This is a genomic window from Thiohalophilus thiocyanatoxydans (assembly GCF_004366735.1).
GTDB classification, from domain to species: Bacteria; Pseudomonadota; Gammaproteobacteria; order UBA6429; family Thiohalophilaceae; genus Thiohalophilus; species Thiohalophilus thiocyanatoxydans.
Genome location: NZ_SOQX01000001.1, coordinates 630,606 through 686,685, shown reverse-complemented (window position 1 = coordinate 686,685; position 56,080 = coordinate 630,606). Strand labels below are relative to the sequence as shown.

The following is a 56,080-nucleotide window of genomic DNA, read 5'->3' as shown; positions in this document are numbered from 1 at the left end:
CTGCCCGGCACGGGCCCCGGTCCACACCTCCATGTCGGGATCGCTCTCGCGGCAGAACAGAATATATTCACCATGCGCCCGCCCCGGCACCAGCACCACCACCGCATCCGGCTCGGGGAAACCGGTCAGGTAATAAAAGTCGCTGTCCTGGCGGTAATGAAACTCGCTGTCGCGATTGCGCATGCGCATCGGCGCCGCCGGCAGAATCGCCACCGAATCGGGTCCCATCAGCTCCATCAGCTGCTTGCGGCGTTTGGTAAATTCCTGTGTATTCATAAGATCAGATTCTAGTTACTAGTCTCCAGGTTCTAGCCTGTTAATTGATCCCCTCCCCCTAACCCCCTCGGCTCTGGCTTCCTGCTTCGCTCTACCGAGTCCATCCCTGGACTCGTCCCGGAGGGAGGGGGAACCGATCTTTGCTATTAGCTACATCGTCCCCTCCCCTTCCAGGGGAGGGTTAGGGAGGGGTAATATAAAATCGGCCCATACAAAATCGCCTCGCCCCTAGTACCTAGATACTCGTCCCTGCCCGAAGGGCCCGGGAGGGGTGATATAAATTCAGTTCACACAAAACCACCTCGTACCTAGCCTCTAGTAACTAGCCCCTTTGGTTTAATGTATCGGCACCTCGCCGTCGCCCGCGCCGGAAAACTGTCGGCGTAGCTCCTCGCGAAACAGCAGTACGCCCATCCGCAGGTACTCCACCAGTTCGGTGTAGGCGGCCTCGTCTTCGCTGTCACCTTCCAGCTCGTAGCCTTCGGCGCGGGAGATCTCCAGCATGTCCTTGATGATCTCCGGCAGCTCGCCGGGCAGGTTCTCCGGTTGCTGGATGCCACCGACCGCCAGGCCGGCCAGAAAGCCCTGGCACCAGTGCCCGAGGGCTTCGACCCGCACCGCCAGGATCGCCTCGTCGTGGGGTAACAATAAATGAAAATCGAACTCGTCGCTGTCGAACTGGCGGCGGGTTTCCTCGAACAGGGTCCGCAGGGACTCGGGCGGCTCCGGCGCCAGGGCATCCTGGCCTGTCCCGGAGAGGGCGATATCCAGCCAGGCATCGGCTGTCACCCCTTCCATGGTCGACAACATGGCACACAGCAAACCGTGGTTTTCCGCGGCCTCGCTCTCGGCACCCAGTGCCCGCAGGGCATCGGTAATCTGATCAAAATCGGGAAGTGTCTGGCTCATATATATGGAATACAACGTCTGAAAGCCGAGAGGATAAGCTATTTGTCCGGCGAGCAACAGCCGCGGGGCCGCGAATCCCTGTTTTTTGCCTACACGAGCCCGTTGACCCTGCCCGGCCACCGCTCTATATTGAGCCATGGGCAGGATGGACGTCTCGAATCAGGAATAACAACAACTTACAAGTGATATTTGATGGACGAACTGGATCTGAAAAAGCTTGAAACCCGCGTCGATGACCTTATCAAGGCCGTTGACCGGTTGCAGCAGGAGAACAAAACCCTGCGCGACAGTCAGACGAACCTGATGTCGGAGCGCAATCAGCTGGTGGAAAAAACCGAGCTGGCGCGCAGCCGGGTCGAGGCGATGATCGAGAAACTCAAGGCAATGGAAAATGAGTGAAAAGCCGGCCAACACAGTCACCGTGCACATCCTGGACAAGGAGTACCTGATTGCCTGTCCGGAAGAGGAGAAGCACGAACTGATGCGCTCGGCCGATTACCTGGACATGAAGATGCGCGAAATCCGCGATAGCGGCAAGATCATCGGGACCGATCGCATCGCGGTGATGGCCGCGCTGAATATCTCTCATGAGCTACTGACACAGTCTGGCCCTGACAGCAAGATGGACAGTGATGTCAGTGGCCGTATCAAGGGCATCCAGGACAAGATCGAGGATGCCCTGTTCAAAACCCGTCAGCTTGAAATCTGACGCCGACAACCGAGCAATGGGCGCCCCCTGCGGTATGCGTGAGTCGATCGGGATACTCTTGAGCCGATAAATAAATCCCCGGGAGCCGAGATTCGGTGTTGTGTGCAAGTCCGGCCTGGACCGGAAAGCCTGATACGCCGGAAGACGCTCCCACCTTGAACCTCCGGTTCAAGACGAAGATCACCACGGTACAGGCGGGGGCGCGCCCTCCCTATCAACAAACCGCGTCCTTCGGACGCAGGGGCGAGGGACGAGTGACGAGGAAGATCAAAACCCGATCCAGATGATCCGCTCCTGCGTCAGCATCTTCCCCACTCCCCATTCCCGACTCCCGACTCCCGACTCAGCACTAAGTACTTAGTACTCAGCACTTTTAAAAACGCCCCAACCCGTGGGTCTCCGCTACCGGGTGACATAAATTATTGAAAATATTACTATTGAATAATGACTGATCGAAAATCCCTGCGCTTTACCATGCGCGACAAGCGCCGCGCGCTGTCGGCGGAGCAACAACGCGATGCGTCACTGATGCTGGCCGAACACCTTGCCGCGCATCGGCTGTTTCATCTGGCGCGTCGCATCGCCTTTTATCTGCCCAATGACGGCGAAATCGACCTGGGTTACCTGATGGAGTACGCCTGGCAGCAGAACAAACTCTGTTATCTGCCGGTACTTGGCCCGCGTAACGGCCGGCGCATGTGGTTCTTGCCTTACCACTCCGATACGCAACTGATTCCCAACCGCTTCGGCATCCCCGAACCGGTGCACAGCCGTCGCGATCGGCTGTTCAGCCCCATGTCCCTGGATCTGGTACTCATGCCGCTGGTGGCCTTCGATCACGCGGGTAACCGGGTCGGCATGGGCGGCGGATTCTATGATCGCACCTTCGGTTTTCGCCGCTACCGGCGTCACTGGCAGCGGCCCTGGCTGCTGGGCACCGCCTATGGCTTTCAACAGGTCGGGCAGATCGATCGCGCCGTCTGGGACGTGCCACTGGACGGTATTGCCACCGAGCAGGGGATACAACGATTCCCTGCACATACCCCGGATTGATCGCGCACAGAGTCGCCTGCCCGTCAGGAAAATACCCTGCAGGGCTCATGCGGGCACGCCCTGTGAATATAGCGACCTCTCGCCACTGCCTGGTGAACGCTGCGCCCCGCGCGAAATTTGTGAAATAATCCGGCCACGTTCCAAGAGGAGATCCGCATGAATTACTGGCTGATGAAATCCGAACCTGACGTTTTCGGCATCGACGACCTGGCCGCCATGCCGCGCAAGACCGACCACTGGGACGGGGTGCGCAACTATCAGGCCCGCAACATGATGCGCGACGAGATGAAAAAGGGCGATCAGGTCTTTTTTTACCACTCCAACTGCAAGGAGCCGGGCATCGTCGGCATCGCCGAGGTCGTCAAGGAAGGTTATCCGGATCACACCGCCTGGGACCCGAAATCCAAATACTACGACCCCAAAAGTGACCCGGAAAATCCGCGCTGGTACATGGTCAACATCAAATTCGTGCGCAAATTCGACCGCACCGTCTCCCTGCAGGAGATGAAACAGGAAAAAGCACTGGAGGGAATGAAACTGCTACAGCGTGGCAACCGCCTGTCAGTCATGCCGGTGGAGAAAAAACACTGGCAACATATCCTCAAGATGGAAAAACGTTGAAGCCAGCGCTCCGATTCAGCTCCATCAAAGCGGCCCGCGGGCCGCTTTTGCGTTGATGCAGGCCGATCATCGCCGCTGACAACGAACACAAGCGCCTGGACAGGCTCAATCAGGCACGATCGACCCCTGATAGCCCTGAAAAATTGCATCATGCAATAAATTTTTATCTTCAATCACGACAAAGACATCTTCAACGCTGAATTTTGCTCTCGACAAGCGTGCAGACACGACGAAGATAACGATGAAATCGCGTTATCAGCCCTGCAAATCGGCTTCAATGCCTGCCAGAGCAAAAAATCCGCCGTTAAAAGCGAAATTTTCTTATTCAGAAGCCGTGTCAGCGTCACTCACGGCTTGCTAACACCAGACGGTGGGGCAGGATCTCTAAAATTTTTTAACTCATAAGCCACGTCAGAGCCTTTCACAAGCAAAATTTTCGGGCCATTGTAAAAATTCAACGCTAAATTGGCACTGAACAACGTCGAACAACCGCTTTGATCGTGTTTGAGACGTGTATCAGCCGGTCAACGCATCACGATCAGCGCTTTCAATGACCGATCCGCAACACAAAAACAAAAATTCTTGCCTAAGCCCCCTCTTCGTAGGCAAAATTTTCCTTCCGCAACTAAAAATTTTCCCTTCAGCCGTTATACAAACCGGAAATCTGGCGTATCAAAGCTGAAATTCATACAATACAAGCGCTAACGGCAAAAAATTAATTGCATTACTAGCATTTTTATTTTAGTTGGCTATACTCTGCTAAACTCAGTGCTCAACTCTGGAGGGTTGTTAACTATGGCAACGAAGAAAAAAGCCAAGAAGAAAGTCGCGAAGAAGAAAACCGCTTCTCGCAAAAAGGTAGCGAAGAAAAAAGTCGCTAAGAAACGCGCAACCAAGAAGAAGGTTGCCAAGAAAAAGGCTAAGAAGAAGGTAGCCAAGAAGAAGGCCAAGAAGAAGGTCGCCAAGAAAAAGGCTAAGAAGAAGGTAGCCAAGAAGAAGGCCAAGAAGAAGGTGGCCAAGAAAAAGGCTAAGAAGAAGGTAGCCAAGAAGAAGGCCAAGAAGAAAGTCGCCAAGAAAAAGGCGAAAAAGAAAGTCGCCAAGAAGAAGGTGGCCAAGAAAAAAACCAAGAAGAAAACAGCCCGTCGCAAGAAAAAATAGGCGACATCGGCTGTAGAACGGGAAAAATCCCGGGAAAATCGGGGGTTACCGGCGACGGTAGCCCCCTTTTTTTTGGCCGCTGGCCAAAAAAAGGGCCGAGGTACGAGGGACGAGTGACGAGGAAAATCACCCTGGATCGAGGACCTGTAGGAGCGCCTTTGGCGCGACAGGCCATGCGGTTGGCAAAGTCTCTCGCGCCAAAGCCGCTCCTACGATCAACGAGGTTACGTGCCGATTTTCCTCGTCACTGCCCTGTTCCTGAAAGGAACAGGGCATTGGCGGGATTATCGGTCTCATCCCAGTAGCGATACCCAATCTCGTCGAGGAAGCGTTGCAGCATGGGCTCCTCGTCGGGCGGGACCTGCATGCCAACCAGGACCCGGCCGTAGTCGGCACCGTGGTTGCGGTAGTGGAACAGGCTGATGTTCCAGTGCGCGCCCATGTGATTGAGAAAACGCAGCAGTGCGCCGGGGCGCTCGGGGAATTCGAAGCGGTAGAGGCACTCGTGTTCCACCCCGTCGACCCGGCCGCCGACCATATAGCGGATGTGCAGCTTGGCCATCTCGTTGTCGGTCATATCCATATAGGGATAGCCGGCCGTGTCCAGTTGTCCGAACAGCGCCTGCTTCTCCGACTCGCCGCCGTGCAGCTGCACTCCGACAAAAATATGCGCCTGGCTCGGATCGGCGTAGCGGTAGTTGAACTCGGTAATGCCCCGTGTGCCGATCGCCTCGCAGAATTTGCGAAAGCTGCCCGGACGCTCGGGAATGGTCGCGGCAAACAGCAGCTCGCGGCGCTCACCCAGTTCGGCCCGTTCGGCCACATGCCGCAGGCGATCGAAGTTCATATTGGCCCCGCTGTCGACGGCGATCAGGGTCTGGCCCTGAACCGATTTTTCCCCCACGTACTTTTTCAGCCCGGCCACCGCCAGGGCGCCGGCCGGTTCGGTGATCGAGCGGGTGTCATCGAAGATGTCCTTGATCGCCGCGCAGATCTCGTCGGTGGTAACCAGAATTACCTCGTCCACATAGTCGCGCGCCAGACGAAACGGCTCCTCACCCACCTGGCGCACCGCCACGCCATCGGCGAATATGCCCACCTGGTCGAGTCGCACCCGTTCGTCATCGCGCAGGGCACTGAACATGCTCGGCGCATCTTCCGGTTCCACGCCAATGATTTTGATCGCCGGACGCAGGGTCTTCACATACGCCGCGATCCCGGCGATCAGGCCGCCGCCGCCTACCGGCACGAAGATCGCGTCGATCGATTCGCGCTGGGCCAGCAGCTCTTTGCCAATCGTGCCCTGGCCGGCGATCACCAGCGGGTCATCGTAGGGATGGATAAAGGTCAGACCCTGTTTCTCGACCAGCTCCATGGCATGGCGATAGGCGTCGTCATAGGCATTGCCGTGCAAGACGGTCGTGGCGCCCAGCGATTTGACCGCATGCTGCTTGATTTCCGGCGTGGTCCTGGGCATGACGATGGTCGCCTCGATACCCAGACGTTGCGCCGCCAGCGCGACGCCCTGGGCATGATTTCCGGCGGAAGCGGCGATTACCCCGCAGCGGCGCTCCGCCTCGGAGAGGTGAATAATCCGGTTATAGGCACCGCGCAGCTTGAACGAGAAGACCTGCTGCAGATCCTCGCGCTTGAGCAGCACCGTATTGGCCAGACGCTCGCTCAGACGGGGCGCCGGATCCAGCGGCGAGTGGATGGCCACATCGTAAACCGGCGCGGCATTGATCATGTCGACATATTGCTGGGTCATAGTCTTCTGCTGTTTTATGGGCCTGACCAAACTGGTGACTTTTTGGCCTCCGGTTGTGGATACCAGACCGGAATGCCTAATATAATGACCTATTACCCGTTCAACAACGTCGCCGGTCCGAAAACACGGCCCCCAAGGAGTATTGACAGATGACACAGGATGAATTGAAACGACTCGTCGCCCAGGCCGCCATCGAATATGTGGTACCGGGCACTATTATCGGGGTGGGTACCGGATCGACCGCCAATTTGTTCATCGACGAGCTGGCCAAAATCAAGGGCAAGATCGACGGCACCGTCGCCAGCTCGGTGGCCAGCGCCGAACGGCTCAAGGGACACGGCATCCCCGTCTACGACCTGAATGCCGTGGACGGGATTTCCGTCTATGTGGACGGCGCCGACGAGGCCAACGAGCATCTGCAGCTGATCAAAGGCGGTGGCGGCGCACTGACCCGCGAAAAAATCGTCGCTGCCGCCAGCAAGAAATTCGTCTGTATCGCCGACGAATCCAAGCTGGTCGGTGTGCTCGGCGCCTTCCCGCTGCCGGTCGAGGTGATCCCCATGGCCCGCAGCCTGGTGGCCCGCGAGATCGTCAAACTCGGCGGCGAACCGGAACTGCGCCAGGACTTTACCACCGACAACGGCAACATCATCCTCGATGTACACAACCTCGAGATCATGGAAGCCGTCAAGCTGGAGCAGACCCTCAACAACCTCACCGGCGTCGTCACCAACGGCCTGTTCGCCATGCGCCCGGCCGACGTGCTGCTTCTGGGGACCAAAGATGGCGTCAAGACGATGGAATAAATTCCATCGTCAGTTACTAGCGACTAGCAGCTAGAACCTAGTATCTGTTTATGCAACGCACTCTCATCATCATCGGCATTGTCCTGCTCATCGCCGGGATACTCTGGCCGTGGTTGTCCAGGCTCGGGCTGTTCCGGTTGCCGGGGGATATTTATGTCGAGAAGGAGAACGTGCGGTTCTATTTCCCCGTCACCAGCGCCATCATCATCAGTATCGTGATCAGTGTGATTCTCTGGTTTTTCAGGAAATAAAACAAAGTGCTGCGTCAGGTAGGCCCGATATAGCACCCTGCGGGCATAAACTCCGCGGTATCGGGCATTTTTCGGGTTGCCGGACACCGCTTCGCTATGTCCGGCCTACGTGCTGAGTGCTGAGTGCTGAGTGCTGAGTGCTGAGTGCTGAGTGCTGAGTGCTGAGTGGCAAGTATAACCGCGTTGTCCGATAAGTGCGTGGGAGGGGCTTTCAGCCGCGACAGCCTGGCCGGCCGCACGATCTCTCGCGCCAAAGGCGCTCCTACAGACTTGCGACCATCAAGCTTTTACTAGAACCTAGAACCTAGCACCTAGCACCTAGCACCTAGCACCTAGTAACTGGAACCATAGAGCGTACACGAAATATCAGAGAAAAGTTTGAAGTCAGTCCGGGAGAAACCGGCGGGGATAGGAAATACTGGGCACTGACAGCCTGACCAATCGGTGCGGATTATTCAGGCTGTCAGTGGTTGCCCCCAGAAACTCGAGCCGTGGGGCCTTGCCTACCCCGTGACTCTGCCTTGCCTTTATTGTTGTAGCATCCGTGTTGTTTTTATTCTTCCTGCTTCACATGGGAGATTTGGCGTCCTCCTCCACTTAATCAGATGACGCACATACAGGAGACGATCCGCGCCCCGTTTTATTCCATCGAATTGCAAAAAAATTTCACATTAATATATTAGACTTTTCTAAACTATTGATAACCCGGCGAAAACGGCTCGTCAGGATTTGCCGCTCCTCGTCATCATGCTAGAATTCCACCTCCCTTGCCTAACCGGAATCACGTTGTTATGAATCCGCTGAATTTTTTTTCTCGACACCATCATATAAAGGAACGGCTGGAAGCCCTGCGCCCGCAGCTTTATCGGCTGGCCTATTCCTGGACCAGCAATCCGACCCTGGCCGATGACCTGACCCAGGAAGCCCTGGCCAAGGCCCTGAAAAATGTCGCCCAGCTGAAAGATCCCGAGGCGCTGAAAAGCTGGTCCTTCGGCATCCTGCGTAACTGCTGGCGTGACCATTACCGCAGTAACCGCGACATGGACGACGTGGACAACCAGGTGCTGGCCGACGAGCAGACCCCCGAGCACCACCACGAACAACAGAACATCGTCGACAAGGTGCGCGGCGCGGTATCACAGCTGCCCGAGGGGCAGCGTCATGTCCTGACCCTGATCGATCTGGAAGGCTGCAGTTACGCCGAAGTCGCCGAGATTCTGGAAATTCCCATCGGCACCGTCATGAGCCGTCTCTGTCGGGCACGCCGGGGCCTGGCCGATAAGCTGCTGGAGTTCCACCCCGAATCCCACGACAACGTCACCTCAATCAGGAGGGTCGTATGAACTCCCGTTTTTCCGACGAGCATCTGAACGCCTATCTGGATAATCAGCTCGACTCGGAAGAGCGGAGTCTGCTGCTCGAGGAGCTGCGCCGCGATCAACAACTGGCCGAGCGGGTCTGCAAACTGCAAAAAGTCCAGGATATGGTCCAACTGGCCTATCACAATGTCGCCAGCGAACAGGATGCACGCCAGGCCCATCGACGCTGGCCGATCTATTTTGCCCAGACCGCCTCGGCGCTGCTGATTCTGGGCCTGGGACTGAGTATCGGCTGGTTCAGCCACGACACCTTCAAGCGCCCGGCCTCCCTGTTCGAAATGGCCCAGTCCGCCCAGGTCGCCGCCGAGCCGCAACCGGACGACGAATTGAAGCTGATGCTGCACGTCAACTCCGACGATCCCTCGCGACTCCAGACCGTACTGGACGAGGCGGAATACCTGCTGCGCACCTCGCGCAACAAAGAACGCAAGTTGCGCATCGAGATCATGGCCAACGGCGAGGGTCTGAAACTCCTGCAGGAGAACAATACGGCCTACGCCAAGCGCGTCAATACTCTGAACAGCCAATACCAGAATGTCCGTTTCATGGCTTGCCGCATCGCGCTGAACCGCTATGAAGAAGAAAACGGCATGAGTATCGAATTACTGCCCGATGTCGACATCATCCCCTCCGCCATGCAGGAAGCACTGCTGCGTCAGCGGGAAGGGTGGACGTATCTCAGAATCTAAAAAACAGGGCCGAGGGACGAGTAACGAGGAAGGCCTTGTCCGACAGACCACAGGAACGCGGCTGTTCCGCGATAACCCTGTCTACTTGGCAAGACCTGTCGCGGCTGAAAGCCCCTCCTACAAACCTTCGCCACTCTCGTTCGTCGTGACTCGGCCTGCGTGCACAGGACGCCGGGAGCGCCTGCTCGCGGTCTAACGCTGCCAACTGCGACTGCTATCTGCCCACTTCTTTTTCTGTCGCGCCAACGGCGCTCCTACAACCTGTGGTGATGAAGTGCTTTTCCTCGTCCCTCGTAACTCGTCCCTCGTCACTGTTTATAGTTGGCATCCACCCAGCATCGGGGCAGCGCCTCGCCGGAGGGAAAGATCAGTTCCTGCTTGGTGAAGGACTGCGTGTCCTGCATCTCCTCACCGGCGTGAAAACGACCGCTGACGCTGGCCTCGAAAGGGTCGAACAGCGCCCCCAGATCGAGTATCTCCACCAGATCACCGTTACGCCTGTCTTTGAGATACATACGCCCTGACTCCTGCTTTGATGGCTTGTCCGCAAAGTATAGACGATAGGGGCGAGTTGGCAGTTGGCAGTTGGCAGTTGGCAGTTGGCAGTGAAATTATGAGGTAGGAGCGGCTTTGCCGCGATGGCTTCTGCCAACCGCACAGCCTGTCACGCCGAAGGTGCTTCTGGAGAGCTTCGGTCCAAGGCGCTTGTCCTTATAGCGAAAAATGCCCGATACCGCTTCGCTATATCGGGCCTACCTGCTAACGCTGCGAACTGCCGACTGCCAACTGCCAACTCCGCCCTAAAGAAGAACCCGCTCGATCCCCCGATCCGTGGCCCGTTTGATGAACTGGTCCTGCCAGTTCTCGCCGAGCAGGTGGTTGGCCATCTCGACCACGATATAGTCGGTCTGGATGCCGGTGTCCTCGGCGTAGCGGGAGAGGCCCTGCTGGCAGGCGGGGCAGGAGGTGAGCATCTTCACTTCGCTCTGATCGTTGTAACGCTTGCCGATCATCTGCTCGAGACCGTTTTGCAGCTCTTCCTGCTTGCGGTAGCGCACCTGGGTGGAGATGTCGGGGCGTGCCATGGCCATGGTACCGGCCTCGCCGCAGCAGCGGTCTGAGAGGCTCACGTCCTGGCCCATCAGGTTGGTCGCGACCTTGACCGGGTTGTAGTGTTTCATCGGCGTGTGGCACGGGTCGTGGTACATGTACTGCTTGCCGGTGAGGTTCTCCAGCTTGACGCCCTTCTCCATCAGAAACTCGTGAATATCCAGCAGGCGGCAGCCGGGGAAGATCTTCTCGAACTGGTACTTGAGCAGCTGATCCATGCAGGTGCCGCAGGAGACGATCACCGTCTTGATATCCAGGTAGTTCAGTGTGTTGGCCACGCGATGGAACAGCACCTGGTTGTCCACCGAAATCTCGTGCCCCTTCTTCTCGTCGCCGCCGGAGGTCTGCGGATAACCGCAACACAGATAACCGGGCGGCAGCACGGTCTGCACACCGGTGTCATACAACATGGCCAGGGTCGCCAGTCCGACCTGGCTGAACAATCGCTCGGAGCCGCAGCCGGGAAAGTAGAAAACCGCCTCGCTGTCGTCATCCTGCTTTTGCGGATCGCGCAGGATCGGCACCACCTTGTCATCCTCGATTCCGAGCATGGCACGGGTGGTGCGCGACGGCAGGTTGCCCGGCATCGGTTTTTTCATGAAGTGAACCACCTGTTCCACAGCGCCGGTCTTGCCGGTGGTGGCGCGCGGTAGCTTCTTATTACTGTCGATACGCAGCTTGCGGGCCAGGTGCGAGGCGATGGCCTGCGCCTTGTAGCCCCACTCGATGAACAGCTTGCGAAACAGCTTGATGGCATGGGGATCGGTGATGTTCAAAAAGATCATCGAGAACCAGGTGCCGGGATTGAAATGCTTCTCGCCCTGCTTGCGCAGAATGTTGCGCATGGTGACCGAGACATCGCCGAAGTCGATGTCCACCGGACAGGGGTTAAGGCACTTGTGACAGACGGTGCAGTGATCGGCCACGTCGTTCATCTCGTCGAAATGGCGCGTGGAGATCCCGCGCCGGGTCTGCTCCTCGTAGAGGAACGCCTCGATAATCAGGCCGCTGGCGAGGATCTTGTTGCGCGGCGAATAGAGCATGTTGGCGCGCGGGATATGGGTGTTGCACACCGGCTTGCACTTGCCGCAGCGCAGGCAGTCCTTGACCATGGTGTTGAGCTCGCCCAGATCGCTGGCCTCCAGGATCAACGCCTCCTGTTCCACCAGGCGCAGTGACGGCGTGTAGGCGTTGCTCAGCCCCGAGCCGGCCATCAGCTTGCCGGGATTGAAGACCGAGCCGGGATCGACCTGCTGCTTGTAACTGGCAAACGCCTCGACCGTATTGCTATCGAGAAACTGCATCTTGGTAATGCCGATGCCGTGCTCACCGGAGATCACCCCGCCCAGATCGCCGGCCAGCTGCATGATCCGCTCGACCACTTCGTCGGCCTCGCGCAGCATGACATAATCGTTGGAGTTGACCGGTATGTTGGTATGCACGTTGCCGTCGCCGGCGTGCATGTGAGTGGCGACAAACAGGCGGCTGGAGCGGATGTCCTTGTGAATCTCGTCCAGTCGCGCGCGCACCGCCTGCAGCTCGTGGCCGGAGAAGATATCCTTGAGCGGCTGCTCCACCTGCTTGCGATAGGAGATGCGGATCAGCCGCTTCTGCAGCAGGGTGAACAGGGTGTCCCCGGCCTCGGCCTCGACAACCCTGGGGGTCTGCCACAGCTCGGGGTGGTCCTGCGCGGGCGCATCCAGATGGGTCAGGATCGCCGCCCAGCGGCGTTTGACTTCGCTGAGCAGCTCGCGCGCGGCATGTTTTTTCGCCGCGATGATCGCCTCGCTCTCCTCGCTCTCCTCGGCGTCGGGCACCTCCCCGGCGCGGATCGGATGCAGCTCGGGCATTTCCGAATCGAGGTACGCCAGCACGGCATCGATCATGCGGATCTTGTTCCGGGTCGACAGCTCGATGTTGAGACGTTCGATGCCGTCGTTGTATTCAGCCAGCCGGGGCAGCGGGATCACCACGTCCTCGTTAATCTTGAAGGCGTTGGTGTGCGAGGCGATGGCCGCGGTGCGCGCCCGATCCGCCCAGAAGCGCCGGCGCGCCTCGGGACTGACCGCGACAAAGCCTTCGGCCTCGCGTGCGTTGGCCAGTGATACCACGTGCGAGGCAGCCCGGGCGACCGTCTCCTCGTCGTTGCCGGCCACATCGATCAACAACACCATCTTGGGCAGATCCTGACGCGGCGCCTTGGTGGTGTAGTTGACGGCGCGCACATAGCGCTCATCCAGATGCTCCATGCCGGCCAGATTCACTTCCGCCAGACCGTCCAGATAATCCTTGGTCTCGACAATCGCCGGGACCGCCTTGCGCAGATCCACGCCGAAGAACTCCAGGCAGACGGTGCGGATAAACTGCGGCATGCGATGCAGGGTAAAGACCGCCGAGGTGATGATCCCGTCGCAGCCCTCCTTCTGAATGCCCGGCAAACCGCTCAAAAATTTGTTGGTCACATCCTTGCCGAGGCCCAGCTTGCGCAGATGCTCCCCCCGAATACGCAACACTTCCGGCTCGCCACAGGGCGTCTCGCCGTCGCACTCGAAGCGGCTGATGCGAAACGCCACCTCCTCCTGCTCGTGAATCTTGCCCAGGTTGAAGTTGAGCCGCTGCACCTCCAGCCACTTGGCATCCGGCGTCACCATGCGCCAGGAGACCAGGTTATCCAGGGTCGTGCCCCACATGACGGCCTTCTTGCCGCCGGCGTTCATGGCGATGTTGCCACCGATGCAGGAGGCATCCTGCGAGGTGGGATCCACCGCGAACACATAGCCGCCCGCTTCGGCCAGGTCCGAGACCCGCTTGGTCACCACCCCGGCCTCGGCGCGCACCACCGGTACCGGCTGCTCGCCCTGCTCACCTTCGACGACGAGCGTCTGTGAACCAATCGTTCCCAGTCCCTCGAGCTTTTCGGTATTGATCACCGCGCAGTCGGGCTGTAACGGCACCGCCCCACCGGTATACCCGGTGCCGCCGCCGCGCGGAATCATGCCGACTCCCAGCTCCAGACAGGCGGCGACCACCTGCTGCACTTCGGCTTCGCTGTCGGGATTGATCACCACCAGCGGGTACTCCACCCGCCAGTCGGAAGCGTCGGTGACATGCGACACCCGCGCCAGACCGTCGAAGGCGATGTTGTCCTTGTGCGTGATCTTGACCAGGCGCTTGTACACTTTCTTGCGCAGACTGTTCTGCTCCCCAAACCACGTCTCCAGTTCATGGATCGCCGCCCGGGTCTTGCCGATCAGCTCCTCGGTCAGCGCATTCCCCGCCGCACGCTCGGCGATACCGTCAAGGCGATGATACAGCGCCCGGATCAGCGACTCACGACGCTTGCGGTTGGTCAACAGATCGTCCTGAATGAACGGATTGCGCGTCACCACCCACATATCCCCGAGGATCTCGAACAGCATTCGCGCCGAGCGACCGGTCACCCGCTCCGCGCGCAGCTTGTTCAACACCTGCCAGGCCTCCTCGCCCAGCAGCCGGATCACGATTTCTTTATCGGAAAACGAAGTGTAGTTGTACGGGATCTCGCGTATTCGTTCAGTCATATAATTGATTTTAAAGGGGTTTTGAGAGAGCGGGTGCACCGCGGGAGATGCCTATTCTAACATGCGCCCGGAGAGGGCGTAACAGGCAATCGGGACATAATGCCCTTGGATTCAGGAGGTTATGGATTAACAAAGTTGGCAGTCGGCAGATGGCAGTTGGCAGCTTTCGAACAAAACATGTAGGCCGGACATAGCGAAGCGGTGTCCGGCGATCTGGCTGCTGAGTGCTGAGTGCTGAGTGCTGAGTGCAAGCGTAGGTCAGGTTGCGCGTAGCGCTACCTGACATTCTATCTATCGAACGATTTCTTACCACGAAGACACGAAGCAGATAGGCCCGATATAGCGAAGCGGTATCGGGCATTTTTCGAGATGCCGGACACCGCGGAGTTTATGCCCGAAGGGTACTCAGTCCGGCCTACCACTACGGGCAGTGACGAGTTACGAGGGCCGAGTGACGAGGTAAAACATCCCTGCCCATCAGCCGTAGGGAGCGTCTCACGCACCGTCAACCCCGAATCACCGCACTACATAAACACAAACACCACCACCGCATAACGGGCTGTCTTGCCGATCCCGATTAACACCAGGCTGAGCAGCCAGTGAATCCGCAGCCATCCCGCCGCCACACACAAGGGATCACCGATGATCGGCAGCCAGGACAATAACAGGATCGGCGCGCCCCGGCGGCGAAGCCGTTCCAACGCCTTTGGTGAGGGACGAGGTACGAGTGGCGAGGGACGAGGAAAAACCCGCGCTTCCGTCGCTTCGGCAGGGTGCGTTCCACGCACCATCAACTCCGAATCATCGGTCGCTGCGGTTTGATGCTTATCACCCCACCCTGACCCTCCCCTTGAAGGGGAGGGAATGGTTGAACTGCCCGGCGAGTTTTCCCCCTCCTCCAAGGAGGGGGTCAGGGGGAGGTGATCTGATGAATCCTCGTTACTCGTCCCTCGCACCTCGTCACTGGCAATAGGCGGATAACGGATCGCGATAACCCGCCCCACCAGCCATGACGTCATCCCGCCCAGCGTATTGCCCACGGACGCCACGGCCAGCAGCCACCAGAGCTCATGTCCCTGCGCCCGGGTCAGGTACGCCAGCACCGCTTCGGAGCCGCCGGGGAGCAGTGTGGAAGAGAGGAAGGCGCTGAGGAACAGCGACCATGACGTTAAATCAGTCATCAGTTGGCAGTTAGCAGTTAGCAGTTAGCAGTTAGCAGTTAGCAGTTAGCAGTTAGCAGTTAGCAGAACAATGGTACGAGAACCGCACCTTATGTGTTGTGTTTTCCTCGTCACTCGGCCCTCGTAACTCGTCCCTGTTATGAGCCGGTGTCCGGCACCCCTGAAAAGGGTCCGATACCGCAGAGTTGCTACCCGAAGGGTGCTATATCGGGCCTACCTGCTTGATCCGATAGCGTGGTATTGGACAGATTAGTGCAAAGCAGTAAAGCCCGGCCCCTGGTTACTCGTGACTGGAAACCAGCTTCTTTTTCCTTTCAACTACCGGATGTGTTCCACGCATTATTAACCGGGTAACCCGAAATGCTAATGATCCCCAAGAAATACCGGCGCATAGCTCCCGAGTGAATGCAGCAGCTCGGGCTGCCGGTTCAGAACCTCTTCGATAACATCGTTATGCACCATGGCACGCTCGACCTTGTAGATTATCTGGCTCAGATCCGACCGGGTCGGGTCTTTATCCAATCCGTGCAATCTTGACAGGTAGATAATCTGCATTGTTGCAATCGCGCACTCCAGGAAGGTGCTGACCAGTTGATTCCGATGTACCGCCATCGGGAAACCGTGATTGACCAGTTTGACCTGCAGATAACGCTTTATTCCGGCCTGCAATGATGGTGCCAGCGTGTTGGACCGTCTCCACAGTTCAGTGACATTGGCATAAACCTTTCGCGGGGCATTCGCCTCCCCGCCTGTCAGTTCCAGCCCGGACCGACTTACCGCCTCCAGCCAGTCCGGCTCACGGCAGACCCGGCATAGCGTCATCACGGCATGCCAAAAATGACCGGCCTGTTCCCGATTGACGTTCAGTTGACGGTTGCGAAAGGCCTTGCGGGTTTTCGCGACCAGTTTTTGCGTTTCAACCGCATCGTCCTGCAACTTTTCAAGCTGGCCGAGTGTCTGGTCAAACGTGTCTCTGGACAGCAACCCGGACAGGGTTATCGCAATCTGATAGAGCACTTCGCCCGGCATCACCTGTGAATCGTCCAGCAGAGTGGCGATAAACCGATCAAGCAATTTTTCCGCATAGTGGGGATCAAACCGGGATGGTGTCGCCTGTTCCGCGGTTGAGTCCGTCGACGTGAATAACGCTGTGTCCGGTGGCAGTTCAAGCAACAAGCGAACCACCTCCGGGCAGGAGAGATAAGCGGAGGCCACCGGCGAACTGGCCCGGCCGACGCTGACCCGAGGGTATTCACGGCAGGTCCGGGGGAGGGTCTCGTGGCCAAACTGCTTCTGTATCTCGCACAAACCGTCAGCCAGAAACGTGCAGCAGCCATCGTCACGGCGTTGTAAATAAGACTCACCGGCTTCTTCCTGCAAGGCGGCCTGCATCTTGCGGGTCAATGCCGTCTGCGGCAGGTCCCGCCAGCCGGCCAGTGTCGACGGGTCCACATCGATGCGCCAGCCATGACAGCAGTCATCGGGACAATCACCGGCTGCGCATTCAAATTTTTCAAGAACGACAAACTTCATATCGCCTCCCTTCCCCTCGACATTCATGCACCCTCCCATCTGACGGGCACCGGGAACAACATGTCATATGACAACAGTTTAGCCGGCTGCGAAATTATAACGCATTATCGCACAACCTGGTCCGACCGCCTTCACTGGTAATCCGCGCCTTTTATTTCGTTCAAAGGCCGGCGTCGCTTGCGACATCCATACCTCTCGCGACAAAGACCATTCCACCGAAAAACTTGCGTGTTCCGGGTGTGAGTACATTCCTGTACGCCATAAAAAACGGGGCCCGAAGGCCCCGTCCAAGTACTGCTTGATATTGTTATTATTAAGACAGTTCAAATCTCTCAGAAAGTAACGCGCAGACCAGTACTTACAGCGCTGATTTCGTCGCCATTATCCTGATCTGAGTTACGATAACCGACAAATGCACGGGTCTTCTTGGAGAAGTGATGGATCATACCTACAGCCATGTAATCGACATCGTTATCGTCGACATCATGATCGGTCTGACCGAGCTGAGCGACAAAGGCGTTCTTGCCCATCTTCATCTGGTAGCCCAAGAACATAATGTCGGCTTCACCATTGGCACCACCTGAGTCGGTCATTTCATACTGACCGGAAATAGCGTGCGGACCAGCCTTCCATTGACCACCTACTTTCACTGCATCATAGGATTCCCCAGTGTAAGTCGCCGGGTCACCACTAGACGTTTTATCATCAGTAGCCATGGCAACATATGCTTCGATGTTACCGGAGTTGTACTTCAGTGCTGCGGAAATGTCGCCAGAATTACCTGCACTTGTTGCGTCATCACCCGCTGCATCCGGACCTGCATCACCTTCATCGACGCCATAGTTGATCCACAGGCTCATGTTGCCGAAGTTGTTCTTGTAGGCAATGGAGTTGTTCCAGAAGCTGTTGTGGCCGAAAGCACCGCCACTCATACCACCGCTGCGACGAGCTTCCATATAAGTGGTTACAAAGGGATCGTACTTGACACCGCCGCTGTACTTGTAGGCCGCCTTAATACGACCGGCTTCGAAGGTACCGAAGTCACCCTTCAAACCAACCATGCCGACACGCTGACCGTCAGTGAGACCACCGGTGGTGGTGTTGACCTGCCATTCGAAGTTGTAGAGAGCTGACAGACCGCCACCCAGATCTTCGGAGCCTTTCACGCCCAGACGACCGCGCTTGTTGTCCTTCATCTTCAGGCCGGATTCACCGTCAGCAACTTCGGTACGACCAACACCGTTGGAACCGTTGTTTTCGCCGTAACCTTCGTTATCGACGTTGGCGATTTCCGCCTGCAGATGACCGTACAGAGTCGGAGCCGCATTGGCGGCCATCGGGGATGCCAGGCCGGCCGCGACAGCCAGTGCAATCAGTTTCTTGTTCATATATGAACTCCTCTTTCTTTTATAGTGAGAGCTGTTTTTGAGTTGTGCTTAAGTAAACTCGTTGTGTTTTATAACGCACCAATGGCGCGCTCGCAACATTTTTTTTCATAAATACAACATAGTCTGAATAATGTTGTATTTTCGCAACATATCGGTTTAACTGCCTAATACTCTCATATTTTTTGCGGTTTTGTCAACGGGAAGGACCTTCCCCTTCCCCTTCGGGGAGGGCCGAGGGACGAGGTACGAGTGACGAGGAAGATCAACATCCGACTACCCGGATGTGCAGGTACTGCTCTCTTGCCTTTTTTGTGATTTATAAACTACATTCGCCCTACGAAACGGATTTCCTCCCGGCGATTCGATCGCTGGATCAAGCGACTCAAGGATGAGAAAGGCAAGGGGATCATCCTTGCGCGACTCCATCGGTTGATGGAGGGATTGCCCTCGGATGTGACCCCGCTGGGCCAGGGGCTCAGTGAGCTGCGGATTCACTACGGACCGGGTTATCGGGTTTATTTTCACCAGCGGGGTAATACGCTGATCATTTTGTTGTGCGGCGGCGATAAAGGCACACAAAAACGGGATATTGAAATCGCCAGAGAGATACTCGATGAGTGGAGAAGACAAAATGGCTGAGAACTTTACCGATTTCGATCCCGCAGAGCATCTTGATAGCAATGAGGCAATCGCCGCCTTCATGGCAGATGCCCTGGAAACCGGCGACGCCCGTTATATTGCCCGATCCCTGGGGGTTATCGCCCGTGCCAGGGGCATGACCGAACTGGCCCGGGAAACCGGGTTGTCACGGGAACAACTCTACCGCAGCTTCAGCGAAACCGGTAACCCGACCCTGAAAACTCTTCTGGCGGTTATGCGCGCCATCGGCGTGGATATGACCGCCAAACCTCATGGCCCTTCGGGCAGAGACTAGGGGCTAGTTACTAGTTACTAGGTGCTAGGTGCTAGGTGCTAGGTGCTAGGTGATAGGTGCTAGAAAATCACTTCGCTGCATCAGAGTTCCTGGAATCCAGGACCGAAAACTGAAAAATCGGGACTCTTTGCGCAGTTCCTAGAAACTAGCCCCTAGTACCTAGAAACTAAAAAAGCCCCTGAAAGGGGCTTTTTTAATATGGCTGGGGACCTAGGATTCGAACCTAGACTAACGGAGTCAGAGTCCGTCGTCCTGCCATTAGACGAGTCCCCAATTTAAATCAGGGGCTAGCCGCTAGGGACTAGTGGCTAGCTCATTTTGACTGCGACCTGTTTTGATAGTGGATAATCAGGCCGTAGAGCATTTTTGAGATTTCCTTTGCTTCTCGTTCGAGCTCCTTGCTCCGCTCGCTGTCGAGAAACCCGGCTTTCCGGCCTATCAGCAACTGGGTCCAGAGTTCGCCGCACGAGCCTTTGGCCACTTTCAGATACTGCACCTTGCTCTTATGCGAGTCCCGCTCAAAGCCTTCTGCAATATTCGAGGGAATGGAAAGCGCCGAGCGGGTAATCTGGTCCCTGAAGCCGTATTCTTTTGAGTGGGTAAAAGCCTGATACAGGCTCACACTCAACCGACAGGCCCGTTTCCACACGTCGAGGTTCTCAAGTGCTTCCATGCACTCTCTCCTTGTGTCGTTCCTAGCCCCTAGTATCTAGCATCTAGAAGCTACTCGAAACGAGAATCCGCGATAGCGGATTAACGTTTCGAGTACTGAGGACGCTTACGCGCCTTGTGCAGGCCGACTTTCTTGCGTTCGACTTCACGGGCGTCGCGGGTGACGTAGCCGGCGCGGCGCAGGGCGGGACGCAGGGTCTCTTCGTACTTCATCAGCGCGCGGGTGATGCCGTGGCGGATGGCGCCGGCCTGGCCGGTGTTGCCGCCGCCCTTGACGAAGACGTTGACGTCGAAGGTGCCGGTGTGGTCGGTCAGCTCGAGCGGCTGGCGAACCACCATGCGGGCGGTTTCGCGGCCGAAGTATTCGTCCAGGGGACGCTTGTTGACGTTGATGCTGCCGTTACCGGGGGTCAGGTAGACCCGGGCGGTGGCGTTCTTGCGGCGGCCGGTGCTGTAATATTTGTCTGCCATGATTTCTGCCTAGATTTCCAGTGCCTTGGGCTGTTGAGCCGCGTGGTTGTGTTCCGCGCCGCGGTAGACCTTGAGCTTGCGGAACATGGCCCGGCCCAGCGGGTTTTTGGGCAGCATGCCGCGCACGGCGGATTCGATAATCCGTTCCGGGTGCTTGGCGCGCTGCTTGTCCAGGGAGACGGACTTGATCCCACCCGGATAACCGGTGTGGTGATAGTACATCTTGTCCCACTCTTTCTGTCCGGTCACCGCGATCTTGTCGGCGTTGATGACAATAATATAGTCACCCGCGTCGACGTGCGGGGTGTATTCCGGCTTGTGCTTGCCGCGCAGACGACGGGCGATCTCGGTGGCGACGCGACCCAGAACTTTGTCTGTCGCATCAATCACATACCAGTCGCGTTTGACGGTTTCCGGCTTGGCGCTAAAGGTTTTCATCACTCGAGCCTTAAGTTAATGAACTACTGCAAAAAAGAGGCGGAATCTTACAGAAATCGGGGGGCCCTGACAAGAGCCGGCGGGGTTTCCCGGACAGACTTTTTGCGGGCAAAAAAAAGGCGCGGTAAAAGGGGGAAACCGCGCCACAAATACCACCATAAGGAGGATGGAGGAGTAAACTGTAATTCAGTGTTTTCTAATATAATAGAACTCTAATCTGTGATCAAGCCCCAGGTGCCCGATTTTTTTAGTCGAGAATTTTCCTATAAAAAACAAGGGTTACCAGCTTTCAGCATGACGGCATCAGGCCTGGTCGGGCACAGGGCCGAGGGACGAGTTACGAGGTCCGAGGAAGGTCAAAACCGCTTCTGAAAGCGGCTGCGCCGCGATATATCTTCCCATGCGGCACGGTCTGTCGCGCCGAAGGCGCTCCTACAGACTTTTGGAGCAGGCTTTTCCTCTCACTCGTCCCTCGCCACTCGCCCCTCGTAACTGTGCGCCCGCCGGGCGCACCGGGTTGTGTTATAATGTGTACACTCGAACATCCCTCTGAGGAGGCTGCATGTCACAGTCCACCACCATGACCATCCGCCTGGACGCCGAGCTCAAGTCACGTCTGGACAGGCTTGCCAAAATCACCCACCGGAGTAAATCCTATCTCGCCACGGAGGCGGTACGGGATTTCATCGAACTGAACGAATGGCAAATCCGCGAAACTGAAGCCGCAATTAATGAGGCCGACGCCGGGGACTTTGCCCCGGATGAAGAAGTCAAAGCGGTATTCGACAAGTTGAGGTAATCCATGCGGATAAAGTGGCTACGGAAGGCGCTGATTAATCTCGAACAGGAAGCCGCTTATATCGCGAATGAGGATCCCGAGGCGGCCCGACTCGTCGTTCAGCGGATCGAACACAGCATCAGCCTACTGGCAGACAACCCGGCTCTGGGCCGGGTAGGACGGGTTCCCGGCACCCGGGAGCTCCTGATTCCCAACACCCGCTACATTATTCCCTACCGGGTTCGCCCACGATTGCAACAAATCGAAATACTACGTGTTTTTCATCTGGCTCGACGGATCCCTGGTCAGTGGTAGGGCTGAGTTGGCAGTTGGCAGTTGGCAGTTGGCAGTTGGCAGTTGGCAGTTGGCAGTTGGCAGTTGGCAGAAGTATAACCCCATGCCGGAAACTGTAGGAGCGCCTCCGGCGCGATAGGCCATACAGCCCGATGATTGTCGCGGCTGAAAGCCCCTCCCGGCGTCCTTCGGACGCAGGGGCGAGGGGCGAGGAACGAGTGACGAGGAAAAGCACCTTGCACAGTAAAGCTGTAGGGGCACCTCCGGCGCGATAGACCGTACCGCCCGGCAAGGCCCATCGCGGCGAAGCCGCTCTTCCGGACTCCGGACTCTGGAAGTCGTATAACTGCGAACTGCCATCTGCAGACTGCCAGCTTTCATTATCGGCCCTGAGCTGTCGCCCCCGGCGACAGCGTGGGCCAGGCCTCGATCACCGCATCGCGCAGCTCGTTCAATCGCCCGTGAAAGAAGTGGCTAGCGCCGTCGAGCCAGATGAGCCGGGGCGGGTTATGGGTCTGGCGGGCGGCCCAATCGCGGACCTGGGCGGCGTCGATGACTTCGTCGGCGCTGCCCTGGATGACCAGCCAGGGGATCGCGATCTCGGGCAGGTCGTCGCTGCCGTAGAGAGACAGGGGCGGCGCGGCGACCAGCAACCGCTCGGCGCCTACCTGCGCGTGCATCTTGAGCGCCACCTGGGCGCCGAAGGAGAAGCCGCCCAGCCACAGCGGTGCACCGGGATAGTGTTCCCGCACCCAGTCGACCACTGCGCGCAGATCCTCGAGCTCGCCGACCATGTTGTCGAACTGGCCCTCGGAGCGGCCTACCCCCCGGAAGTTAAAGCGCACCGCCCTCGCGCCCAGCCGGTTCATAGTCGAGGCGAGAATATGCACCACCTTGTTGGTCAGGCTACCGCCATGCAACGGATGGGGATGGCAGAGCACCGCCACCGGCGCCGGGTGGTCGGGCTCCTCGACACGGATTTCCAGCTTGCCGGCCGGACCTTCGATTAACTGATTTTGACTCATGAATAATCCTTGCCCGTTCGGACAGCAGTGACGAGGGACGAGTTACGAGGGACGAGGAAAATCAAAACCCGGCCCCATCGATCGCAGGAGCTTTGCCGTGATAGATCTTGCCGTGTGGCACGATCGGTCGCCGATGTAATCGCCTCCCACAAAGCCAGGGCCATTGTGGGAGGGGCTTGACGTACATGGATGTACTAACACCCAAAACACTCGCCTTGCTCGCGGGGCGGGCTCTGTCGCGGGAGGCATGGTGCCCTGACCTATCGGAGATAGGTAGGGTACTCATAATGAAACCCACAGGGGTTCTATGAGACATGACCTGAGCAACGCGAGGAAATACTGAATGAAACCCGAAGGGGTTCTACAGTGAGCCGAGAGCGACCCAGCCGCGACAGTCTATCGGGCTGCACGGTCTTTCGCGCCGGAGGCGCTCCTCCCATCCCGATTTCCGATTTCCGATTTCCGATTTCCGATTTCCGATTTCCGATTTCCGATTTCCGACTTCCGACTTCCGACTGCGAACTGCCATCTGCCAACTTTGTTTTCTATATTTTTAACCGATCCACGACTCTGCCGTTAAGCAGATGTTCCTCGATGATCTCGTCGATGTCTTCTTCATCGACGTAGGTGTACCAGGTCTCGTCGGGGTAGACGACGATGACCGGCCCCTCCTCGCAGCGATCCAGGCAGCCGGCGTTGTTGATGCGGATCTCGCCCTTGCCGTGGAGGCCGAGGTCCTTGACCCGCTGCTTGGCATAATCCCGCATCTGCTGGGCGCCGCAGTTGGCGCAGCAGGTTTCCCCTTCCTCGCGCTGGTTGACGCAGAAAAAGACGTGGTGCTTGTAAAAGGACATAACAACTCCTGAGATCAGGGCCGAGGGACGAGTTACGAGGGGCAGGGGTTTTGCCGGGGCTGAATTTTATCCCCCCTCCCGGGCCTTTATGCCCTCAGGGTGCTCCCCTTTCAGGGGAGGGAACGAATCTTGCTGCCAGCAAAGATCGGTTCCCCCTCCCACAGGGAGGGGGTCAGGGGGAGGGAATATAAAAAAACCTCGTCACTCGCCCCTCGTAACTCGTCCCTGTTATTTAAGATTATGCCATATATCGGGCTGAAACTTGATGGCGTAACAGGGTAGACTTGCCGAATAATGCAGCCCGATGGTTCCGAGCCCTTGCCCCTTTCCCGACAGATCGATCAGCTGGCCGAGCAGTGCGTCAAATGCGGGCTGTGTCTGCCCCATTGCCCCACTTACCAGGCCGATCTGACCGAGAACGAGTCGCCGCGCGGGCGCATTGCCCTGTTGCAGGCACTGGCCAACGGCCAGCTCGACGCCGGCGAGAAACTGCGCGAGCACATCGATCACTGCCTGCTGTGCCGCCGCTGCGAGCGGGTCTGCCCTTCCGGGGTGCAATACGGGCGACTGTTCGATCTGGGCCAGCAGTTGCTGGAACAGGATCGCCGGCCCGGCCGGGCGGCCCGGCTGGGACTGGCGCTGGTGACCCGCCCGCGCTGGTTGCGCCGGCTTGGCCGGCTCATTGTGCTCACCCAGCGTAGCGGGCTGACGGGGCTGGCCCGCCGACTGGGACTGGGCCGCTTATCGCCCTGGCTGCGCCGCGGCCTGACCCTGCCGCCGCTGCCCTGGCCGCGCCCTTTTCAAGCGCGTTACCCGGCCTACGGCACCCGCCAGGGCCAGGTGGCACTGTTCACCGGCTGTATCAGCGCGGCGGCCGACCACACCACACTGCACGATACCCTCGAGGTACTGCGCCATTTCGGCTACGAGGTGGTCATTCCCCCGACCCAGCAGTGCTGCGGCGCCCTGCATGCGCACAGTGGTCAGCAAGATCGGGCCAACGCGCTGGCGACGCAGAATCGCGATGCCTTCACCGGGCCCTTCGACGCGGTGATTGTCACGGCCACCGGCTGTGCCGCCCAACTCCGGGAGATGCAACCGGGAGCCCCGGTGCGTGATGCGGTCAGTTTTATTGCCGCACAGCCCTGGCCCGAGACGCTGCAGCTGCACGGCGGGGAAGAAACCGTGGCCGTGCATGAACCCTGTAGCGCCCAGAATGTGTTGCGCAACAGCGATGACAGCTATCGGCTGTTACAACGGATTCCGGGGCTGACCGTCATCCCCCTGGCTGATAACGCCACCTGCTGCGGCGCGGCCGGCAGTTACCTGCTGCGCTATCCCCTCTTTGCCGATCAATTGCGCCAGCATAAACTGGAGGCCATTGCTCAACAGAAACCGGATCGGGTAGTGACCACCAACATCGGTTGTGCCCTGCATCTGCAATCGGGGTTAATCGAACAGCATGACAGACGGCCCGTGCTGCATCCTCTGACCCTGCTACGTGAATATATCGAGGGTACCCTATGATCGCCTTGAAACAACTGCCCTGGCTTTTGCTGCTACTGGCTGTGACCACCTCGACGACGGCGCGGGACAAGGAGCACTTTGCGGTCAAGGCCGGCGTGCTGGAACACGAGGATCCCGCCTATGAGCCGGCGCTGAATGTCGGCCTGACCGTCGGCGGCAAGCTGTTACGCGGCGACTCGGCCGCCCTGGGTTTGCAATTCGAGCTGAGCACGTCGGTCATAGAAGGGGAAACCCGCACCGGACTCGAGGACTGGGAGATGGACAGCCACGCCCTGTATGGCGTACTGCATCTTGGTCCAAGGCATTATTTTAAACTCAAGGCCGGTTACATCGACTGGCAGGTGCGTTACGACCTCGGCGGCGAGAGCGAACACCGCGAGGGTAGCGGCCTGAGCTGGGGCATCGCTTACGGCTACCCGCTGGAGAGCGGAAACTACTGGGAACTGGAGTACAGCATGATGAGCGACGAGGAAGACTTCGGCATCAATTACATCAGCCTGGGGTACTACTTTTAATGTTTTACCGCAGAGACGCAGGGGACGCAGAGATTTTGGCTAAATGAAAGAGAGTCATCCTGACCAACACTGTTGCTATGGCCATTATATTTGTAACCTTGAAGACTGGGTTTACTGATTTTATGTTGTACTTGATTCCAGCTCCACGGTGTGCATATCGCGTTCCGTCGTTAACATGAAAATAAAATGATTTACTCTGTGTTCTCTGCGTCTCTGCGGTGAATGCTTTTCCTTTAATCAACGCAGAATCTTGAACCTGCATCCCGACCGGAGTATTTTACCGATATGGAAAAACGTCACTACAGCCCCGTCGATCACCTGCTGATGAACGTCGATCTCGGCCTGCGCACCCTGCTGGGCAAGCCGGTGGTGACCGAGCGGCCGAATCCGGCCGATGCGGTCGAGGAGGCCGAGCTGGATGAAGAGCAGAAGGTTCTGGCGGCACGGCTGATGCGTATTAATCACGCCGGGGAGGTCTCGGCCCAGGGGTTGTATCAGGGCCAGGCGTTGACTGCCCGGCTGCCGGATGTCCGCGAGAAGATGGAGCGTGCCGCGCTGGAGGAGAACGATCATCTGGCCTGGTGCGAATCGCGCATCAACCGGCTCGGCGGCCACAAGAGTTATCTCAATCCCCTGTGGTATGCCGGCTCGGTGAGTATCGGCGCCCTGGCCGGGCTGGCCGGCGACAAGTGGAGTCTCGGCTTCGTTGCCGAAACCGAACACCAGGTGGTGCGCCATCTCGACAGTCATCTTGAACAACTGGATGAAAGCGACGCCAAATCCCGCGCCGTCCTGGAGCAAATGAAAGAAGACGAAGGCCACCACGCCACCACCGCCCTGCAGGCCGGCGGCGCCGAACTCCCCTTCCCCGTCAAAAAGCTCATGCAGCTCACCTCGAAGATCATGACCCGCACCACCTATTGGATCTAAAACACAGGGCCGAGTGACGAGGGACGAGTAACGAGTAAAACCTTAACCACGAAGGCTCGAAGACACGAAGGATTAAAGACTGAAAATCTTCGTGACTTCGCGTCTTCGTGGTTGATTTATTTATACTGGAACAAGCAGGTAGGCCCGATATAGCAACGCGGTATCGGGCATCTCCCGGGTTGCCGGACACCGCTTTGCTATGTCCGGCCTACCACTAAAACACAGGGCCGAGTGACGAGGGACGAGTAACGAGGAAACCCTTAACCACGAAGACACGAAGGCACGAAGGCACGAAGGCACGAAGGCACGAAGGCACGAAGGCACGAAGGATTAAAGACTAAAAACTTCGTGTCTTCGAGCCTTCGTGGTTAGTTTATTTATATAGGAATTACGATCGAGAAGCCCGGGTTTTGATCTTCCTCGCCACTCGTCCCTCGTACCTCGTCCCTTACTTGGAAAGTTTGGGCATATTCTGGGCGTAGAAGATTTCCAGCATCTCTTTTTGCAGACGCTGGTGCAGCTGTTTGCGTTTGTTTTCCGGCAGGTCCCCGGCGTTGACGTCGAACAGGTAGTTGTCCAGATCGAATTCCTTGAGGATCATCTTGGTGTGAAAGATGTTTTCCTGGTACATGTTGACGTCGACCATCTGGTAGAGGTTCTTGGTATCCTTGGCCAGGAAGTTCTGGATCGAGTTAATCTTGTGATCGATGTAATGCTTCTTGCCGCGCACGTCACGGGTGAAGCCGCGCACGCGGTAGTCCATGATCACGATATCCGACTCGAAGCTGTGAATCAGGTAGTTCAATGCGCGCAGGGGTGAAATGCGTCCGCAGGTGGAGACGTCGATATCGGCGCGAAAGGTGCTGATGCCGTTATCCGGATGGCTTTCCGGATAGGTATGCACGGTGATGTGGCTCTTGTCGAGATGGCCAACCACCGATTCGGGCAGGGGCCCCGGCGCGGCGTTGGTGTCGAGATCCTCTTCGGGGATGACCGGCTCTTCGGAGATCAGCATGGTGACGCTGGCCCCCATGGGCTCGTAGTCCTGACGCGCCACGTTAAGGACATTGGCGCCGATGATGTTGCTGACCTCGGTGAGTATATTGGTCAGGCGCTCGGCATTGTACTCCTCATCGATATACTCGATATAGGCCGCCTGTTGATCGGCCGTATCGGCATAGTTGACATCGTAAATATTGAAACTCAGGGTCTTGGTGAGGTTATTAAACCCCATCAGACGAATCTTTCTGCTGTGTTTTTTATCCAACAGCTTACCTCTCATTGCACTTTCGCCAGTGGCGGGTGATAGATCATCTGCACAACGTTGCCATCGGGATCATAACAATAAAAGCTGCGCGCCCCATCCCGGTGGGTCTTGGGCCGGGTGCGCATCTCCACCTTATTGGCGCGTAAAAATTCATACCACTCGTCCACCGCCCCGGGGGAGTCGAGTATAAAACCGAGGTGATCGAGATGCTGCGGCCCGCTGAATTCGTCTTCGCTGCGATGCAGCGCCAGATTATCGTTACCGGAGGTGAGATAGACATTGCTGCTGTCCGGGCGCCATTCCACACTCATGCCCAGCAACTCGACATAAAACTGCTCACAGGCAGAAAATTCCCGAACAAACAGGGCGATATGACGTAATCCGGCGGTGGCGGCGGGGCGTTGCATGGTGGTCTCCTGGTGGCCGGGCGCTGAAAGCCGGCCATTTTAAACGAACCGCCGGGGCGCGTCAGGTCTTTTTACCCCGGCCATGAGTAGGCTTCTCGCTCCCCGGCATCGCGCCGGACCGATCAGTCGCTCAGAACAGGGGGGGAATCAGATCGATGCCGCCGAATCGGACTCGCGCCGGGCAAAGACATCACGCTGTACGCTCTCCCAGACGGGATGACCGAACTGCTCGCGTATCCCGTGCGAGAGGGCAATAGAGCCCTCGGCCAGCAGCCGATCGTGGAAGGATTTCAGGTGAAACGGTTTCTCCAGTTGCCTCAGGCGCTCGCGGGTCGCATTAATCAGTGCCCAGCCGGTGGCATAACCCATGGGGACCGTCGGCGAGCGGGTATACCAGCCCAGATCGGCCATCGCCTGCGCGCGGGTGAAGCCCAGCCAGTGCTGCATGCGCTCGGCCGCGCGCTCGACAGGCAGCCCCCGGGTGTGCAGCTCCACATCCAGCATGATGCGCAGGGCCCGCCACAGCCGATCCTTGAGCAGGATAAACCGGGATTCCGGGCTGTCGAGAAATCCCTGCTCCTGCATCAGCTGCTCACAATACAGCGCCCAGCCTTCATACAACGTGGAAGACGGATTCACCAGCCGCGGCAAGCTGCTGGAGCGCCGGCCCCGGTTGGCGGTAACAAACTGCAGGTGGTGGCCCGGCCACGCTTCGTGGACGCAGGTGTGTTGCAGGCTGACGAAGTTGTGCTCGCCCAGCGACGCCGCATTCTCGACCGGAGTAACATAATAGTACCCCTGCTGTTCGGGATCGTTGAACGGCGGCTCCAGATAGGCCGCGAACGGGATCTCGTGGCGCAGGAAGGGCGGTGTCTCGATCACCCTGAGCGATTCGGGTTCCGGCAGGCTGATCAGATCCTGCTGTTCGACGAACGCTTTTGCCGCCAGCATGTTCTCCCGGTATGTTTCCTGCAGCTGTTCGGCGGTCGGATGGCGGGCCTGGATCCTGTCGGTCAGTTGCTGAATATCGTCATTGCCCTGCAGCTCGAACGTGACCTGCTTCAGGGCGGCCAGGGTCTCTTCGAACAGACGTTCTCCCAGGGCATGTAACTGCTCTGCTGAAACCGGCAAGGCGTGACGATGCTGCAACAGCCGTTCAAAGCGTGTCTTGCCACAGGCAAAGTCACCGGCAGCATGGGGCTGCAGCGCCGTCTCCATAAACCGGGCAAATTCATCCACGGCATGTGCCGCCTGTTCCAGCTCGCTGTTCAGCGCATGCTGTAAAAAGATCGGATGCTTGCGCAGGCTGCGCAGATACTCCGCCCCCTGCACCGCTTCAGTGTGTGCGGCCTCCAGCCATAGTGGTGGAATCGCTTCGGGTTCGTTATGCAGATTGGCCTGGGCATTACGCAGATACCGGGGTATCGCTTCCAGGCGGGTTTTCAGATGCTGTTTGTTTAACTTGAGATTGTGCAGGGTAAGCTGATAGATGGCATGGACAGGCAGATAGCGGGCCGGGTCACAATAGCGCCAGTCATGCTCGATTGTCTCGGATAACTCGATGACCGCCGCGCCGTACATCACATCACGATCAACGACCTGGGCCGCGGTCAGTCTGGATGTCTCGATCTCGTCAAGACTGTCGATCAGTTTTTCATTCAATGTATTCAGCGCACCGATATCGTCATCGGCGAACGGTGTCAGTTGCGACTCAAATCCGCGAACCCCCAGATCCACCGCTGTCTCGGGATGAAACCGGAACCATGCCTGATAGTAACTATGCAGCAGACCGGGAAAATCAGACATGACAGACACTCAAAATCTCGGTTTCCGGCTGCTGTACGAAAAAGGCAACCTGAGCCAGATCAGGCGCAGGGATCTGCACTGTTTCGCCTTCATTTGTGGACGGCATGATTGCTCCTTTCATTCGCTTCCATTCGGGGTGGGCGTGCGTATTCAATCGTTCGTTTCGATTACTTCATAATCGTGGCTGATCTCGACACCACCATTGGCAAGCATAATCGAGGCGGAACAATATTTTTCCGCCGACAGCTCCACCGCCCGTTTGACGTGTTTGTCGCTGAGATCCTTGCCGGTGATGACAAAGTGCACGTGTATGTGGGTGAAGACCTTGGGTTCGGATTCGGCGCGCTCGGCATACAACTCAGCATAACAGTCGGTTATTGACTGACGCGATTTTTTCAGAATGTTCACCACATCGAAACTGGTGCAACCACCCATACCGAGCAAGAGCATTTCCATCGGACGAACCCCCAGATTTCGGCCACCGTGCTCCGGAGGCCCGTCCATCACCACGGCGTGGCCACTGCCCGACTCGCCGACAAATGTCGCCTCCTCAACCCACTTGATCCGCGCCTTCATCAGTCTATATCCCTCCAAATTATATTGGTTTACTATGCAACCGGTCTCGAAATTCCTATACTGAAGCAGGCCGCAATTTCGCTGCCATCGCGACCCGCCAGCGGGGTGACGATTTTCTCAATTCAATGATGCGAACCGCCCCGTCTATTGTAAATAGGCATTATTGGTATAACATAGGCGGCAACCGACGTCAGCAAACTCTATTTAAGGAAAAACATGGTTCAGGCCAAGGTTGAGAATACGGGTATTCCCTCGCTGGATAGTTTCCTCGAGCACTGCCACCGGCGTCAGTATCCGGCCAAGAGCGTCATCATCTATGCGGAAGACGACTCGGAAGTCCTGTATTACATCGTCGACGGCTCCGTCTCTGTCCTGATCGAGGATGAAGAGGGGCGCGAAATCGTCCTCGCCTATCTCAACAAGGGCGACTTTTTTGGCGAGATGGGCCTGTTCGACGAGGAGCGCAACCGCAGTGCCTGGGTCCGGGCCCGCACCACCTGCGAAGTGGCGGAGATCAGCTACGCCAAGTTCCGCCAGCTGTACCAGGATCAACCCGACATCCTGTTTGCCATGGCCCGGCAAATGGCCACCCGCCTGCGCGACACCAGTCGCAAGGTCAGCGACCTCGCCTTCATGGATGTCACCGGCCGCGTCGCCCGCACCCTGCTGGACCTGTGCAAACAACCCGATGCCATGACCCACCCCGACGGCATGCAGATCCGCATCACCCGCCAGGAAATCGGCCGCATCGTCGGCTGCTCCCGCGAAATGGTCGGCCGTGTCCTCAAAACCATGGAAGAACAGGGACTGATCTACGTCAAGGGCAAGACTATCGTCGTCTACGGCACCCGCTGAGTGCCGCTTTTCCTGCTCTCTGGGAAGTAACGCGGAGGTCGCGGAGGCGCGGAGTCGCAGAGGTATAATTTTGAATTTTAAGTTTTGAATTGCAGAGCTATATTTAATTCAACATTCAACATTACTTTGTGTTCTCCGCGCCTCTGCGACTCCGCGCCCTCCGCGTTAATCCCGGTATAATTACTACTCAAACAAATCCTTGAGCCTGGCGCCGGGATCGTCGGCGACCATGAAGGCTTCGCCGACAAGGAAGGTGTGGACGCCGTTATCGCGCAGGCGCTTGACGTCGTTGGGGGTATGGATGCCGCTTTCGGTGACGACGATACGATCGTCGGGAATCGACGCCAGCAGTTCGAGTGTTGTTTCCAGCCGGGTTTCAAAGGTGCGCAGATCGCGGTTATTGATCCCGACCAACGGTGTTTCGAGTGCCAGGGCCCGCTGCAGTTCTTCGGCATCATGCACTTCCACCAGTACATCCATCCCTGACTGACGCGCCAGATCGTGCAGCTCACGCATTTGTGCATCGTCAAGCACGGCCACGATCAGCAAAATACAATCGGCACCGATGGCGCGGGCCTCGTGAACCTGGTATGGATCGATCATGAAATCCTTGCGCAACACCGGCAGGGCACAGGCCTCACGGGCCTGCTGCAGAAATTCATCACTGCCCTGAAAAAAATCAATATCGGTCAATACCGACAGACAGGCAGCGCCGCCCTGCTCGTAGGAGCGAGCGATGTCGGCCGGGACAAACGGATCGCGCATCACACCCTTGCTGGGTGAAGCTTTTTTGATCTCCGCGATCACCGCCGGCAGGCTATCCGCCAGGCGTTGTTCGATCGCCTTCGCAAAACCACGCACCGGCGGTGCCTCGGTAGCACGATTCTGTTGTGCTACGAACGGTGTTAACCGCTGGCGCTCGGCAACTTCCTCCTGCTTGCGGTCGATGATCTTTTTTAAAATGTCGGGGGTGTCTGTCACGATATTACAGGTTCCTGAAAATTCAATTTTTACCGCAGAGGCGCAGAGAACACTAAGTAAATCAGAATGCTTAACGTGTTGAATTTTGAATTATATCCGGCTTAACGATTTAAAATTCAACATTAAAAATTATACCTCTGTGTTCTCTGCGCCTCTGCGGTGAAATATTTTCTTTTAAAACGACCTGGACAGTTCGACCAGGGCATCAAGTTTGGCGGCAGCGGAGCCGTCGGCGATGACCTCGGCGGCGCGTTTGACGCCCGCTTCCAGACTCGGCACCAGATCGGCGGCGTAGATCGCCGCCCCGGCGTTGAGCAGGACGATGTCACGGGCCGGACCGGGCTGGTTGTTGAGCAGATTTTTGATTACCTCCAGCGACGCCTCGGCAGTGTCCACTTTCAGTGTAGCCACCTCCGCGCGCTGCAGTTCGAACTGTTCCGGGGTGATGGTATAGCTGCTGACCTCGCCATCCTTGAGTTCCGCCACGTGGGTTGGTGCGCCGATGCTCACCTCATCCATACCGTCCTCGGCATGCACTACCAGCACATGTTTACTGCCCAGCTTTTTAAGCACTTCCGCCAGCGGCACCAGCAACTGCGCGGAGAAGACCCCCAACACCTGGTACGGTGCGCCCGCCGGATTGGTAAGCGGGCCGAGTACGTTAAAGATGGTGCGTACGCCCATCTCACGGCGCGGACCGATGGCGTGTTTCATCGCGCTGTGATGTTTGGGCGCAAACATGAACCCCACGCCCACCTCTTCGACACAGCGCGCCACCTGATCGGGTGTCAGGTCCAGATTGATGCCCGCGACTTCGAGGACATCGGCACTGCCGCATTGGCTGGAAACCGAGCGGTTGCCGTGCTTGGCCACCTGGCCGCCGGCCGCCGCCACCACAAAGGCGCTGGCGGTGGAGATATTAAACGTACTGGCCGCATCGCCGCCGGTCCCGCAGGTATCCACCAGATGTTCACCCTTGACGCTGACTCTCGTGGCCAGCTCGCGCATCACCCCGGCGGCAGCGGCAATCTCATCCACCGTCTCGCCTTTCATGCGCAGCCCCACCAGGAAGCCGCCGATCTGCGCCGGCGTCGCCTCGCCGGTCATAATCAGGCGCATCACCTGCGTCATCTCCTCGCCGGTCAGATCGCGGTTTTCGGTCACCGCCTTGATCGCTTCTGTCATCTCCATTTCTATGCCCCGTTTTTAATTAATATTTACCGCAAAGGCGTTTATGCCCGTTGTTTGGGTGCGGAGGACGCAAAATAACGCTTAATGTTGAATTTTAAGTTTTGAATTTTGAATTAAAAGTCGTGACCTTAATTCATCATTAAAAATTCAACATTCAAAATTATATCTTCGCATCTCTGCGGTAAAATTTATCTTCGGTTTTGCTCCAGAAAGTTTCGCAGCATGTCATGACCGTGTTCGGTCAGGATCGACTCGGGGTGAAACTGGATCCCCTCGATGGCCAGCTCTTTGTGTCGTACGCCCATGATCTCGTCCAACTCGAGGTTATCCTGTCGGGTCCAGGCGGTGACTTCCAGGCAATCGGGCAACGAATCCTTATCGACGACCAGCGAATGGTAGCGGGTCGCTTCAAGGGGATTATCCAGACCTTTAAATACCCCGGTATCATGATGATAGATCATCGAGGTCTTGCCGTGCATGATACTGCCCGCATGCACCACCTTGCCGCCAAAGGCCTGACCGATCGCCTGGTGGCCGAGACAAACGCCAAGAATAGGCAACTTGCCGGCAAACCGGCGAATCGCCTCCACCGACACCCCGGCCTCGTTCGGCGTGCAGGGGCCCGGCGATATCACCAGGTACTCCGGTTTCAACTCGGCGATCCTGTCCAGCGCAATTTGATCATTACGATAAACCTGCACCTCCACACCCAGTTCCCCGAAGTACTGGACCAGGTTGTAGGTAAACGAGTCGTAATTATCTATCATCAGCAACATAGTATACTCCCTGCGAAAAACGCAGAGGACGCGGAGGCGCGGAGACGCGGAGAACTACAATTTATTTGCAACACGATATATACCGTTCTTGATCAATGACGTCCTGAAATTAATAAGCAACCCCAGTTTCCTGCCTGTCAGCTTTAAATAGGTTAGAACCTGAGATTTATGTATATCTTTAATTTCCTCTAGCGATTTCAGCTCGACAACCACCTTGTTATCTACCATAAAGTCAGCTCTATAAACCTGGTCAACCACGATCCCCTTGTATACCAGGGGAATTGGAACCTCTGATTCATATCCGATACCTCGAATCCGTAATTCATGTTTCAGGCATTCATGATATGCCGATTCCAGCAGTCCCGGACCAAGTATCCGATGTACCTCTATCGCTGCACCGATTATTTCTCCTGCGAGATCATTTTCGTGCATATGCAACTCCTTTGCATTATTTAATTCCTCTGCGCCTCCGCGACTCTGCGTCCTCCGCGTTAAATATACCAGCCTATCGGTGCGCCCCGTCCAGGCCGGCTTCGGCGAGGGCGACGGCGCGGAAGATGGCGCGGCCTTTGTTCATGGTTTCGTCCCATTCGTTGCGTGGAACGGAGTCGTGGACGATGCCGGCGCCGGCCTGGATGTGCAGTTGTTTGTCCTTGATCACAGCAGTGCGGATGGCGATGGCGGTGTCCATGTTGCCGGACCAGGAGAGGTAGCCCACCGCACCGGCATAGACGCCGCGCTTGACCGGTTCGAGTTCGTCGATGATCTCCATGGCGCGAATCTTGGGCGCGCCGGATACGGTGCCGGCCGGGAAGGTGGCGCGCAGCACGTCCATGTTGGACATGCCGGCTTTGATCTTGCCGGTGACGTTGGAGACGATATGCATGACGTGGGAATAACGCTCCACAGCCATGTTTTCGGTCACCTGAACGCTGCCGGTCTCGGCAATACGGCCGACATCGTTGCGCCCCAGATCGATCAGCATCAGGTGCTCGGCCCGTTCCTTGGGATCGGCGAGCAGTTCGGCTTCCAGGGCCCGATCCTGTTCGTCGCTCTTGCCGCGCGGGCGGGTGCCGGCAATCGGACGTACGGTGACAGTCTCGTCCTCCACCCGCACCAGGATCTCCGGCGAGGAGCCGACGATGTGAAAATCGTCCAGATCCAGATAGAACATGTAGGGCGAGGGATTGAGACTACGCAGCGCGCGATACAGATCCAGCGGCTGCGCCTCGTAGGGGATCGACAGGCGTTGAGACAGCACGACCTGCATCACATCGCCGTCCACAATGTACTGCTTGGCCTTTTCCACCGCCGACTCGAAGCCCTGCTGCGTGAAGCCGGAAACAAAGTCGTCTTCATGGATCTTCAGCGAGCGCGTCTTGGGCGGCCGGGGCGGGGTTTCCTGCAAGCGGGCAATCAACTGATCCAGCCGCGCCTGTCCCTGTTGATAGGCGCCGCTCTGCCCCGGATCGACATAGAGCACGACATAGAGCTTACCGGAGAGATTATCGAACACCACGATCTCGTCGGAGACCATCAGCAGGATATCCGGCAGGTGCAGTGCGTCGTCGTTGGGACACGTTGCCAGCCGCGGCTCGATGTACCGGATCGTGTCATAGCCGAAATAACCGACCAGGCCGCCGTTGAAGCGCGGTAACCGGTCGTCCTCGAGGACCCGGTAGCGGGCGTAAAAGGCTTCGATCCAGGCCAGCGGATCGCTGGCCTGTTCCTGTTCGATGATCTCGCCGTTGTGGTAGAGGCGAATATCGTGGCCGTGAATGCGCAGGACCGTCTGGCAGGGCAGGCCGATGATGGAATAACGGCCCCATTTCTCGCCGCCCTGCACCGATTCGAACAGGTAGCTGTAGGGCCCGTCGGCCAGCTTGAGATAGGTACTTAAGGGGGTATCGAGATCGGCCAGCACCTCCCGCACCAGCGGGACGCGGTTATAGCCCTGATTGGCGTACGCCTGAAATTGTGTCTCGTTCATAAACTGTCACCTGAAGAGTTGCCATCATATACCAAAAACCGGAGTCACCGCCTCACCAGTGGCGCCATCGGTTAGAGGTATTGTTCAGCAGGTTTGGCATCTTCAGGTCACAGTTGTCGTTCAGGCCGCGCCGCGCGCCGCCTGTTTGAGTAAATCGGGCAGCTCGGCCATGGAGTCGATCACCGCGTCGGGATTCGCCTCGCGGATATCCACGCCGTGGTTGTAGCCGTAGCTCATACAAACGATCTGGAACCCGGCGGCCCGCGCGGCGGTCACATCGCTGACCGAATCGCCAATCATCAGTGCCTGCGACGGCTCGACGCCGAAAAACTCGGCTACGTGCAGCAACGGCTGGGGATCGGGTTTCTTCTTCGGCAAGGTGTCGCCGCTGACCACGATCTCGAAATAATCGTACAGACCGAACGCCTTGAGCAGCGGAACGGTAAACTGTTCCGCCTTGTTGGTCACGCACCCCAGCCGGTAACCCGCCTGTTTGAGATACTCCAGCCCTTCCTTGACGCCCGGATACGGCTTGCTGCGCTTGCTGGTGTTCTCGGCATACAACTCCAGATAAACTGGATAGGCCTTATCGAACAGTGCATCGTCCGGTTCGCCGTCGAGCTGGCCGATCAGCGTCCGGCGAACAAGACGCTCAACACCATTACCGACCCATTCACGGACCTTCGGCTCGCCGGGTTCCGGCATGCCCAGCCGTTTCATCATCTCATTCGCGCAATAAGCAAGATCCGGCACACTGTCCACCAGCGTGCCGTCCACATCGATCAAGATCATTTCCGGTTTTTTCAGCATTTCAGATTCCTGCATTAAAACGCAGAGGACGCGGAGTCGCAGAGGCGCGGAGAAGACAATATGCTTGCCGATCAAAACCGAAACAATTCATTGCTCTGCGTCTCCGCGGCTCCGCGAACTCCGCGTTACTTTCCCGCCCTATGGTTAACCCGCCTTGGCCAGTTCTTCCCGCATCTGTTTGATGATGGAATCATAACCGTTGGGATCGCTGTCCTGGCCCTTGCCGAAAATTGCCGAGCCGGAGACAAAGGTATCCGCGCCCGCTTCCGCGATTTCGCGGATATTGTCGGCTTTGACGCCGCCATCGACTTCCAGCTGGATGTCATAACCGGATTCGTCGATCAGTTTGCGTGCTTCGCGCAGTTTGTCGAGGGTGCCGGGGATGAAGGACTGGCCGCCGAAGCCGGGATTGACCGACATCAGCAAAATCATGTCGACCTTGTCCATGACATGCTTGAGGTAATCCAGCGGGGTGGCCGGGTTGAACACCAGCCCGGATTTGCAGCCGCTGTCGCGCACCAGCTGCAGGGAGCGATCGATATGGTCGGAGGCTTCCGGGTGGAAGGTGATGTAGGTGGCGCCGGCCTCGGCAAAGTCGGGAATAATCCGATCCACCGGCTTGACCATCAAGTGCACGTCGATAGGCGCGGTCACGCCATGCTTGCGCAGGGCTTCGCAGACCAGCGGCCCGATGGTCAGGTTGGGGACATAATGGTTGTCCATCACATCAAAATGGACAATGTCGGCACCCGAATTCAGTACGTTGACCACTTCCTCGCCCAGGCGGGCAAAGTCCGCGGACAGGATGGACGGGGCAATTTTATAATCGGCCATGGGTTCGCCTCTTCGCTTGATAATATTTAAAATATCGCCGGCCGCGCCCGTGGCGCGGCCGGCTGGAAAAATGAACCGCAGACTTTACCTGATCAGTTCGGATTTTTCAGCATTTTGTGGCAACATATGGGCTGGTTTTGCCAGCGGTCGCCGCCGACACAGGCCTATAAACCCTTTAAAATACAAGGTATTACGGCGCCGACGTTGTATGACACCTTATTAATTAGTATGAGCTGAACAAGGTCTCGGGAAAAGCCCCCTGCACACGTCGCCAGGGCCGGCAGTGCGCGCTTTGCGGCGTATCTGCGCTGAAATAATAAAAACCCAAGGAATCGTTTTATGAATATGAACAGTCTCTTGATTGCCCTGCACTTGCTCTCCGCCGTCATCTGGGTGGGCGGAATGTTTTTTGCCTATGTATGCCTGCGCCCTGTAGCCGCCACGCAGCTTGAGCCCCCAGTGCGATTGACACTCTGGGTCGGCACCTTCGGCAAGTTCTTCCCCTGGGTCTGGGCCAGTGTCATCCTGTTGCCGCTGACCGGTTACTGGATGCTGTTTAGCCTGTTCGGCGGATTTGCCAACGCCCCGATCTATATCCACCTGATGAACGGCATCGGCATTATCATGATCCTGATCTACCTGCATGTCTTCTTTGCGCCTTATCGACGCCTGAAACAGGCAGTCTTGCTGCAAGACTGGCCGACCGGCGGCCAGAAACTCGGGCAGATCCGGATGCTGGTGGGACTCAATACCCTGCTGGGGGTGATTACCGTGGCCATTGCCAGTGGCGGGCGCTACTTCGGCTGAACGAGAAACATCAAAAGCTTAACCACGAAGACACCAGGACACGAAGGTTTTATTGTTAACTCGTTCTTCGTGTATTGGTCTCTTCGTCAACTGCCGTCCTTGCTTTACGACCACACTCTATTCCGAAGTGACGGTGCGTGAAACGCACCCTACTCTCTGAAAAAGCTTAACCACCAAGACACAAAGACACCAAGTAAAAATTAATAATAAAAACTTCGTGACTTCGTGGTTTGTTTGTCTTTTCCCTACCTCACACCGCACTCTATTCCGATGTGACGTTGCGCGGATTGCACCCTGACCGCTGGTTTGCCTGAACGATATTAACCACTAAGATTCGATGCCCGACGTATTCAACTATTATTTTCTTTGTGCCTTGGTGTCTTGGTGGTGTGCTTTTATGTCAAAACGATATGCCGGCTTTTTAACTTTCACGTGATTTTTTGATCAGTTCGTGGGCTTCTTTAATCTCCTGGGCCTTTTCGTTGGCCATCTTGATCATCTCCTCGGGCATGCCCCGGGACACCAGTTTGTCCGGGTGGTGCTGGTTCATCTGGCGCCGATAGGCCTTTTTGATCTCGGCATCGCTGGCCTCTTCACTCACGCCCAGCAGTTCATACGCCTGCTTTAACTGATCGGCCGTCGGCCGGCCGCTCGGCCCGCGACCCGCGCCGGCGCCGGTATGTTGCTGATGGAACTGCCGCTGGGCCTGGACCATCCCGAGTAACTGTTCGAATTGCGCCGCACTGAAGCCCAGCCGCTGGGCAATATGGCGCAGCACATTCTGCTCCCTGGGATGCATGACACCGTCGGCATAGGCGGCATGGGTCAGGACCTCCAGAAACATTTGCAGCAGGGTGCGCCGGCGCCGTGTCTCCTGGCGGAACTGCTCCAGTACCGCATCGAGATCAAAATCGGGCTGTTTCCCCTGATTAAACAGTTCGATGGCAGCGCGTTTTTGCTGCTCATCAAGACGCATCTGGTGCATCACCCCGCGGGCCATCGCGATCTCGTCTTCACTCACCCGCCCGTCGGCCTTGGCCACGTACCCCATGGTGGAGAACAGCGCGGTGAAAAAGGCCATCTGCACCCGCTCCTGCTCACCCGGGCGAGACGGGCCACCGAGTTGTTTCTGCAAGTTCAGGCCGCGATCAAATTGATGACCGAGCACCCCGCCCAGCAGCGCACCCAGGGGCCCGCCCAGCATAAAGCCGAACGCCCCGCCGACAACCTTGCCCCACCAGCTCATAAGAACAGGGCCGAGGGACGAGTGACGAGGGACGAGGGGAAATGCCCCAACAAATAATATTTTTTCTGAAACATACTCATTTTCTGTTGTGCTTGTATCAATATTTTAACCACGAAGTCTCGAAGTTATAAAATAATATTCTTCGTGTCTTCGTGGTTTGCTCTTTCCTTATTTCACGACCCCTTCTCGATCCCGAGATGATGGTACATAGTACGCACCCTACCCCTATTTTCTGCTGCCCCTGTAAGCATTTTAACCACGAAGACACGAAGTCTCGAAGTCTCGAAGTCTCGAAGTTATAAAATAATATTCTTCTTCGTGTCTTCGCGTCTTAGTGGTTCACTTTCCCATACTTCACGACCTGATCACGATTCCAGGGTGACGGTGCGTGGAACGCACCCTATCCCTGTCACGACGGAGCGCTCCTACAGACAAAATGTTTTTTCCTCGTCACTCGTCCCTCGTCACTCGGCCCTTCGTCGTCATGTGACGACGAGCGTACCACGGTACATTTGCATCTGGCAGGTGAAGTCGTATTCGCCTTTTTCCTGTGGCGTGAGGGTGATCTCTTTGTATTGATCCACCGGCAGTTCGGCGCTGATGTTGAAATCGGAAAAGATCACCTGTTCGGCACAGGGGCTGGGGTCCTTGCGTAAAAAGCGCAGGGTGATCGGCTGGTTGGCGGGGACTTCAATGCGCGAGGGGGTGTAGACGCCGTCGTCCACCAGGATATCGACGCTGTCGCTGTCAGCGCGGCGTTGCACGCTGGCGGGTTTGGCCAGCCAGAACCACCAGACAATGGCCAGCATCAGAACCAGCCCCAGAAGATTAACCAGCCAGATCATGATTGGGCTCCCGATTTAAACCAGCGCAGGCGGTTGGCGTTACTCACCACGGTCACCGAGGACATGGCCATGGCGGCGCCGGCGATCATTGGATTCAGCATGACCCCCATCAACGGATAGAGAATCCCGGCGGCCACCGGGATGCCCAGGCTGTTATAGACAAACGCGCCGAACAGGTTCTGCTTGATGTTACGCAGGGTAGCGTGGGAGATGGCGATGGCGTCGGCCACCCCATGCAGTGAGCCGCGCATCAGGGTGACGTCGGCGCTCTCGATGGCCACGTCGGTGCCGCTGCCGATGGCGAAACCGACATCGGCCTGGGCCAGTGCCGGCGCATCGTTAATGCCATCGCCCACCATGGCCACGATCTGCCCCTGTTGCTGCAGTTGTTCGATATGCCGGTTCTTGTCCTGCGGCAGGACTTCGGCGATCACCGCGTCGATCCCGACCTGGTGGGCCACCGCCTGCGCCGTCGCCTCGCTGTCGCCGGTGAGCATGATCACCTTCAGCCCCAGCTGTTGCAGGCGCCGGATCGCTGCACTCGAGTCCGCCTTGATCGGATCGGCCACCGCCACGATGCCGACCAGCCGCTGACCCCGGGCCAGGTACATGGGCGTTTGTGCCTGCCCGGCCAGCTGTTGCGCCTGGCCCTCCAGTTCGCCGATATCGATGCCCTGGCGCTGCATCAGGCGGGCGTTGCCCAGATAGCCCGGCTCACCATCGAGCCGGGCGCTCACCCCCTGGCCGGTGATCGCCTCGAACTGCTGGATCTCGGAGAGGGTGATCTCGCGCTGTTTTGCCGCCTCGACAATGGCGTGGGCCAGCGGGTGTTCGGAGCCCTGCTCCAGGCTGGCGGCCAGTTGCAGCAGCTGTTCCTCGCTGTAATCGGGCGCCGGCACCAGATGGGTCACGGTCGGACGCCCGACGGTCACGGTACCGGTCTTGTCCAGCACGATCGCCTCCAGCTTGCCTGCCTGCTGCAGGGCCTCGCCGTTACGGATCAGGATGCCGTGTTCAGCGGCCTTGCCGACCCCGACCATGATGGAGATGGGGGTGGCCAGCCCCAGCGCACAGGGACAGGCGATGATCAGCACCGTCACGGTCGCGACGATGGCATGGCTGAGCAATACCGGTCCTCCCAGGTTATACCAGATCAGGAACGTGGCCACCGCGACCAGCAGCACCGCCGGCACGAACACCCCCGCGACCTTGTCCACCAGCCGGCCAATGGCCGGTTTGCTCGACTGGGCGCGGCGCACCATCTCGATGATCTGCGCCAGCACCGTGTCGGCGCCGATGCGTTTGGACTGGAACAGGAAGGTGCCGCTGACGTTGATGGTGCCGGCGACCACTTCGTCGCCCACCTGCTTGGCTACTGGCAATGGCTCACCGGTGAGCATCGATTCGTCGACACTGGAGTGGCCGTCGATCATGTCACCGTCCACCGGGATCCGCTCGCCGGGGCGGATGCGCAGGGTCTCGCCCAGACCAACCTCGTCGATGGGCACGTCCTGTTCCTTGCCCTCGCGCACCACCCGCGCGGTCCGCGGCTGCAGGCCAATGAGCCGACGGATCGCCTCGGAGGTCTTGCCCCGGGCGCGCATCTCCAGCGCCCCGCCCAGATTGACCAGGGCGATGATCACCACTGCCGCCTCGAAATAGGCGTGCTGAGCCAGGGTCGGGACCGTCTCGGGGAACAGCACCACCACCATGGAATAGACCCAGGCAGAGCCGGTACCCAGCGCGATCAGGGTATCCATATTGGCGTTGTGGACCCGAAAGGCCTTCCAGGCACCGGTGAAGAAATGGCCCCCGGCGTAGATCAGCACCCCCAGGGTGAGCAGCCCCAGCAGCAGCCAGATCGGCTGGCCCAGCTTGGTATTCAGCGCCGGCAACAGCCCGCCCATGTCGCCGATCACCAGTGGCACCCCGAGCAGCCCCGCCACCGCGGTCTTGCGCAGCAGGCGGCGGTAGTGGGCCATCTCCGCCGCCTCCTTGTCGGCCTCGGCATTCTGCCCTTTCATCTCGGCGGCGTCGTAACCGGCCTGTTTGACAGCCTCTACCAGTTTGTCAGCGCTTACATCGCCCTCGACCGTGGCAGTGTGTTCGGCGAAATTCACCGCCGCCTGCTCGACGCCGGGCACCGCCTGCAGCGCCTGCTCAACACTGGTCACGCAACCGGCGCAGCTCATACCACTGATGGAGAGTCGGGTCGCACTCATCGCCAATACCTCTTGATTAATTCAGGAGCCGAATGACCGGGCCACTTGCCCCGACTCAAACCCATACTTTGAAAACGTGAAAGTATTCACACAATGGCCTCATTATCACAGCGTGGATCCCCCTTATAATCGACCGCGACGGATCACGCTGATCCGGACCCGCTCACATCGACTAATGACAGGATACTCCCCGGCAGCATGGCGCCCGCTATCGACCCCCGGCTTTATGACCGCCTGGAAGAGATTACTCTGCCCGGCATCGTCGCGCGTCTTAACACGATGATCAACGATCTCGCCTGCAGTACCGCGGATATCGCCGGAATACTTCAGCAAGATACCACACTGACAAACCGTATCCTGAAAATCGTCAACAGTCCCTTTTATAACTTGCCACCACAGATTGACGATATTTCCACGGCCATCACCCTTGTCGGCCCGCACGGGTTGAGAGACATTGTCATGGCCACGGCCCTGATCAGACAATACAACCAGTTCCCCGAAGGCGTGGTCACCCCAGAACAATTCTGGCGCCACAGCCTCGCCGTGGCCAGTGCCGCCCGGACTGTGGGCGAACGCATGCAGATCGCGAATACCGAGCGCCTGTTTATCGCCGGTCTGCTCCACGATATGGGTAAACTGGTGATGTATTTACTGGGACCAGAAAAATCCCGCGAGGTTCTGGCCCGGGCCCGTCAGGGTGAGAACAGGCTGTGCCACATTGAGCGGGATCTCTTCGGTGCGGACCATGCCGAAGTTGGCGCCCTCTTGCTGCACCAATGGCGCATGCCCGAAGCGGTGATCGAAGCGGTAGCCCTTCATCATCAACCCGCCCTGGCGAAACACGACATCCGACAATCCGCTATCGTGTATCTGGCCAACGCCATCGGTAACACCATTGAAGCTCCTATCAGCCCGAATGCCGATCTGCCTGTCGATACCCGTATCTGGGACATGCTGGATCTGGACCCCGGCGAAGGGGATGACCTGACCGATGAGTCCCGGCAGACGCTGCAGTATGTTTTGCAGGCGATGCACCCGGAACTGACGGAGTGCTGAGTTCCGATTTCCGATTTCCGATTTCCGATTTCCGATTTCCGATTTCCGACTCCCGACTCCCGACAGGTAGCGGCAGTCGAGTAATGTTATGATGCGGCTTTATTTCCTGGGCGAGCGTTGATTTAAATGGACATTACCCTGGTCAGTGCCTTTATCGTCGGGCTGTTCAGCAGTCTGCATTGCCTGGGAATGTGTGGCGGGATCATTGGCGCGTTGACTTTCAGCCTGCCGCCGTCGATCCGTGAACATCGCTGGCAGCTGTTGCGCTACATTTTTGCTTATAACTTCGGCCGTATCACCAGCTATACGGCCGCCGGTGCCCTGCTGGGCTGGCTGGGTGACAGCCTGTTCAATATCCTCAGTCCCGATGCCGGGCACCTGATCCTGCAAGGTATCGCCAGCGCCATAATGGTCGGTATCGGTCTCTATCTGGCCGACTGGTTCCCCCGTTTTGCCATGGTCGAGCATCTGGGTAAGCCGCTGTGGAGCCGCCTGCAACCCTGGGGGCAGAAACTGATTCCGGTGCGCTCCCCCTGGCATGCCTGGCTGTTCGGCCTGATCTGGGGCTGGTTGCCCTGCGGACTGGTTTATTCCGCACTGATTATCTCGGGTACCAGTGGTAACGCCGGTTACGGTGCGCTGTTCATGTTGAGTTTCGGTCTCGGGACTTTGCCTTCGGTAATGACCGCCGGTATATTAACCGGATGGATAGCAAGGCTGTCCCGCTTGACCCAGGTCAAAATCGGCGTGGGCTTACTGTTGATAGTATTGGCTATCATAAGCTTTTATCTGACCTGGGCGCACGGTCATCAACATGTTGCTGTGGGAAATTTGCCATGAATGACGCATTCACACATCTACTGGGCCAGGCTCCGGCCTTTCTTGCCACCCTGCGCTCGGCACAGTTAATCGCCGCCACCGAGGTCACCACCCTGATCAGCGGCGAAACCGGTACCGGCAAGGAGCTGTTGGCGCAGGCCATGCACCAGACGAGCTCGCGCAACCGCACGCCGATGATCAATATTAATTGCGCTGCCCTGCCCGATAACCTGGTCGAGACCGAACTGTTCGGTTACCGGCGCGGCGCATTCACCGATGCCCATCAGGATCAGCCGGGCAAGCTCAAGGCCGCCGACGGCGGCACCCTGTTTCTGGATGAGGTTGCCGAACTGCCCCTGCCGGTACAGGTCAAGCTCCTGCGTTTTCTCGAATCGGGCGAGATCCAGCCGCTGGGTCAGACCACGACAGAAAAGGTGGATGTGCGAATCATTGCCGCCAGTAACCGGGATCTGTATACGCTGGTGAAGGAAGGTCTGTTCCGTGAAGATCTCTATTACCGCCTGAACGTGGTACCGCTGCATCTGCCACCGTTGCGCGAACGTTTTTCCGATATCGAACTGCTGCTGGGCAAGCTGACAGCACGCCTGGCGATCTACCATCGCCTGGATGCGCCCCGTTATACCACTGCCGCCATTGAGGCCCTGCAGGCTTACACCTGGCCCGGCAACGTGCGCGAACTGCGTAACTTCTGCGAGCGCATGTTAGTGCTGCTGCCCGGCAAGAGCCTCGATGCCGGCAACCTCCCGGCGGAGATTGTCCGTCCCGTCAGTCCCGGTCAGGAGGATTCACTGCAACTGCCCGGTACGGGCGTACAGCTTGATGACCTGGAAGCGAGCATGATTCGCCAGGCACTGGAGCGCGTCACCGGCAACCAGAGCAAAGCCGCCCGGCTGCTCGGCATCACCCGCAGCGCGCTGATCTACCGTATAAAAAAATACGCCATTGAGTAAAAGCGCTCACCACCAAGACGCGAAGACACCAAGAAAATAAATATTTAAACATTTCGTGACTTCGAGTCTTCGTGGTTCAAATGGTTACTGGCGAATCTAAACGACTGCTCCAAACTCATCCCCACTTTATACTCTGACTAACCCTGCAGGTCACGCCGGCGTTGCCGGCGTGACACCCCTGCCGATATGGGGAATGTCAGGTAGCGCTGTGCGCAACCTGACCTACGTCTCTGGCCTGCCTCATAAAAATACGCAACAAAATAAAAGTGCTCACCACCAAGACACCAGAACACCAGGCTTTTATATAATTAATTTTTACTTGGTGTCTTGGCGTCTTGGTGGTTATCTCTTCAAAATACGACGTTGACTTTGGCCCAGTATGATCGTCCCGGCTCGTTGACCTGGACCACGGTGGTGTCGAAGGCACTGGGCTTGTTCAGATGTTCGGCGTAGGTCTTGTCGGTAACGTTATCCACACCGAAGTTGATCTTGCTCTGTTTGTTGAGCCGGTAAGTGCCGTACAGGTTATAGACGGTGAACCCGGCTGTCTGACCCGCGTCCAGACCGCTGTCCGTGTTAATGTCATCCTCCACCCGACTCTGTTCGGCGACGGCGCGTAGCTCTGCACCCAGTCTCCAGTCAGTTTTGCGGTATTCCAGACTGAGCGTGCCTTCCAGCGGCGGCGTCTGGGCAATGGGTCGTGACTCGGTGGTGTTGGTGGCCCGGACATAGGCAATACTCAAATCACTGGACCAGCGATTACTCCACTGATGTGATCCTTCCAGATCGACCCCGTACAGCTCGGCATCCACATTCCGATAAACCGTTGCCAGATCCGAGCGCAACACACCATCCTGGCCACGGGCCCGGTCCCGCAGGATGTAATCGTTGACCCGATCATAGTAAATCGTCAGTGAACCGCGGCTTCGTTCTCCCTGATAATCCAGGCCCGCATCGATCTGATGATGTGCCTCGGGTTCCAGGTCGGGGTTGCCGACCCAGATAGAACTGGCGGTCATGTTATCAGAGGCCATGAAGCGCTCGGTGGCATCGGCAGTACGCACGGTGCGGCTCAATCCGGTGAACAGGGTAACAGGCTGGTCAGCCAGATCCTGCTCATAGCGCAACAACGCGCCGACATTGGTTTCATCACTCGGTGTCGCCGTCTTGCCATAATAATCGCTGTAGAGCGTATTCGGACTGTCACCCCAGGTCGCCGCCGGTTCCAGATCGGCCTTGCTGGCCGAGGCGTCCACCTGATCAATACGCAACCCTGCTGTATAACGCTTGTCCGGCGTCAACTCGGCGGCATATTCGGCCACCATCCCCCACTGCTCGATACTGACCCCTGGCCACATATAAGAGTTGATCATTGTCGGTTCGTTGCCGGCGGGACCACCGTAACGGGTCGCATCGCGGTCGTTTTTCATCACATCCAGACCTAACGTCAACAGCCCCTTCCCCAGAAGCAAATCCCCCTCGATTCGGCCGCCTGTGGTATCCGATTCTGACGGCACCCGCATCCACATATTATTGTTGGTGCGCAGGGAATAGTTATCCATCACATGCTCCACCGCCGAGCTGTACAGCTCGGCGTCAAAGCCGCTGAACCGTCCCGATCCGGTACGGCTTTCGTACCCCAGTTTAATCAGGTCATGATCGCTGATCGGTGCATCCATGTTGGCACCGGCATATTCGATATCTTCACCCCGGCTTGCCTCCAGACTGAGTGACAACTTGCTGTCTGCATCGGGACGATAACCCAGATCCAGAACGCCACCCGTCTCGTCATAACCGGAGCGTACCTTGTTCCCGTCGCCATCCTCATAGCTATTGGCAGAGCTGGTATCCACAATTGCACGGACGAACCCTGATTCACCGCCGGTAGCAACATCAGCATGCGCGCCTTTCGCATCACCATTGGAAGCATAGTTTGCCCCCAACTCAACACGATAATTTTTATCCTCCGTAAACACCGGTTCCGTTCTTTCGAACAATACGGTTCCTCCGGAACCGCCGCTGCCATAGAGCAGACTTTGCACACCCCGGATCACGGTCAACTGATCGTAAGTTGCCGGACCGGCGTAGGAAGAGGGGGGATCCATACGATTGGGACAGCCACCAAAGACATAGGCACCATCGAGCAATACATTCAGTTGATTCTGTTTTTGACCCCGAATGACCGGATCGACGCCATGCGCCCCCATCTTGACACCACCAACACCCGGCAGAGCCCTCAACCATTCTCCCCCGTCAGCGGGAGGAGCCTGCTCGGTACTCTGCGACTGTTGTGTCATCTGTCCCGATCCAGCATGGCGATCCGCTTCGACGTCAATAATCGAAGTCGACTCCGCCTGAACACCGCCGATGATCGACCAGCCCAATATCATGCCGGACAAAATAGAGTAACTGCGTTGCATACTGCTTGCTCCCCGTTGAAAAAACCGTCAAAACCATCAGGGAGGCAAATGTCGTGCCACGAGCTGGTCACGACAAAACAACGACTTGCATGAGAAATAAACTTGAAACTGTCTGTTATCAGACACCCTGTATCAGGACAGTCGATTCATCACTCCGTTGTAAAATACATAGCTTACTGGTCATTCTAAAGTCCGCATTGGAGCCGGAATGATATTACGTTAAAGTTTGCTTTCATCGACCCAAGCCAAAAAGCCACCGAACTGATTCCGCCTTTCATGACGCAACTTACCCCTGCCTTTAAACTGACGCTGCTGCTCTCAATCGGATTGCACATCGGGGTAATGATTCAGCCCGGCACGCTCTCGCCGGGACATCATCAGACGGAGGTCAATACTCGACTGAACATCCGCTTGAATCCGGTAGTGGCCCCCCGACTCCGGTCCGAACCGTTAGCAAAAAACCCGGCCAAACCGAAGACGAAACAGGAAAAACAACAAACAAAACCATCTCCGGTAACGGAAACTCTCGCAAAACCGGATACGCCCACAAAACCAGACGACGAGGTGCCCGCGGAAGAAAAACCCACGAAGCTATTTAAAGAGGCACGTCCGCAAGAGATGGAACAGCAACGAAGACAGCGCGGGGATGTCCGCAGCGGAATATCAGCCGACGAATCCTACCAGAGCCGCCTTCTGCGTCATCTGGAGCAATACAAGCATTACCCCTTTATGGCACGCCGGCGTCAACTGGAGGGTCGGGCCGCGATCCGCCTGATGATCGCCACCGACGGTCAGATACGCGACATCGAATGTCTTGAAGGCAATGAGTTATTTTGCGAGGCGGCCATCCAGGCCGCCCGCAAAGCACAACCCCTCCCGGCACCGCCGGCATCCCTGTCGGACAGAACCTTTAACTATACAATGGAATATAAATTACGATGACGGGAATGAGCCACGCACCACAGAGTACTCCCATGCAACGATTTTTCGCCGGCGGATTACTGGTGCGTAGAACGCACCCTACACACTCAGCACTAAGTACTAAGTACTAAGTACTAAGTACTAAGTATTTATTCTTCAGGAGGCGATGCTATCCCGTACCCGTTCCAGTCGTGCCTTGACCTCCCCGGCCAGCTCATGAATACCCGGTTGTTGCACCAGATCCAGCACCGCCTGCGGGTCCATGAACGCCACCGTGATCGACTCATCCTCTTCCTCGCGCACGACTACGTTGCAGGGCAATAACAAACCGATATCCGATTCGGCGGTCAGGGCCTGGTTGGCCAGTTCCGGATTACAGGCACCGAGTATCTTGTAGGGTTTTTTATCAATATCCAGTTTCTTTTTCATGACCGCCTTGACATCAATCTCGGTCAATACGCCGAAACCCTCTTCTTTCAGTGCTTCGGTGACTTTCTCAACCGCCTCATCAAAACCGCCTGAAACCTTGGTGTTAAATCCGTACATAATCCTCTCCTTCTGTAAAAATATTCTCAGCGTCGCCAGTTGTGCCTGACAACACAGAAATTGCTATCAACAAACAGGTTCTAGTAACTAGTTCCCAGGACCTGGTATCTGGTATATCAACCAGACGAGGGCCAAAAGCACGACGTTCCAGATCAGGATACCGAAGCCCCCGTGACCGAACAACCACCCGCCGCCACTTCACCCTGCATCCTATGCCCCTTTTTGCCTATCTGTTTTTCGCTCGTTGATCATTGCGATACCATCGGGCATAGATCTCATCGGGCCATTGCGCCTTGATCCAGGCCAGCACATCGACAATATCCTGTTCGCTGAGCTGATCTTTCCAGGCCGGCATATTCCCTCCCCGGTCCAGGGTGCCGTTTTTAATAACCTCGATCAGTTGGGCGGTCGGATGATGCCAGGTGTGCGCCGACCCATCCAGCGGCGGTGGCGGGAATTTACCCTCCTCGTCGCGCTGCCGCCAGTTCTCTGCACCCTGTGCCAGCTTGCCGTGACAGGTGGCACAGTTTTGCTGATAGATACGCCCGCCTCGCAGAATCTGCTGCATATCCTGATTACGTGGCGGTATATCGGCTTCCGTTGAGGCAGATTGGGTGGCTTGCGGTTGGCTGTTGGAACTGGCCGAGTTATCGCACCCGGCCAGTCCCAGACTGACAACAATACCAAGCACCACAATGGTGTATATCGCTGGCATCTTAATCCCCCGGTATTTTACCTTGTTCAATACAACGCTTGACTTCATATTGCTTCCACAGAAAATAAACAGCCGGAATCACGACCAATGTCAAAATGGTAGCGCTGATCATACCGCCGACCATCGGCGCGGCAATGCGGCGCATCACCTCCGAGCCGGTGCCGCCACCCAGCATGATCGGGAGCAGACCGCCGGTGATTGCCGCAACAGTCATAATGATAGGTCGGACTCGTAACAGGGCGCCATCGGTCACGGCCTGCTTGAGTTCTTCCATAGTCGGTACATGCACGCGTTCTTTGTACGAAATATGACTGCGATAAGCCTGATTAAGGTAGACCAGCATTACCACACCAATCTCCACGGCCACCCCGGCCAGGGCAATAAAGCCGACACCGACAGCCACCGACATATTGTAGCCAAGAACGTAAAGTAGCCAGTAACCGCCCACCAGTGCCATCGGCAGGGTCCCCATGATAATCATCACTTCGACAATATTTCGGAAGTTGAGATATAACAGGAGCACGATAATCACCAGTGTCAGCGGTACTACGACCTTCAGACGCTCCTTGGCCCGAACCATATACTCATACTGACCTGACCAATCAAGGGAGTATCCGGACGGCAGGTCGATCTCCTGATTAACAACGCGCCGGGCCTCTTCAACATAGGAGCCCAGGTCCCGATCTTTGATATCAACAAAGGTCCAGCCATTGGGTCGTGCGTTTTCACTTTTTATCATAGCCGGACCCTTTTCAACCCTGATATCCGAAACTTCAGACAGTGGGATCCTTGCACCCTGTTTGGTAATCAAGGGCAGATCGCGCAGCTTGTCGACCGACTCGCGAACCTCCTGCGGATAGCGCAAATTGATGGGGTACCGTTCCAGTCCTTCCACTGTCTGGTCGATCTGCATTCCACCAATCGCCGTGCTCACCACGTTTTGTACATCGACGATATTCAGACCAACCCGAGAAGCCGCCTTGCGGTCGATATCCACCGTGATATAGCGTCCGCCGACCGTGCGTTCCGAATAGGCCGAGACCGTCCCCGGCACCTTCATGACTGCCTCCTCGACCTGCTGGCCAAGATCCTGGATCACATTCAGATCGGGACCCGAGACCTTGACACCTACCGGCGTCTTGATCCCGGTCGCCAGCATGTCGATCCGGGTTTTGATCGGCATTACCCAGGAGTTGGTCAACCCGGGGAATTGTACCCGGTCGTTTAACTCCTGCTTGAGTTTTTCAGTGGTCATGCCTTCGCGCCACTCACTGCGGGGCTTGAGCTGGATGGTGGTTTCGATCATGGTCAATGGCGCCGGATCGGTGGCGGTTTCGGCCCGTCCGATCTTGCCGAAGACCCGCTTGACCTCCGGCACGCTCATGATCAGTTTGTCAGTCTGTTGTAACAGCTCCTGCGCCTTGCCGATGGAAAGCCCGGGGAACGTTGTCGGCATGTACATCAGATCCCCTTCGTCCAGATCCGGCATGAATTCCGAACCGATGTTCATTACCGGCCAGATCGTCATCAGTATCACCAGCAATGCAATACCAAGCACGCTTTTGGGTTTGTTCAGCACTGTATTGATGAAAGGTTTGTAAGCTTTTATCAAAACCCGATTGACAGGATTTCTCTCTTCCGATCGGATACGACCGCGGATGAAATAACCCATCAATACCGGCACCAGGGTGATCGACAACCCGGCCGCCGCGGCCATGGCATAGGTCTTGGTAAAGGCCAGCGGTGCGAACATCCGCCCTTCCTGAGCCTCCAGGGTGAAAACGGGCAGGAAGCTGAGGGTAATAATCAACAATGAGAAGAACAGGGCCGGTCCCACTTCACGGGTCGCTTCACTGATAATCCGCCAGCGGTTTTCATCGTTCAGCGGCTCGCGCTCGATGTGTTTATGCACGTTTTCGATCATTACGATCGCCGCATCGACCATGGCACCGATGGCAATGGCAATCCCGCCCAGGGACATGATGTTGGCATTAATACCCTGGTGATACATGACCACAAACGCACCCAGAATCCCGATCGGCAAACTGATAATCGCGACCAGTGCCGAACGCAGATGAAACAGAAACACCAGACAGACCAGCGCGACAATTAGAAACTCTTCCAGCAGTTTGCCGGTCAGGTTATCGACAGCCCGATTAATCAGACTGGAACGATCATAGGTTTCGACGATCTCCACGCCGTCTGGCAGGCCGTTTTGCAGCTGTTCCAGTTTGCGCTTGACGCCCTCGATGGTTTTGAGGGCATTTTCCCCGTAACGCATCACCACAATACCGCCGGCGACCTCACCCTCGCCGTTCAGCTCCGCGATGCCGCGGCGCATTTGCGGCCCCAGCCGGATCTCGGCTATATCGCCCAGCAACAACGGTGTACCCTGATCACTGACGCCCAGCGGAATATTTTCAAGATCCTCCTTGCTCTGGATGTAGCCGGTTGCCCGCACCATATATTCAGCTTCGGCCATCTCGATCACCGAGCCGCCAGCCTCCTGATTACCTTCCCGAATTGCCTTGCGCACCTTTTCCAGCGGCAGGTCATAGGCGCGCAACTTGTCCGGATCCAGAACGACCTGGTACTGCTTGACCATACCGCCGACGGTCGCCACTTCCGATACGCCGGAAACCGTCTGCAGCTCATATTTCAAAAACCAGTCCTGCAGCGAACGTAGTTGGGACAGATCATGCTCGCCGGTGCGATCCACCAGGGCATATTCATAGATCCAGCCCACACCGGTGGCGTCGGGTCCCAGCGCCGGACGGGCCTGCTCCGGCAGCCGCGATTCGACCTGACTCAGGTACTCCAGCACCCGTGATCGGGCCCAGTAGGGATCGGTGCCGTCCTCAAAAAGGATATACACAAACGAATCCCCGAACATGGAGTAACCGCGCACCGTCTTCGCCCCCGGCACGGAGAGCATCGCCGTGGTCAACGGATAGGTCACCTGATCCTCCACCACCCGCGGCGCCTGCCCCGGATAGGTGGTCTTGATAATCACCTGCACATCTGACAGATCAGGGATCGCATCCAGCGGCGTGTTCTTCACCGCATACCAGCCCCAGCCGCATAGCACCACCGTCAGCAACAACACCAGAAAACGGTTGTGCAGCGACCAGTCGATAATTCGTTCAATCATGTTCTATCTCCAAAAAATTCACCACGAAGACTCGAAGGCGCGAAGTTTATATAACAACTCTGGAAATACCTTGCTTCATGACTGGCACATTAAAGTTCAGTAAAAACCCAAGATTTTTCTTGCTGAGCTTCATATACGTCATTAACTGAGCCTTATGGACAGGCAGCAATTGCTCGACAGATTTCAATTCAACAATTATCGACTGTCCAACAAGCATATCCATCCTGAATCCCGGCATGATTTTCTTGCCCTCATAAATGATTGGCATTTCAATTTGGCATGACACGTCAATTCCCCGCTTAATTAACTCATGTTTCAAACATGCCTCATAAGCTGACTCGAGCAAGCCGGGTCCTAAAGACCTGTGTATCTTGTAAACCGAATCAACGACATGTTCTGCCATTTCTTCAATTTCATTACCAAACGATGATTCCTTTCGAAGCATCATGCTCTCCTTCGCGTCTTCGTGACTTCGTGGTTAAATCTATTCTTTGCGTTTTCGCATGGCCTTGATGACATAGCCGTCGTCGCCTTTTTCAAGGTCGAATTCGACTTTATCATCGGGACTGAACGCCTCGAGATCGACGTCGGGTTTGACCTTGAAGTCCATGGTCATTTCCGGCCAGTCTATTTCCGGGATTGGGTCGTGGCTCATGTTGACGCTGTTTGCTTCCGGATCCAGTTCATGTAACACACCGGTGCCGGTGATAGCCGATGTGGACTCTTCATTTTCTGCGGTGGTCTCGTCTTCCGGCGATGTCATCCGTTGCATACTGGCCTTGAGACTGGCCTCCGAGTCGATCAAAAACTGTCCCGAGGTCACGACCCGATCGCCGGCTTCCAGTCCGTTTTTGATCTCGACCCAGTCACCCGACGCCATGCCGGCGACCACGGTCCGGGGTTTGAACCGTCCCTCCTCCAGCGACAGAATCACCCGATCTTCTTCCCCACCGCGGATCAACGCCTCTTGCGGAATAATCACAATATCCCGCCGGGCTCCACCATAGATGCTGACATCGGCAAACATGTTGGGCTTGAGGGTTTGATCGGGGTTATCAAAGCGCAGACGAACCTGCAAAGTGCGGGTTCTGGGGTTAAGGTTGGGATAAACGTATTCCACCTCCCCTTCCCAGGTTCGACCGGGAAAATAGGAGAGAGTGACGTCAGCCGGCTGGCCCGCCTCGACCCAGTCCACCTGACTTTCAAAAACCTCCGCCTGAATCCAGACAGAAGAGAGATCCGCCAGCGCCATCACCTCGGCTTTGGGCATAACATACATCCCTTCACGCACGCCGAGATTGGCGACAATGCCGTCCTGCGAGGCATAAGCTTTGACATACTGACTGACCTGGCGGGTTTTGCGCAGCTCGTCGATCTGTTCGGCACCAATGTCCAGTGCCAGAAGGCGCTCCCGGGAGGCCCGAATCAGTGATTTACGTCCGCTCTCCAGAGCCTGAACATACTCTTCCTGCGCATTCACCAACTCCGGCGCGTAAACTTCGTAGAGCAGTTCACCTTTCTCGACCCGCTCGCCCTCGGCTTCGACATAGAGTTTCTCTATCCAGCCCTCGGTGCGCAGATGAATATGCGAAATCTGGCTTTCGTCGTACGCGACATACCCGACTGTATCGATCTTGCGCCACAGGGTGTCACGCTCGGCCTTGGCGGTACGTACGCCCATATTGTTAACTACTGCCGGCGAGACTTTCACCGAACTGCCGCCGCCATCGTCGTACACCGGCACAAAGTCCATACCCATCTCATCCTTCTTGGGCTCTTTTGAGGTAATCGAGGGATCGTGCGGATGTTGATAGTAGAGAATCTCTTTCTCACCCTGCTGTTGATCATCGCTCTCCTGCTCTTTTTCGACCAGATCCATGCCACAGATCGGACAAGTGCCCGGCTCATCGCGAACGATCTGGGGATGCATTGGGCAGACATAGTTCGGATCGGTGTGCTTCTCGGCATGCTCCAGCGCGGTCTCCTGTTGTCCGCTGTTGTCAGCACCGCTGTCCGCCGCGCTCTGATCCTCGCTGCAG

The 56,080-nt window shown here is 57.1% G+C and carries 55 protein-coding genes, 1 tRNA gene and 1 other RNA gene (2 of these 57 only partly in view); 23 read left to right on the top strand and 34 right to left on the bottom strand.

Going from position 1 to position 56,080, the window contains the following annotated elements; translation table 11 throughout:
- Positions 1–276: the 5' portion of a Xaa-Pro aminopeptidase gene (gene pepP / locus EDC23_RS03260; protein WP_134081074.1), read on the bottom strand. It extends 1,032 nt beyond the left edge of the window; 276 of the gene's 1,308 nt are visible here — the first part of the coding sequence; its start codon is at positions 274–276; its stop codon lies beyond the left edge, outside the window.
- A 336-nt stretch (positions 277–612) separates the two neighbouring features.
- Entirely contained in the window at positions 613–1,185 is a 573-nt protein-coding gene (locus EDC23_RS03255; protein ID WP_166668756.1) for a UPF0149 family protein, read from the bottom strand.
- 192 nt (positions 1,186–1,377) lie between these two features.
- Between EDC23_RS03255 and EDC23_RS03250 the strand changes: the two genes are divergently transcribed.
- From EDC23_RS03250 to EDC23_RS14405, 6 genes are all read left to right on the top strand, one after another.
- Positions 1,378–1,584, top strand: coding sequence for a TIGR02449 family protein (locus EDC23_RS03250; protein WP_134081070.1), 207 nt, complete (start codon positions 1,378–1,380; stop codon positions 1,582–1,584).
- On the top strand, positions 1,577–1,894 hold the full coding sequence (locus tag EDC23_RS03245; RefSeq protein ID WP_134081068.1) for a cell division protein ZapA: 318 nt from the start codon (positions 1,577–1,579) through the stop codon (positions 1,892–1,894). Before EDC23_RS03250 ends, EDC23_RS03245 begins: the two co-directional genes overlap by 8 nt.
- Before the next feature lie 21 nt (positions 1,895–1,915).
- A non-coding RNA gene (gene ssrS, locus EDC23_RS03240) (6S RNA) lies at positions 1,916–2,098 on the top strand.
- 240 nt (positions 2,099–2,338) lie between these two features.
- Positions 2,339–2,947 (top strand): 5-formyltetrahydrofolate cyclo-ligase, encoded by a 609-nt coding sequence (locus EDC23_RS03235; protein ID WP_134081065.1) that lies wholly within the window; start codon positions 2,339–2,341, stop codon positions 2,945–2,947.
- 156 nt (positions 2,948–3,103) lie between these two features.
- Complete coding sequence (locus EDC23_RS03230) at positions 3,104–3,568, top strand: EVE domain-containing protein (RefSeq protein WP_134081063.1); 465 nt, start codon at positions 3,104–3,106, stop codon at positions 3,566–3,568.
- Positions 3,569–4,363: 795 nt separating this feature from the next.
- Positions 4,364–4,726, top strand: coding sequence for a hypothetical protein (locus EDC23_RS14405; RefSeq protein ID WP_208321270.1), 363 nt, complete (start codon positions 4,364–4,366; stop codon positions 4,724–4,726).
- A 244-nt stretch (positions 4,727–4,970) separates the two neighbouring features.
- Here the strand turns inward: EDC23_RS14405 and ilvA are convergent, their stop codons facing one another.
- On the bottom strand, positions 4,971–6,512 hold the full coding sequence (gene ilvA, locus EDC23_RS03220; protein WP_279585914.1) for a threonine ammonia-lyase, biosynthetic: 1,542 nt from the start codon (positions 6,510–6,512) through the stop codon (positions 4,971–4,973).
- Positions 6,513–6,643: 131 nt separating this feature from the next.
- On the opposite strand from ilvA, the gene rpiA reads away from it, so the two are divergent.
- From rpiA to EDC23_RS03200, 4 genes are all read left to right on the top strand, one after another.
- Positions 6,644–7,300 (top strand): ribose-5-phosphate isomerase RpiA, encoded by a 657-nt coding sequence (gene rpiA, locus EDC23_RS03215; RefSeq protein ID WP_134081059.1) that lies wholly within the window; start codon positions 6,644–6,646, stop codon positions 7,298–7,300.
- Between the two features lie 50 nt (positions 7,301–7,350).
- Complete coding sequence (locus EDC23_RS03210) at positions 7,351–7,551, top strand: DUF2905 domain-containing protein (protein WP_134081057.1); 201 nt, start codon at positions 7,351–7,353, stop codon at positions 7,549–7,551.
- A 791-nt stretch (positions 7,552–8,342) separates the two neighbouring features.
- On the top strand, positions 8,343–8,894 hold the full coding sequence (locus EDC23_RS03205) for an RNA polymerase sigma factor (RefSeq protein ID WP_134081055.1): 552 nt from the start codon (positions 8,343–8,345) through the stop codon (positions 8,892–8,894).
- The gene (locus tag EDC23_RS03200; protein WP_134081053.1) at positions 8,891–9,619 is read left to right on the top strand and encodes a DsrE family protein; all 729 of its coding nucleotides are present in this window, start codon (positions 8,891–8,893) and stop codon (positions 9,617–9,619) included. The genes EDC23_RS03205 and EDC23_RS03200 overlap by 4 nt, the downstream gene beginning before the upstream one ends.
- A 308-nt stretch (positions 9,620–9,927) precedes the next feature.
- Here the strand turns inward: EDC23_RS03200 and EDC23_RS03195 are convergent, their stop codons facing one another.
- The 5 genes from EDC23_RS03195 to EDC23_RS03175 form a co-directional block, all read right to left on the bottom strand.
- Positions 9,928–10,134, bottom strand: coding sequence for an acetyltransferase (locus tag EDC23_RS03195; RefSeq protein WP_134081051.1), 207 nt, complete (start codon positions 10,132–10,134; stop codon positions 9,928–9,930).
- 285 nt (positions 10,135–10,419) lie between these two features.
- The gene (locus EDC23_RS03190) at positions 10,420–14,289 is read right to left on the bottom strand and encodes a DUF3683 domain-containing protein (protein ID WP_134081049.1); all 3,870 of its coding nucleotides are present in this window, start codon (positions 14,287–14,289) and stop codon (positions 10,420–10,422) included.
- A 524-nt stretch (positions 14,290–14,813) separates the two neighbouring features.
- A complete protein-coding gene (locus EDC23_RS03185; protein ID WP_134081047.1) occupies positions 14,814–15,470 on the bottom strand; it encodes a YqaA family protein in 657 nt (218 codons plus the stop codon).
- A gap of 363 nt (positions 15,471–15,833) precedes the next feature.
- Positions 15,834–17,003, bottom strand: a complete 1,170-nt coding sequence (fliB, locus tag EDC23_RS03180) for a flagellin lysine-N-methylase (protein ID WP_134081045.1) — start codon at positions 17,001–17,003, stop codon at positions 15,834–15,836.
- Positions 17,004–17,335: 332 nt separating this feature from the next.
- Positions 17,336–18,391: a porin gene (locus EDC23_RS03175; protein WP_134081044.1), complete on the bottom strand. Its 1,056-nt coding sequence runs from the start codon at positions 18,389–18,391 to the stop codon at positions 17,336–17,338.
- Positions 18,392–18,718: 327 nt separating this feature from the next.
- On the opposite strand from EDC23_RS03175, the gene EDC23_RS03170 reads away from it, so the two are divergent.
- Entirely contained in the window at positions 18,719–19,030 is a 312-nt protein-coding gene (locus EDC23_RS03170; RefSeq protein ID WP_134081042.1) for a type II toxin-antitoxin system RelE/ParE family toxin, read from the top strand.
- Positions 19,023–19,325, top strand: a complete 303-nt coding sequence (locus tag EDC23_RS03165; protein WP_134081040.1) for an addiction module antidote protein — start codon at positions 19,023–19,025, stop codon at positions 19,323–19,325. Before EDC23_RS03170 ends, EDC23_RS03165 begins: the two co-directional genes overlap by 8 nt.
- 199 nt (positions 19,326–19,524) lie before the next feature.
- Here EDC23_RS03165 and EDC23_RS03160 read toward each other — a convergent pair.
- The 4 genes from EDC23_RS03160 to rplM all read right to left on the bottom strand — a co-directional run bounded on the left by EDC23_RS03160 (position 19,525) and on the right by rplM (position 20,906).
- Positions 19,525–19,598, bottom strand: a tRNA-Gln gene (locus tag EDC23_RS03160).
- 40 nt (positions 19,599–19,638) lie between these two features.
- Complete coding sequence (locus EDC23_RS03155; protein ID WP_134081038.1) at positions 19,639–19,998, bottom strand: four helix bundle protein; 360 nt, start codon at positions 19,996–19,998, stop codon at positions 19,639–19,641.
- 80 nt (positions 19,999–20,078) lie between these two features.
- Positions 20,079–20,468 carry a 30S ribosomal protein S9 gene (gene rpsI, locus EDC23_RS03150; RefSeq protein ID WP_134081036.1) on the bottom strand — a complete coding sequence of 130 codons (390 nt, stop codon included), beginning with the start codon at positions 20,466–20,468 and terminating at the stop codon, positions 20,079–20,081.
- A gap of 9 nt (positions 20,469–20,477) precedes the next feature.
- Positions 20,478–20,906, bottom strand: coding sequence for a 50S ribosomal protein L13 (gene rplM, locus EDC23_RS03145; RefSeq protein WP_134081034.1), 429 nt, complete (start codon positions 20,904–20,906; stop codon positions 20,478–20,480).
- Between the two features lie 562 nt (positions 20,907–21,468).
- Between rplM and EDC23_RS03140 the strand changes: the two genes are divergently transcribed.
- On the top strand, positions 21,469–21,705 hold the full coding sequence (locus EDC23_RS03140) for a CopG family ribbon-helix-helix protein (RefSeq protein WP_134081032.1): 237 nt from the start codon (positions 21,469–21,471) through the stop codon (positions 21,703–21,705).
- 3 nt (positions 21,706–21,708) lie between these two features.
- On the top strand, positions 21,709–21,999 hold the full coding sequence (locus EDC23_RS03135) for a type II toxin-antitoxin system RelE/ParE family toxin (RefSeq protein WP_134081030.1): 291 nt from the start codon (positions 21,709–21,711) through the stop codon (positions 21,997–21,999).
- A 359-nt stretch (positions 22,000–22,358) separates the two neighbouring features.
- Here the strand turns inward: EDC23_RS03135 and EDC23_RS03130 are convergent, their stop codons facing one another.
- Together EDC23_RS03130 and EDC23_RS03120 are read right to left on the bottom strand one after the other, a co-directional pair.
- A complete protein-coding gene (locus tag EDC23_RS03130) occupies positions 22,359–23,003 on the bottom strand; it encodes an alpha/beta hydrolase (protein WP_134081028.1) in 645 nt (214 codons plus the stop codon).
- 545 nt (positions 23,004–23,548) lie between these two features.
- Entirely contained in the window at positions 23,549–23,857 is a 309-nt protein-coding gene (locus tag EDC23_RS03120; protein WP_134081026.1) for a (2Fe-2S) ferredoxin domain-containing protein, read from the bottom strand.
- Positions 23,858–24,151: 294 nt separating this feature from the next.
- Here EDC23_RS03120 and EDC23_RS03115 point away from each other — a divergent pair, with 294 nt between their 5' ends.
- The 3 genes from EDC23_RS03115 to coq7 all read left to right on the top strand — a co-directional run bounded on the left by EDC23_RS03115 (position 24,152) and on the right by coq7 (position 26,829).
- Positions 24,152–25,384: a (Fe-S)-binding protein gene (locus EDC23_RS03115; RefSeq protein ID WP_134081024.1), complete on the top strand. Its 1,233-nt coding sequence runs from the start codon at positions 24,152–24,154 to the stop codon at positions 25,382–25,384.
- Positions 25,381–25,899: a DUF3575 domain-containing protein gene (locus EDC23_RS03110; RefSeq protein WP_134081022.1), complete on the top strand. Its 519-nt coding sequence runs from the start codon at positions 25,381–25,383 to the stop codon at positions 25,897–25,899. Before EDC23_RS03115 ends, EDC23_RS03110 begins: the two co-directional genes overlap by 4 nt.
- A 285-nt stretch (positions 25,900–26,184) precedes the next feature.
- On the top strand, positions 26,185–26,829 hold the full coding sequence (gene coq7 / locus EDC23_RS03105) for a 2-polyprenyl-3-methyl-6-methoxy-1,4-benzoquinone monooxygenase (protein ID WP_134081020.1): 645 nt from the start codon (positions 26,185–26,187) through the stop codon (positions 26,827–26,829).
- 448 nt (positions 26,830–27,277) lie between these two features.
- On the opposite strand, the gene speD is transcribed toward coq7, so the two are convergent.
- The 4 genes from speD to EDC23_RS03085 form a co-directional block, all read right to left on the bottom strand.
- The gene (gene speD, locus EDC23_RS03100) at positions 27,278–28,096 is read right to left on the bottom strand and encodes an adenosylmethionine decarboxylase (RefSeq protein WP_399359070.1); all 819 of its coding nucleotides are present in this window, start codon (positions 28,094–28,096) and stop codon (positions 27,278–27,280) included.
- 11 nt (positions 28,097–28,107) lie between these two features.
- Positions 28,108–28,503 carry a VOC family protein gene (locus EDC23_RS03095; RefSeq protein WP_134081016.1) on the bottom strand — a complete coding sequence of 132 codons (396 nt, stop codon included), beginning with the start codon at positions 28,501–28,503 and terminating at the stop codon, positions 28,108–28,110.
- Positions 28,504–28,650: 147 nt separating this feature from the next.
- Positions 28,651–30,309 carry a DUF885 domain-containing protein gene (locus tag EDC23_RS03090; protein ID WP_134081014.1) on the bottom strand — a complete coding sequence of 553 codons (1,659 nt, stop codon included), beginning with the start codon at positions 30,307–30,309 and terminating at the stop codon, positions 28,651–28,653.
- A gap of 150 nt (positions 30,310–30,459) precedes the next feature.
- On the bottom strand, positions 30,460–30,885 hold the full coding sequence (locus EDC23_RS03085) for an OsmC family protein (protein ID WP_134081012.1): 426 nt from the start codon (positions 30,883–30,885) through the stop codon (positions 30,460–30,462).
- Positions 30,886–31,101: 216 nt separating this feature from the next.
- Here EDC23_RS03085 and crp point away from each other — a divergent pair, with 216 nt between their 5' ends.
- Entirely contained in the window at positions 31,102–31,740 is a 639-nt protein-coding gene (crp, locus tag EDC23_RS03080) for a cAMP-activated global transcriptional regulator CRP (RefSeq protein ID WP_134081010.1), read from the top strand.
- Between the two features lie 183 nt (positions 31,741–31,923).
- Here crp and trpC read toward each other — a convergent pair whose 3' ends face one another.
- The 7 genes from trpC to rpe all read right to left on the bottom strand — a co-directional run bounded on the left by trpC (position 31,924) and on the right by rpe (position 38,322).
- A complete protein-coding gene (trpC, locus tag EDC23_RS03075) occupies positions 31,924–32,721 on the bottom strand; it encodes an indole-3-glycerol phosphate synthase TrpC (protein ID WP_134081008.1) in 798 nt (265 codons plus the stop codon).
- Positions 32,722–32,895: 174 nt separating this feature from the next.
- On the bottom strand, positions 32,896–33,912 hold the full coding sequence (trpD, locus tag EDC23_RS03070; RefSeq protein ID WP_134081006.1) for an anthranilate phosphoribosyltransferase: 1,017 nt from the start codon (positions 33,910–33,912) through the stop codon (positions 32,896–32,898).
- Positions 33,913–34,100: 188 nt separating this feature from the next.
- Positions 34,101–34,688 carry an aminodeoxychorismate/anthranilate synthase component II gene (locus tag EDC23_RS03065; protein ID WP_134081004.1) on the bottom strand — a complete coding sequence of 196 codons (588 nt, stop codon included), beginning with the start codon at positions 34,686–34,688 and terminating at the stop codon, positions 34,101–34,103.
- Positions 34,689–34,742: 54 nt separating this feature from the next.
- Positions 34,743–35,120: a GxxExxY protein gene (locus EDC23_RS03060; RefSeq protein WP_134081002.1), complete on the bottom strand. Its 378-nt coding sequence runs from the start codon at positions 35,118–35,120 to the stop codon at positions 34,743–34,745.
- Between the two features lie 73 nt (positions 35,121–35,193).
- Positions 35,194–36,678 (bottom strand): anthranilate synthase component I, encoded by a 1,485-nt coding sequence (gene trpE, locus EDC23_RS03055; RefSeq protein ID WP_134081000.1) that lies wholly within the window; start codon positions 36,676–36,678, stop codon positions 35,194–35,196.
- Between the two features lie 120 nt (positions 36,679–36,798).
- On the bottom strand, positions 36,799–37,488 hold the full coding sequence (locus tag EDC23_RS03050; protein WP_134080998.1) for a phosphoglycolate phosphatase: 690 nt from the start codon (positions 37,486–37,488) through the stop codon (positions 36,799–36,801).
- Between the two features lie 144 nt (positions 37,489–37,632).
- Positions 37,633–38,322 carry a ribulose-phosphate 3-epimerase gene (gene rpe, locus EDC23_RS03045; RefSeq protein WP_134080996.1) on the bottom strand — a complete coding sequence of 230 codons (690 nt, stop codon included), beginning with the start codon at positions 38,320–38,322 and terminating at the stop codon, positions 37,633–37,635.
- A gap of 339 nt (positions 38,323–38,661) precedes the next feature.
- Between rpe and EDC23_RS03040 the strand changes: the two genes are divergently transcribed.
- Entirely contained in the window at positions 38,662–39,129 is a 468-nt protein-coding gene (locus EDC23_RS03040; RefSeq protein ID WP_134080994.1) for a CopD family protein, read from the top strand.
- Between the two features lie 421 nt (positions 39,130–39,550).
- Here EDC23_RS03040 and djlA read toward each other — a convergent pair whose 3' ends face one another.
- From djlA to EDC23_RS03025, 3 genes are all read right to left on the bottom strand, one after another.
- Positions 39,551–40,375: a co-chaperone DjlA gene (djlA, locus tag EDC23_RS03035; RefSeq protein ID WP_134080992.1), complete on the bottom strand. Its 825-nt coding sequence runs from the start codon at positions 40,373–40,375 to the stop codon at positions 39,551–39,553.
- Between the two features lie 482 nt (positions 40,376–40,857).
- Positions 40,858–41,220, bottom strand: coding sequence for a cupredoxin domain-containing protein (locus EDC23_RS03030; RefSeq protein ID WP_166668755.1), 363 nt, complete (start codon positions 41,218–41,220; stop codon positions 40,858–40,860).
- The gene (locus tag EDC23_RS03025; protein WP_134080990.1) at positions 41,217–43,442 is read right to left on the bottom strand and encodes a heavy metal translocating P-type ATPase; all 2,226 of its coding nucleotides are present in this window, start codon (positions 43,440–43,442) and stop codon (positions 41,217–41,219) included. Before EDC23_RS03025 ends, EDC23_RS03030 begins: the two co-directional genes overlap by 4 nt.
- 198 nt (positions 43,443–43,640) lie before the next feature.
- Here EDC23_RS03025 and EDC23_RS03020 point away from each other — a divergent pair, with 198 nt between their 5' ends.
- The 3 genes from EDC23_RS03020 (at position 43,641) to EDC23_RS03010 (ending at position 46,288) form a co-directional block, all read left to right on the top strand.
- Positions 43,641–44,498 carry an HDOD domain-containing protein gene (locus EDC23_RS03020; RefSeq protein WP_134080988.1) on the top strand — a complete coding sequence of 286 codons (858 nt, stop codon included), beginning with the start codon at positions 43,641–43,643 and terminating at the stop codon, positions 44,496–44,498.
- Between the two features lie 126 nt (positions 44,499–44,624).
- The gene (locus EDC23_RS03015; protein WP_134080986.1) at positions 44,625–45,338 is read left to right on the top strand and encodes a sulfite exporter TauE/SafE family protein; all 714 of its coding nucleotides are present in this window, start codon (positions 44,625–44,627) and stop codon (positions 45,336–45,338) included.
- Positions 45,335–46,288 (top strand): sigma-54 interaction domain-containing protein, encoded by a 954-nt coding sequence (locus EDC23_RS03010; RefSeq protein WP_134080984.1) that lies wholly within the window; start codon positions 45,335–45,337, stop codon positions 46,286–46,288. Before EDC23_RS03015 ends, EDC23_RS03010 begins: the two co-directional genes overlap by 4 nt.
- Before the next feature lie 350 nt (positions 46,289–46,638).
- Here the strand turns inward: EDC23_RS03010 and EDC23_RS03005 are convergent, their stop codons facing one another.
- The gene (locus EDC23_RS03005) at positions 46,639–48,708 is read right to left on the bottom strand and encodes a TonB-dependent copper receptor (protein ID WP_134080982.1); all 2,070 of its coding nucleotides are present in this window, start codon (positions 48,706–48,708) and stop codon (positions 46,639–46,641) included.
- 276 nt (positions 48,709–48,984) lie between these two features.
- Between EDC23_RS03005 and EDC23_RS03000 the strand changes: the two genes are divergently transcribed.
- On the top strand, positions 48,985–49,650 hold the full coding sequence (locus tag EDC23_RS03000) for a cell envelope integrity protein TolA (RefSeq protein ID WP_134080979.1): 666 nt from the start codon (positions 48,985–48,987) through the stop codon (positions 49,648–49,650).
- 135 nt (positions 49,651–49,785) lie between these two features.
- Here the strand turns inward: EDC23_RS03000 and EDC23_RS02995 are convergent, their stop codons facing one another.
- The 5 genes from EDC23_RS02995 to EDC23_RS02975 all read right to left on the bottom strand — a co-directional run.
- On the bottom strand, positions 49,786–50,175 hold the full coding sequence (locus tag EDC23_RS02995) for a DUF302 domain-containing protein (RefSeq protein ID WP_134080977.1): 390 nt from the start codon (positions 50,173–50,175) through the stop codon (positions 49,786–49,788).
- A gap of 226 nt (positions 50,176–50,401) precedes the next feature.
- The gene (locus tag EDC23_RS02990; RefSeq protein ID WP_166668754.1) at positions 50,402–50,890 is read right to left on the bottom strand and encodes a c-type cytochrome; all 489 of its coding nucleotides are present in this window, start codon (positions 50,888–50,890) and stop codon (positions 50,402–50,404) included.
- A gap of 1 nt (position 50,891) precedes the next feature.
- A complete protein-coding gene (locus tag EDC23_RS02985) occupies positions 50,892–54,041 on the bottom strand; it encodes an efflux RND transporter permease subunit (protein ID WP_134080973.1) in 3,150 nt (1,049 codons plus the stop codon).
- 46 nt (positions 54,042–54,087) lie between these two features.
- Entirely contained in the window at positions 54,088–54,489 is a 402-nt protein-coding gene (locus tag EDC23_RS02980; RefSeq protein WP_134080971.1) for a GxxExxY protein, read from the bottom strand.
- 36 nt (positions 54,490–54,525) lie between these two features.
- Positions 54,526–56,080, bottom strand: partial view of an efflux RND transporter periplasmic adaptor subunit gene (locus EDC23_RS02975; RefSeq protein ID WP_134080969.1) — the 3' portion only. It continues 53 nt past the right edge of the window; only the last 1,555 of its 1,608 coding nucleotides appear in the window; the start codon falls outside the window, past its right edge — the gene reads right to left on this strand; it ends in the stop codon at positions 54,526–54,528.

What these genes read in the sequence shown, in the direction of transcription:
- EDC23_RS03255 (WP_166668756.1), bottom strand. Translation starts at nt 1,185, where the DNA reads ATGAGCCAGACACTTCCCGATTTTGATCAGATTACCGATGCCCTGCGG.
- EDC23_RS03250 (WP_134081070.1), top strand. Translation starts at nt 1,378, where the DNA reads ATGGACGAACTGGATCTGAAAAAGCTTGAAACCCGCGTCGATGACCTT.
- EDC23_RS03245 (WP_134081068.1), top strand. Translation starts at nt 1,577, where the DNA reads ATGAGTGAAAAGCCGGCCAACACAGTCACCGTGCACATCCTGGACAAG.
- EDC23_RS03235 (WP_134081065.1), top strand. Translation starts at nt 2,339, where the DNA reads ATGACTGATCGAAAATCCCTGCGCTTTACCATGCGCGACAAGCGCCGC.
- EDC23_RS03230 (WP_134081063.1), top strand. Translation starts at nt 3,104, where the DNA reads ATGAATTACTGGCTGATGAAATCCGAACCTGACGTTTTCGGCATCGAC.
- EDC23_RS14405 (WP_208321270.1), top strand. Translation starts at nt 4,364, where the DNA reads ATGGCAACGAAGAAAAAAGCCAAGAAGAAAGTCGCGAAGAAGAAAACC.
- rpiA (WP_134081059.1), top strand. Translation starts at nt 6,644, where the DNA reads ATGACACAGGATGAATTGAAACGACTCGTCGCCCAGGCCGCCATCGAA.
- EDC23_RS03210 (WP_134081057.1), top strand. Translation starts at nt 7,351, where the DNA reads ATGCAACGCACTCTCATCATCATCGGCATTGTCCTGCTCATCGCCGGG.
- EDC23_RS03205 (WP_134081055.1), top strand. Translation starts at nt 8,343, where the DNA reads ATGAATCCGCTGAATTTTTTTTCTCGACACCATCATATAAAGGAACGG.
- EDC23_RS03200 (WP_134081053.1), top strand. Translation starts at nt 8,891, where the DNA reads ATGAACTCCCGTTTTTCCGACGAGCATCTGAACGCCTATCTGGATAAT.
- EDC23_RS03195 (WP_134081051.1), bottom strand. Translation starts at nt 10,134, where the DNA reads ATGTATCTCAAAGACAGGCGTAACGGTGATCTGGTGGAGATACTCGAT.
- EDC23_RS03190 (WP_134081049.1), bottom strand. Translation starts at nt 14,289, where the DNA reads ATGACTGAACGAATACGCGAGATCCCGTACAACTACACTTCGTTTTCC.
- EDC23_RS03185 (WP_134081047.1), bottom strand. Translation starts at nt 15,470, where the DNA reads ATGACTGATTTAACGTCATGGTCGCTGTTCCTCAGCGCCTTCCTCTCT.
- fliB (WP_134081045.1), bottom strand. Translation starts at nt 17,003, where the DNA reads ATGAAGTTTGTCGTTCTTGAAAAATTTGAATGCGCAGCCGGTGATTGT.
- EDC23_RS03175 (WP_134081044.1), bottom strand. Translation starts at nt 18,391, where the DNA reads ATGAACAAGAAACTGATTGCACTGGCTGTCGCGGCCGGCCTGGCATCC.
- EDC23_RS03165 (WP_134081040.1), top strand. Translation starts at nt 19,023, where the DNA reads ATGGCTGAGAACTTTACCGATTTCGATCCCGCAGAGCATCTTGATAGC.
- EDC23_RS03155 (WP_134081038.1), bottom strand. Translation starts at nt 19,998, where the DNA reads ATGGAAGCACTTGAGAACCTCGACGTGTGGAAACGGGCCTGTCGGTTG.
- rpsI (WP_134081036.1), bottom strand. Translation starts at nt 20,468, where the DNA reads ATGGCAGACAAATATTACAGCACCGGCCGCCGCAAGAACGCCACCGCC.
- rplM (WP_134081034.1), bottom strand. Translation starts at nt 20,906, where the DNA reads ATGAAAACCTTTAGCGCCAAGCCGGAAACCGTCAAACGCGACTGGTAT.
- EDC23_RS03140 (WP_134081032.1), top strand. Translation starts at nt 21,469, where the DNA reads ATGTCACAGTCCACCACCATGACCATCCGCCTGGACGCCGAGCTCAAG.
- EDC23_RS03135 (WP_134081030.1), top strand. Translation starts at nt 21,709, where the DNA reads ATGCGGATAAAGTGGCTACGGAAGGCGCTGATTAATCTCGAACAGGAA.
- EDC23_RS03130 (WP_134081028.1), bottom strand. Translation starts at nt 23,003, where the DNA reads ATGAGTCAAAATCAGTTAATCGAAGGTCCGGCCGGCAAGCTGGAAATC.
- EDC23_RS03120 (WP_134081026.1), bottom strand. Translation starts at nt 23,857, where the DNA reads ATGTCCTTTTACAAGCACCACGTCTTTTTCTGCGTCAACCAGCGCGAG.
- EDC23_RS03115 (WP_134081024.1), top strand. Translation starts at nt 24,152, where the DNA reads ATGCAGCCCGATGGTTCCGAGCCCTTGCCCCTTTCCCGACAGATCGAT.
- EDC23_RS03110 (WP_134081022.1), top strand. Translation starts at nt 25,381, where the DNA reads ATGATCGCCTTGAAACAACTGCCCTGGCTTTTGCTGCTACTGGCTGTG.
- coq7 (WP_134081020.1), top strand. Translation starts at nt 26,185, where the DNA reads ATGGAAAAACGTCACTACAGCCCCGTCGATCACCTGCTGATGAACGTC.
- EDC23_RS03095 (WP_134081016.1), bottom strand. Translation starts at nt 28,503, where the DNA reads ATGCAACGCCCCGCCGCCACCGCCGGATTACGTCATATCGCCCTGTTT.
- EDC23_RS03090 (WP_134081014.1), bottom strand. Translation starts at nt 30,309, where the DNA reads ATGTCTGATTTTCCCGGTCTGCTGCATAGTTACTATCAGGCATGGTTC.
- EDC23_RS03085 (WP_134081012.1), bottom strand. Translation starts at nt 30,885, where the DNA reads ATGAAGGCGCGGATCAAGTGGGTTGAGGAGGCGACATTTGTCGGCGAG.
- crp (WP_134081010.1), top strand. Translation starts at nt 31,102, where the DNA reads ATGGTTCAGGCCAAGGTTGAGAATACGGGTATTCCCTCGCTGGATAGT.
- trpD (WP_134081006.1), bottom strand. Translation starts at nt 33,912, where the DNA reads ATGGAGATGACAGAAGCGATCAAGGCGGTGACCGAAAACCGCGATCTG.
- EDC23_RS03065 (WP_134081004.1), bottom strand. Translation starts at nt 34,688, where the DNA reads ATGTTGCTGATGATAGATAATTACGACTCGTTTACCTACAACCTGGTC.
- EDC23_RS03060 (WP_134081002.1), bottom strand. Translation starts at nt 35,120, where the DNA reads ATGCACGAAAATGATCTCGCAGGAGAAATAATCGGTGCAGCGATAGAG.
- trpE (WP_134081000.1), bottom strand. Translation starts at nt 36,678, where the DNA reads ATGAACGAGACACAATTTCAGGCGTACGCCAATCAGGGCTATAACCGC.
- EDC23_RS03050 (WP_134080998.1), bottom strand. Translation starts at nt 37,488, where the DNA reads ATGCTGAAAAAACCGGAAATGATCTTGATCGATGTGGACGGCACGCTG.
- rpe (WP_134080996.1), bottom strand. Translation starts at nt 38,322, where the DNA reads ATGGCCGATTATAAAATTGCCCCGTCCATCCTGTCCGCGGACTTTGCC.
- EDC23_RS03040 (WP_134080994.1), top strand. Translation starts at nt 38,662, where the DNA reads ATGAATATGAACAGTCTCTTGATTGCCCTGCACTTGCTCTCCGCCGTC.
- djlA (WP_134080992.1), bottom strand. Translation starts at nt 40,375, where the DNA reads ATGAGCTGGTGGGGCAAGGTTGTCGGCGGGGCGTTCGGCTTTATGCTG.
- EDC23_RS03030 (WP_166668755.1), bottom strand. Translation starts at nt 41,220, where the DNA reads ATGATCTGGCTGGTTAATCTTCTGGGGCTGGTTCTGATGCTGGCCATT.
- EDC23_RS03025 (WP_134080990.1), bottom strand. Translation starts at nt 43,442, where the DNA reads ATGAGTGCGACCCGACTCTCCATCAGTGGTATGAGCTGCGCCGGTTGC.
- EDC23_RS03020 (WP_134080988.1), top strand. Translation starts at nt 43,641, where the DNA reads ATGGCGCCCGCTATCGACCCCCGGCTTTATGACCGCCTGGAAGAGATT.
- EDC23_RS03015 (WP_134080986.1), top strand. Translation starts at nt 44,625, where the DNA reads ATGGACATTACCCTGGTCAGTGCCTTTATCGTCGGGCTGTTCAGCAGT.
- EDC23_RS03010 (WP_134080984.1), top strand. Translation starts at nt 45,335, where the DNA reads ATGAATGACGCATTCACACATCTACTGGGCCAGGCTCCGGCCTTTCTT.
- EDC23_RS03005 (WP_134080982.1), bottom strand. Translation starts at nt 48,708, where the DNA reads ATGCAACGCAGTTACTCTATTTTGTCCGGCATGATATTGGGCTGGTCG.
- EDC23_RS03000 (WP_134080979.1), top strand. Translation starts at nt 48,985, where the DNA reads ATGACGCAACTTACCCCTGCCTTTAAACTGACGCTGCTGCTCTCAATC.
- EDC23_RS02995 (WP_134080977.1), bottom strand. Translation starts at nt 50,175, where the DNA reads ATGTACGGATTTAACACCAAGGTTTCAGGCGGTTTTGATGAGGCGGTT.
- EDC23_RS02990 (WP_166668754.1), bottom strand. Translation starts at nt 50,890, where the DNA reads ATGCCAGCGATATACACCATTGTGGTGCTTGGTATTGTTGTCAGTCTG.
- EDC23_RS02985 (WP_134080973.1), bottom strand. Translation starts at nt 54,041, where the DNA reads ATGATTGAACGAATTATCGACTGGTCGCTGCACAACCGTTTTCTGGTG.
- EDC23_RS02980 (WP_134080971.1), bottom strand. Translation starts at nt 54,489, where the DNA reads ATGATGCTTCGAAAGGAATCATCGTTTGGTAATGAAATTGAAGAAATG.